Source organism: Streptomyces shenzhenensis, from assembly GCF_003688995.1.
GTDB lineage: Bacteria > Actinomycetota > Actinomycetes > Streptomycetales > Streptomycetaceae > Streptomyces > Streptomyces shenzhenensis_A.
The window spans coordinates 111035-166497 of the sequence record NZ_PENI01000013.1 but is presented as its reverse complement, the minus strand read 5'-3'; the positions used below and the strand labels follow the sequence as shown (position 1 = coordinate 166497).

55 protein-coding genes and 1 pseudogene (2 of these 56 running past the window's edge) are annotated in these 55463 nt (G+C 74.0%); 23 read left to right on the top strand and 33 right to left on the bottom strand.

What is annotated here, in order from left to right; all coding sequences use genetic code 11:
* Together CTZ28_RS21420 and CTZ28_RS21415 are read right to left on the bottom strand one after the other, a co-directional pair.
* A protein-coding gene (locus CTZ28_RS21420; RefSeq protein WP_121891265.1) for a hypothetical protein crosses the window boundary here: on the bottom strand, positions 1-405 show its 5' portion. The gene continues 39 nt to the left of window position 1, outside the view; the window shows 405 of its 444 coding nt (coding positions 1-405); its start codon is at positions 403-405; its stop codon lies off the left edge, out of view.
* A gap of 114 nt (positions 406-519) precedes the next feature.
* A complete protein-coding gene (locus tag CTZ28_RS21415; RefSeq protein WP_121891336.1) occupies positions 520-1032 on the bottom strand; it encodes a DinB family protein in 513 nt (170 codons plus the stop codon).
* A 101-nt stretch (positions 1033-1133) separates the two neighbouring features.
* Between CTZ28_RS21415 and CTZ28_RS21410 the strand changes: the two genes are divergently transcribed.
* Positions 1134-2045, top strand: a complete 912-nt coding sequence (locus CTZ28_RS21410) for a Gfo/Idh/MocA family protein (protein WP_121891335.1) — start codon at positions 1134-1136, stop codon at positions 2043-2045.
* Here CTZ28_RS21410 and lnt read toward each other — a convergent pair.
* The 3 genes from lnt to CTZ28_RS21395 form a co-directional block, all read right to left on the bottom strand.
* The gene (gene lnt, locus CTZ28_RS21405) at positions 1984-3537 is read right to left on the bottom strand and encodes an apolipoprotein N-acyltransferase (protein WP_121891264.1); all 1554 of its coding nucleotides are present in this window, start codon (positions 3535-3537) and stop codon (positions 1984-1986) included. The genes CTZ28_RS21410 and lnt overlap by 62 nt on opposite strands.
* 81 nt (positions 3538-3618) lie before the next feature.
* Positions 3619-4095, bottom strand: coding sequence for a nuclear transport factor 2 family protein (locus CTZ28_RS21400; RefSeq protein WP_121891263.1), 477 nt, complete (start codon positions 4093-4095; stop codon positions 3619-3621).
* 173 nt (positions 4096-4268) lie between these two features.
* A complete protein-coding gene (locus tag CTZ28_RS21395; protein ID WP_259471720.1) occupies positions 4269-5054 on the bottom strand; it encodes a hypothetical protein in 786 nt (261 codons plus the stop codon).
* Between the two features lie 200 nt (positions 5055-5254).
* Between CTZ28_RS21395 and CTZ28_RS21390 the strand changes: the two genes are divergently transcribed.
* On the top strand, positions 5255-5995 hold the full coding sequence (locus CTZ28_RS21390) for an SDR family oxidoreductase (protein ID WP_121891262.1): 741 nt from the start codon (positions 5255-5257) through the stop codon (positions 5993-5995).
* A gap of 91 nt (positions 5996-6086) precedes the next feature.
* Here CTZ28_RS21390 and CTZ28_RS21385 read toward each other — a convergent pair whose 3' ends face one another.
* The 3 genes from CTZ28_RS21385 to CTZ28_RS21375 form a co-directional block, all read right to left on the bottom strand.
* Positions 6087-6266, bottom strand: a complete 180-nt coding sequence (locus tag CTZ28_RS21385; protein ID WP_121891261.1) for a hypothetical protein — start codon at positions 6264-6266, stop codon at positions 6087-6089.
* Positions 6267-6363: 97 nt separating this feature from the next.
* On the bottom strand, positions 6364-7239 hold the full coding sequence (locus CTZ28_RS21380; protein ID WP_121891260.1) for an undecaprenyl-diphosphate phosphatase: 876 nt from the start codon (positions 7237-7239) through the stop codon (positions 6364-6366).
* A 185-nt stretch (positions 7240-7424) separates the two neighbouring features.
* Complete coding sequence (locus CTZ28_RS21375) at positions 7425-7901, bottom strand: winged helix-turn-helix transcriptional regulator (RefSeq protein ID WP_121891259.1); 477 nt, start codon at positions 7899-7901, stop codon at positions 7425-7427.
* 117 nt (positions 7902-8018) lie between these two features.
* Between CTZ28_RS21375 and CTZ28_RS21370 the strand changes: the two genes are divergently transcribed.
* On the top strand, positions 8019-9188 hold the full coding sequence (locus tag CTZ28_RS21370; protein ID WP_121891258.1) for a thiolase family protein: 1170 nt from the start codon (positions 8019-8021) through the stop codon (positions 9186-9188).
* Between the two features lie 4 nt (positions 9189-9192).
* Here CTZ28_RS21370 and CTZ28_RS21365 read toward each other — a convergent pair whose 3' ends face one another.
* Positions 9193-9984, bottom strand: a complete 792-nt coding sequence (locus CTZ28_RS21365) for a TVP38/TMEM64 family protein (protein ID WP_121891257.1) — start codon at positions 9982-9984, stop codon at positions 9193-9195.
* 50 nt (positions 9985-10034) lie between these two features.
* Between CTZ28_RS21365 and CTZ28_RS21360 the strand changes: the two genes are divergently transcribed.
* The 3 genes from CTZ28_RS21360 to CTZ28_RS21350 all read left to right on the top strand — a co-directional run bounded on the left by CTZ28_RS21360 (position 10035) and on the right by CTZ28_RS21350 (position 12457).
* Positions 10035-10220 (top strand): hypothetical protein, encoded by a 186-nt coding sequence (locus CTZ28_RS21360; protein WP_121891256.1) that lies wholly within the window; start codon positions 10035-10037, stop codon positions 10218-10220.
* 92 nt (positions 10221-10312) lie between these two features.
* Complete coding sequence (gene tuf / locus CTZ28_RS21355; protein ID WP_121891255.1) at positions 10313-11491, top strand: elongation factor Tu; 1179 nt, start codon at positions 10313-10315, stop codon at positions 11489-11491.
* A 120-nt stretch (positions 11492-11611) separates the two neighbouring features.
* Positions 11612-12457 (top strand): spermidine synthase, encoded by an 846-nt coding sequence (locus tag CTZ28_RS21350; protein WP_121891254.1) that lies wholly within the window; start codon positions 11612-11614, stop codon positions 12455-12457.
* A gap of 56 nt (positions 12458-12513) precedes the next feature.
* Here CTZ28_RS21350 and CTZ28_RS21345 read toward each other — a convergent pair whose 3' ends face one another.
* Complete coding sequence (locus CTZ28_RS21345) at positions 12514-13524, bottom strand: DUF8017 domain-containing protein (RefSeq protein WP_121891253.1); 1011 nt, start codon at positions 13522-13524, stop codon at positions 12514-12516.
* Positions 13525-13653: 129 nt separating this feature from the next.
* On the opposite strand from CTZ28_RS21345, the gene CTZ28_RS21340 reads away from it, so the two are divergent.
* Complete coding sequence (locus CTZ28_RS21340) at positions 13654-14091, top strand: DUF4442 domain-containing protein (RefSeq protein ID WP_121891252.1); 438 nt, start codon at positions 13654-13656, stop codon at positions 14089-14091.
* 67 nt (positions 14092-14158) lie between these two features.
* Here the strand turns inward: CTZ28_RS21340 and galU are convergent, their stop codons facing one another.
* Together galU and CTZ28_RS21330 are read right to left on the bottom strand one after the other, a co-directional pair.
* Positions 14159-15112: a UTP--glucose-1-phosphate uridylyltransferase GalU gene (gene galU / locus CTZ28_RS21335; protein WP_121891251.1), complete on the bottom strand. Its 954-nt coding sequence runs from the start codon at positions 15110-15112 to the stop codon at positions 14159-14161.
* Between the two features lie 137 nt (positions 15113-15249).
* Positions 15250-16251: a lysylphosphatidylglycerol synthase transmembrane domain-containing protein gene (locus CTZ28_RS21330; RefSeq protein ID WP_398656439.1), complete on the bottom strand. Its 1002-nt coding sequence runs from the start codon at positions 16249-16251 to the stop codon at positions 15250-15252.
* A gap of 353 nt (positions 16252-16604) precedes the next feature.
* On the opposite strand from CTZ28_RS21330, the gene CTZ28_RS21325 reads away from it, so the two are divergent.
* Positions 16605-17249, top strand: a complete 645-nt coding sequence (locus tag CTZ28_RS21325; protein ID WP_121891250.1) for a DedA family protein — start codon at positions 16605-16607, stop codon at positions 17247-17249.
* A 61-nt stretch (positions 17250-17310) separates the two neighbouring features.
* On the opposite strand, the gene CTZ28_RS21320 is transcribed toward CTZ28_RS21325, so the two are convergent.
* Positions 17311-17838: a gamma carbonic anhydrase family protein gene (locus CTZ28_RS21320; protein ID WP_121891249.1), complete on the bottom strand. Its 528-nt coding sequence runs from the start codon at positions 17836-17838 to the stop codon at positions 17311-17313.
* Positions 17839-17978: 140 nt separating this feature from the next.
* Between CTZ28_RS21320 and CTZ28_RS21315 the strand changes: the two genes are divergently transcribed.
* The 3 genes from CTZ28_RS21315 (at position 17979) to CTZ28_RS21305 (ending at position 20057) form a co-directional block, all read left to right on the top strand.
* Entirely contained in the window at positions 17979-18743 is a 765-nt protein-coding gene (locus CTZ28_RS21315; protein WP_121891332.1) for an acyltransferase, read from the top strand.
* Between the two features lie 152 nt (positions 18744-18895).
* Positions 18896-19468, top strand: a complete 573-nt coding sequence (locus CTZ28_RS21310; RefSeq protein ID WP_121891248.1) for a helix-turn-helix domain-containing protein — start codon at positions 18896-18898, stop codon at positions 19466-19468.
* A 31-nt stretch (positions 19469-19499) separates the two neighbouring features.
* Positions 19500-20057, top strand: a complete 558-nt coding sequence (locus CTZ28_RS21305) for a YbaK/EbsC family protein (RefSeq protein WP_121891247.1) — start codon at positions 19500-19502, stop codon at positions 20055-20057.
* Positions 20058-20059: 2 nt separating this feature from the next.
* On the opposite strand, the gene CTZ28_RS21300 is transcribed toward CTZ28_RS21305, so the two are convergent.
* A complete protein-coding gene (locus CTZ28_RS21300) occupies positions 20060-21175 on the bottom strand; it encodes a cation diffusion facilitator family transporter (RefSeq protein ID WP_121891246.1) in 1116 nt (371 codons plus the stop codon).
* Between the two features lie 61 nt (positions 21176-21236).
* Here CTZ28_RS21300 and CTZ28_RS21295 point away from each other — a divergent pair, with 61 nt between their 5' ends.
* Positions 21237-21602 (top strand): ArsR/SmtB family transcription factor, encoded by a 366-nt coding sequence (locus CTZ28_RS21295; RefSeq protein ID WP_259471718.1) that lies wholly within the window; start codon positions 21237-21239, stop codon positions 21600-21602.
* 19 nt (positions 21603-21621) lie between these two features.
* Here the strand turns inward: CTZ28_RS21295 and CTZ28_RS21290 are convergent, their stop codons facing one another.
* Together CTZ28_RS21290 and CTZ28_RS21285 are read right to left on the bottom strand one after the other, a co-directional pair.
* Positions 21622-22836 carry a 4-hydroxybenzoate 3-monooxygenase gene (locus tag CTZ28_RS21290; RefSeq protein WP_121891244.1) on the bottom strand — a complete coding sequence of 405 codons (1215 nt, stop codon included), beginning with the start codon at positions 22834-22836 and terminating at the stop codon, positions 21622-21624.
* Positions 22837-22872: 36 nt separating this feature from the next.
* On the bottom strand, positions 22873-23292 hold the full coding sequence (locus tag CTZ28_RS21285) for a CoA-binding protein (RefSeq protein WP_121891331.1): 420 nt from the start codon (positions 23290-23292) through the stop codon (positions 22873-22875).
* Between the two features lie 190 nt (positions 23293-23482).
* On the opposite strand from CTZ28_RS21285, the gene CTZ28_RS21280 reads away from it, so the two are divergent.
* Both CTZ28_RS21280 and CTZ28_RS21275 read left to right on the top strand, forming a co-directional pair.
* Positions 23483-24220 (top strand): hypothetical protein, encoded by a 738-nt coding sequence (locus CTZ28_RS21280; protein WP_121891243.1) that lies wholly within the window; start codon positions 23483-23485, stop codon positions 24218-24220.
* Positions 24217-24753 (top strand): annotated as a pseudogene (locus tag CTZ28_RS21275) (SixA phosphatase family protein); the annotation flags it as partial. The gene CTZ28_RS21280 and the pseudogene CTZ28_RS21275, both read left to right, overlap by 4 nt.
* A gap of 174 nt (positions 24754-24927) precedes the next feature.
* On the opposite strand, the gene CTZ28_RS21270 reads toward CTZ28_RS21275, so the two are convergent.
* The gene (locus tag CTZ28_RS21270; protein ID WP_121891242.1) at positions 24928-26886 is read right to left on the bottom strand and encodes an APC family permease; all 1959 of its coding nucleotides are present in this window, start codon (positions 26884-26886) and stop codon (positions 24928-24930) included.
* A 198-nt stretch (positions 26887-27084) separates the two neighbouring features.
* On the opposite strand from CTZ28_RS21270, the gene CTZ28_RS21265 reads away from it, so the two are divergent.
* The 4 genes from CTZ28_RS21265 to CTZ28_RS21250 all read left to right on the top strand — a co-directional run bounded on the left by CTZ28_RS21265 (position 27085) and on the right by CTZ28_RS21250 (position 32667).
* Positions 27085-27711, top strand: coding sequence for a YigZ family protein (locus CTZ28_RS21265; RefSeq protein WP_121891241.1), 627 nt, complete (start codon positions 27085-27087; stop codon positions 27709-27711).
* Positions 27712-27818: 107 nt separating this feature from the next.
* Entirely contained in the window at positions 27819-28982 is a 1164-nt protein-coding gene (locus CTZ28_RS21260; protein WP_121891240.1) for an exonuclease SbcCD subunit D, read from the top strand.
* Positions 28979-31966: an AAA family ATPase gene (locus CTZ28_RS21255; protein WP_121891239.1), complete on the top strand. Its 2988-nt coding sequence runs from the start codon at positions 28979-28981 to the stop codon at positions 31964-31966. The genes CTZ28_RS21260 and CTZ28_RS21255 overlap by 4 nt, the downstream gene beginning before the upstream one ends.
* A gap of 185 nt (positions 31967-32151) precedes the next feature.
* A complete protein-coding gene (locus CTZ28_RS21250) occupies positions 32152-32667 on the top strand; it encodes an immunity 21 family protein (protein WP_121891238.1) in 516 nt (171 codons plus the stop codon).
* A gap of 99 nt (positions 32668-32766) precedes the next feature.
* Here the strand turns inward: CTZ28_RS21250 and CTZ28_RS21245 are convergent, their stop codons facing one another.
* The 7 genes from CTZ28_RS21245 to CTZ28_RS21215 all read right to left on the bottom strand — a co-directional run bounded on the left by CTZ28_RS21245 (position 32767) and on the right by CTZ28_RS21215 (position 43414).
* Complete coding sequence (locus CTZ28_RS21245) at positions 32767-34458, bottom strand: DUF885 domain-containing protein (protein WP_121891237.1); 1692 nt, start codon at positions 34456-34458, stop codon at positions 32767-32769.
* A gap of 141 nt (positions 34459-34599) precedes the next feature.
* Positions 34600-36048, bottom strand: a complete 1449-nt coding sequence (locus CTZ28_RS21240) for a GNAT family N-acetyltransferase (RefSeq protein WP_183154498.1) — start codon at positions 36046-36048, stop codon at positions 34600-34602.
* Between the two features lie 131 nt (positions 36049-36179).
* Complete coding sequence (locus CTZ28_RS21235) at positions 36180-38846, bottom strand: DUF7824 domain-containing protein (protein WP_121891235.1); 2667 nt, start codon at positions 38844-38846, stop codon at positions 36180-36182.
* On the bottom strand, positions 38843-40255 hold the full coding sequence (locus CTZ28_RS21230) for an SWIM zinc finger family protein (protein ID WP_121891234.1): 1413 nt from the start codon (positions 40253-40255) through the stop codon (positions 38843-38845). The genes CTZ28_RS21235 and CTZ28_RS21230 overlap by 4 nt, the downstream gene beginning before the upstream one ends.
* A gap of 169 nt (positions 40256-40424) precedes the next feature.
* A complete protein-coding gene (locus CTZ28_RS21225; RefSeq protein WP_121891330.1) occupies positions 40425-42011 on the bottom strand; it encodes an alkaline phosphatase D family protein in 1587 nt (528 codons plus the stop codon).
* 47 nt (positions 42012-42058) lie between these two features.
* Entirely contained in the window at positions 42059-42505 is a 447-nt protein-coding gene (locus CTZ28_RS21220; RefSeq protein ID WP_121891233.1) for a hypothetical protein, read from the bottom strand.
* A gap of 78 nt (positions 42506-42583) precedes the next feature.
* Complete coding sequence (locus CTZ28_RS21215) at positions 42584-43414, bottom strand: alpha/beta fold hydrolase (RefSeq protein WP_121891232.1); 831 nt, start codon at positions 43412-43414, stop codon at positions 42584-42586.
* 179 nt (positions 43415-43593) lie between these two features.
* On the opposite strand from CTZ28_RS21215, the gene CTZ28_RS21210 reads away from it, so the two are divergent.
* Together CTZ28_RS21210 and CTZ28_RS21205 are read left to right on the top strand one after the other, a co-directional pair.
* Positions 43594-44478 (top strand): RNA polymerase sigma-70 factor, encoded by an 885-nt coding sequence (locus CTZ28_RS21210; protein WP_121891329.1) that lies wholly within the window; start codon positions 43594-43596, stop codon positions 44476-44478.
* A gap of 239 nt (positions 44479-44717) precedes the next feature.
* Complete coding sequence (locus tag CTZ28_RS21205) at positions 44718-45479, top strand: GntR family transcriptional regulator (protein ID WP_121891231.1); 762 nt, start codon at positions 44718-44720, stop codon at positions 45477-45479.
* A 45-nt stretch (positions 45480-45524) separates the two neighbouring features.
* On the opposite strand, the gene CTZ28_RS21200 is transcribed toward CTZ28_RS21205, so the two are convergent.
* The 3 genes from CTZ28_RS21200 to CTZ28_RS21190 form a co-directional block, all read right to left on the bottom strand.
* Positions 45525-46682: an ROK family transcriptional regulator gene (locus CTZ28_RS21200; protein WP_121891230.1), complete on the bottom strand. Its 1158-nt coding sequence runs from the start codon at positions 46680-46682 to the stop codon at positions 45525-45527.
* Between the two features lie 100 nt (positions 46683-46782).
* Positions 46783-47448 (bottom strand): response regulator transcription factor, encoded by a 666-nt coding sequence (locus tag CTZ28_RS21195; protein ID WP_121891229.1) that lies wholly within the window; start codon positions 47446-47448, stop codon positions 46783-46785.
* 14 nt (positions 47449-47462) lie between these two features.
* On the bottom strand, positions 47463-48617 hold the full coding sequence (locus CTZ28_RS21190) for a sensor histidine kinase (protein WP_121891228.1): 1155 nt from the start codon (positions 48615-48617) through the stop codon (positions 47463-47465).
* Positions 48618-48724: 107 nt separating this feature from the next.
* Here CTZ28_RS21190 and CTZ28_RS21185 point away from each other — a divergent pair, with 107 nt between their 5' ends.
* The 3 genes from CTZ28_RS21185 to CTZ28_RS21175 are packed head-to-tail and all read left to right on the top strand — an operon-like array spanning position 48725 to position 50870.
* Complete coding sequence (locus CTZ28_RS21185) at positions 48725-49645, top strand: ABC transporter ATP-binding protein (protein WP_121891227.1); 921 nt, start codon at positions 48725-48727, stop codon at positions 49643-49645.
* A gap of 2 nt (positions 49646-49647) precedes the next feature.
* Positions 49648-50376: an ABC transporter permease subunit gene (locus CTZ28_RS21180; protein WP_121891226.1), complete on the top strand. Its 729-nt coding sequence runs from the start codon at positions 49648-49650 to the stop codon at positions 50374-50376.
* A gap of 41 nt (positions 50377-50417) precedes the next feature.
* A complete protein-coding gene (locus CTZ28_RS21175) occupies positions 50418-50870 on the top strand; it encodes a hypothetical protein (protein WP_121891225.1) in 453 nt (150 codons plus the stop codon).
* Here CTZ28_RS21175 and mug read toward each other — a convergent pair.
* The 6 genes from mug to CTZ28_RS21145 form a co-directional block, all read right to left on the bottom strand.
* The gene (gene mug / locus CTZ28_RS21170; RefSeq protein WP_121891224.1) at positions 50848-51429 is read right to left on the bottom strand and encodes a G/U mismatch-specific DNA glycosylase; all 582 of its coding nucleotides are present in this window, start codon (positions 51427-51429) and stop codon (positions 50848-50850) included. The two genes, CTZ28_RS21175 and mug, sit on opposite strands and share 23 nt — an antisense overlap.
* Positions 51426-52868, bottom strand: a complete 1443-nt coding sequence (gene purB / locus CTZ28_RS21165) for an adenylosuccinate lyase (protein WP_121891223.1) — start codon at positions 52866-52868, stop codon at positions 51426-51428. The genes mug and purB overlap by 4 nt, the downstream gene beginning before the upstream one ends.
* 212 nt (positions 52869-53080) lie before the next feature.
* Entirely contained in the window at positions 53081-53428 is a 348-nt protein-coding gene (locus CTZ28_RS21160) for a DUF4326 domain-containing protein (protein WP_121891222.1), read from the bottom strand.
* A gap of 10 nt (positions 53429-53438) precedes the next feature.
* Positions 53439-54230 carry an SGNH/GDSL hydrolase family protein gene (locus CTZ28_RS21155; protein ID WP_121891221.1) on the bottom strand — a complete coding sequence of 264 codons (792 nt, stop codon included), beginning with the start codon at positions 54228-54230 and terminating at the stop codon, positions 53439-53441.
* 61 nt (positions 54231-54291) lie between these two features.
* Positions 54292-55305 carry a hemolysin family protein gene (locus CTZ28_RS21150; RefSeq protein WP_121891220.1) on the bottom strand — a complete coding sequence of 338 codons (1014 nt, stop codon included), beginning with the start codon at positions 55303-55305 and terminating at the stop codon, positions 54292-54294.
* Positions 55302-55463, bottom strand: partial view of a hemolysin family protein gene (locus CTZ28_RS21145; RefSeq protein WP_121891219.1) — the 3' portion only. Its footprint extends 1179 nt past the window's final position; the window shows 162 of its 1341 coding nt (coding positions 1180-1341); its start codon lies beyond the right edge, outside the window — the gene reads right to left on this strand; it ends in the stop codon at positions 55302-55304. The genes CTZ28_RS21150 and CTZ28_RS21145 overlap by 4 nt, the downstream gene beginning before the upstream one ends.

Genomic DNA, 55463 nt, shown 5'->3' with positions numbered 1-55463 from the left:
GCTGTCCGGGTGCCAGCCGCCGTACCGTCTGCCCAGGGCGCACACGTCCGGCGGCACGGGCGCGGTCCGGGGCCCTTCGGGGGCGTCGGCGCTCGGCCGTACCGCCGGCTCGCGGTGCGGGTGTGCGCGAGGGGACGGCGACTGCCGGGCCGCCGGCGGAGCGCCTGACGTGGCCGGCCGCTTCCGCTCGGGCCGCCGGGACGGGCCGACCATCTCCAGCGCCTCCCGGGCCGGCGCCTGCACCACCCGGGGCTCGGCGCTGCCGTCCGGCCGGGGCGCCGACGGCTGTGCCGGTGCCGCACCCGGCGGCCCGGCGGTCGGCGGGTGCTGGACCGTGACACAGCCGGAGAGGGCCGAGACGGCCACGGTGACCAGAAGCGCGGCGGCGGTCGTCGTTCGATGCACCCGCGCAACTCTGCTGCTTCAGCCTCCTGATCGGGACGACGGGCGAGCGCAGGATGCCCCCCACGGGTGATGTCCTGCCCCGTGTGGGGGAAGCGGGGGGCGGGGACAGTGACGTCATTCGCCGGTGGCACCGTCGATCCGCTCGCGGATCAGGTCCGCGTGGCCGTTGTGCCGGGCGTACTCCTCGATCATGTGCGTATAGATCCAGCGGAGGCTGAACGGTTCCTGGGACAGCCGGCTCACGCCCCGGGAGAGGTCGTCGAGTGTGAAGCCGGCCGCGTGGCGCCGGGCGGCCTCGATCTCTTCCTGCCAGGTGGTGTACGCCTCCTGCCAGGTGTCCGCCTCGGTGAGGTGGAACTCGCCGTCCGGGTCCTCCTCCGTGTAGTAGATCGGGCCCGGGTCCTCGCCCACCAGCACCTTGCGGAACCAGCTCCGCTCGACCTCCGCCAGGTGCCGCACCAGCCCCATCAGCGACAGCTCGGACGGTGCGACCGAGGCGGTTCTGAGCTGTGCGTCGGTCAGGCCCGCGCACTTCAGGGCCAGGGTGTCGCGGTGGTAGTCCAGCCAGCCCTCCAGCATGGTCCGCTCGGCGGCGTTCTGGGCAGGTTCCCGGCGATCATTCGTCATGCCCGCCATTCTCGCCCGTACCACCCGCTCCCAGCAGGGGTTTTCGGCGGCCCCCGTATGCTGCCGGGCAGGAACCGGTGGGCAAGCGCCAGGGAGAGCATGTGAAGGTCGGCTGCATCGGACTCGGCGACATCGCGCAGAAGGCGTATCTGCCGGTGCTCGGCGCGCTGCCGGGCCTCGACCTGCATCTGCAGACCCGGACGCCCGCGACCCTCGACCGGGTCGCCGACGCCCTGCGCGTCCCTGCCGGCCAGCGGCACCCCACCCTGGACTCCCTTCTCGCCCAGGACCTCGACGCCGCCTTCGTGCACGCGCCCACCACGGCGCACCCCGAGATCGTCACCCGCCTCCTGGACGCGGGCGTACCCACCTACGTCGACAAGCCGCTGGGCTACGAACTCGCCGACTCACGGCGGCTGGTGGCGCTCGCCGAGCAGCGGAACGTCTCCCTCGCCGTCGGCTTCAACCGGCGGTACGCCCCCGGGTACGCGCAGTGCGCCGACCATCCGCGCGAGCTGATCCTGATGCAGAAGAACCGCATCGGGCTGCCGGAGGAGCCGCGCACCATGATCCTCGACGACTTCATCCACGTCGTCGACACCCTGCGCTTCCTGGTCCCCGGCCCGGTCGACGACGTGACCGTGCGCGCCCGCCTGAGGGACGGACTGCTGCACCACGTCGTGCTGCAGCTCGCCGGGGACGGCTTCACCGCGCTCGGCGTGATGAACCGGCTCAGCGGCTCAGCGGAGGAGATCCTCGAAGTCTCCGGACAGGACACCAAGCGGCAGGTGGTCAACCTCGCCGAGGTGATCGACCACAAGGGCCAGCCGACGGTGCGGCGGCGCGGCGACTGGGTGCCGGTGGCCCGGCAGCGCGGCATCGAACAGGCGGTGCTCGCCTTCCTGGACGCCGTGCGCGCGGGCAGGGTGCTCAGTGCCCGTGACGCGCTGGCTACTCACGAACTGTGCGAGCGTGTGGTGCATGCGGTGCGGCAGCGCTCCGCCGCAGCCTGACCGCTCGCGCGCCCTCCGCCGCGCACAGGCCGGCCAGCACCAGCAGCGCCGCCTGCACCGGCCAGTCGCCGTAGCGGACGTACGGGGTGATCCCGTGCGCGAGCGGCACCTCGTAGACGCGGGCGGTGCTCGCGTCCGTGCCGAGCCACGGGCCGAGCCGCCGCCCGTCGGGGCCGTAGACGGCGGAGATCCCGGTCAGCGTCGCGTGCACCATCGGGCGGCCGGTCTCCGCGGCCCGCAGCGCGGCCAGCGAGGCGTGCTGCGCGGGGGCCCAACTGTGCTGGAACGTCGACGTCGAGGACTGGCCGAGCAGCACGTCCGCGCCGTCCTGGGCGAGGTGCCGGCTCATGTCGGGGAACGCGGTCTCGAAGCAGACCATCGGGCCGATGCGCAGCCCGTGCCCGACGTCCATCACCACCTGCTCGGTGCCCCGCCTGCGGTCCTCGCCCGCCGCCTTGCCGACCGACGTCGCCCAGCCGAGCAGCGAACGGGCCGGTATGTACTCGCCGAAGGGGACCAGCCGCATCTTGTCGTAGCGGGCGCCGGTCGGGCCGTCCGGGCCGATCAGGACCGAACTCTTGTAGATGCCCGGCCGGTCCGAGCGGTGGGCGTCCACGTTGACCAGCACGTCCGCGCCGGTCTCCCGGGACAGCACGGCGATCCGGCGGGCCAGGTCGGGCCGGTCGCCCAGGTCGAAGCCGACACTGCTCTCGCCCCACACGACCAGGTCGACGCGCTGCCCCACGAGCTGCCGGGTGAGCCGCTCCGCACGGTCGAAGCGCCGGTCGCCGCTGTCGCCGCCGCCGACCAGGCCCGGCTGGACGACCGCGATCCGGACCCGGCCGTCGTCGGACGGGCGCGGCGACCACACCCAGGCCGCCGAGGTCGCCGCCGCCGTGGCGACGAGCGAGGCGAGCGCCGGTACCCGGGACTCGCGCACCGACACCAGGACCGCGACCGCGACATTCACGGCCATCACGAGGAAGCTGAGCAGCCACACCCCGCCCACCGAGGCCAGCCGCAGCGCCGGCTCCACCTGCCACTGGCTCGACCCGAGCATGCCCCAGGGCCCGCCGAGCCCCTGCCAGGACCGGACCAGTTCCACGGCCAGCCACGCCGACGGCAGCACCAGCAGCGCGGCGGCGCCCCGGCCCGGCGAGGGCACCCCGCCCAGGAACCGGCGCACCAGCCAGCCCCAGGGCAGCCACAGCGCCCCCAGCAGCGCCGCGATCAGGAACAGGAAGACATGCAGGCTCGGCAGCAGCCAGTGGTGCACCGCCACCATGAAGCCGATGCCGCCGCACCAGCCGTCGAGGGCGGCGCGCCGCCCGGTGGGGGCCGAGCGGGCGAGCAGGATCCACGGGACCAGGGCGATATACGCGAACCACCACAGGGCGGGCGCCGGGAAGGACAGCACCGGCAGGGCGCCCGCGAGCACGGCGGCGACGGAGCGGCGCCACGCGGAGCCGAGCCAGTGGTCGAGCCTCCTCATGCGTCGCCTCCCTGCGCAGCGGCTGTCTCCAGTGTGCGCGCAGGGCGGCATCCGCCGACAGGGGGCCTCGGACTCAGTCGATCAGGGGTGTGGGAGCGGATCGGGCAGGCGGCGCCACTTCTCGTCGACGACCACCGCACGCAGCCGCCAGCCGTCCGGCGTGCGCAGCAGCCCGAAGGCGTACCGGCCGCCGCACACGAAGTCGGGCGCCGTCGAGGTGCCGTCGCCGCCGGCGAGCCGCATCGGATTGACGTAGTCGGCCCGCACCTCGGCGGTGTCTCCGGTGTCCCGTTGCAGGGTCCCGAACCGCAAGCGGCGGTTGACGATCAGATGCTGGCGCATCGCGAACCGGCCGACGCTCCCGGCGAGCCACTCGGCGACCCGGCCGGCCTCTCCCTCGATGCCGCCGGCGGACCGGTAGTCCGCCCGCCCGTCGTCGGTGAACAGGCCCCGGTACGCGGCCCAGTCACCGTCGTCCACGGTCATCGCGTACTCGGTGACGAGCCCGTCCACGGCCAGCCGGTCCATCACGGTAGCGAGGTCCACACGCTGCGTCATCGACTCAGTCTTGGCCATGGGACGCACGGAGCCAAGGGGGTGTGCGGCGAGATTCGGGTGAACATTCGGCCGAAGTCGGCATCGGCCGGGGCCCGGGCACCTTCGACAGCGGTCGTCAGGAGACAGCCGGGCCGTACCGGGGGCGGCACGTTCATGATCCGGCGGAGCGGGCTTCAGCTGTTGAGCCGCTCCCGGTCTCCCATCACCATGACGGGACGGTGGGCGGGATCGAGGGTGCGCAGCAGGGTCTTCATCCCGGACTCCGGGACGGTCACACAGGCCGAGGTGCCGTCACCGTGGTCCAGGTGCAGCCAGATGCCGCCGCCCTTCTCCACCCCTTCGGGCCGGTTCCAGTCGTACGGCGGGGCGCCCTTGAGGCGGTTGTAGTCGATGGCTATGACGTAGTCGAAATCGTGGGCATGGGCGTCGTCATCGCTGATCGTGGGGGTGAAGGCGTTGTCATCGTGCCAGTACTCCAGCCGGCTGCCCGGATCCTCCAGCGCGCCTCCCGCGTCGGTCAGCGAGAACACCCCGACGGGACTGCGCTCGTCGTCCATGCGATGGTCCGTCGTCCAGCCCATCCGGCCGTTGTGCCCGCGCCAGCTGCCCGTCGCTTTCCAGGCCGTGCCCCGCTTCTCGTAGAGCACGACGAGACTGTCGGGCGAATCCCGGCGGTCCCCGTAGACGACCACCAGCTGACGGGTGGCGGCCGGTACCTGCCGCCAGATCCGGAGTCCGAGGCCGGGTGGGCGTGTGCGCACCGCCGGGCGCGCGGAGCCGGACGCCGCCGGGTTGTTGATGCCCGGGGCACCGCCGGGGCTCGTTCGGCCGGTGGTGTCACCGCAGGCCGTGGTTCCCGTCAGCAGAACGCCGCAGGCAAGGACCGCGGGTATGGCGTGGCGCGCACCGCCGCGTCGCATCGGCCGCAGGAGCGGCCGGTCAACAGTTGATGTCCGCATGATCAGGATCTTGTGGCGGAACGGACACCGCACGCATCCGGACACGAGCATCTGGCCTAAGCGCGGGCCCGGGCCGTTCTGCGAGCGCGACGGCTGCGGTGATCCGGCGCCCCGCGTGACCACGGACCGGGCCACGAGGCGTGCGCCGGCCGGTCGTAGAGTGAGCGATCTTCGGCCGCGCATGTCACCAGGAGGTCCTCATGGCACGTCCCGTCACGGTCGTCACCGGCGGCAGCCGGGGGATCGGTGCCGCGACCTGTCTGCGGCTCGCGGCCGACGGGCACGACCTGGTCGTCGGCTACGTCCGGGACGCGGCGGCGGCCGAGTCGGTCGCGGCGGGGGTGCGCGCGGCGGGGGGCCGCTGTGCGACCGTGCGCGTGGACACGGCCGTGGAGGCCGACGTGGAGCGGCTGTTCGACACGGCGGAGGAGCGCCTCGGGCCCGTCACGGGGCTGGTGAACAACGCCGGGGTGAGCGGTCCGCTGGGACGCCTTGCCGATACGGACACCGCCGATCTGCGCCGGGTCGTCGAGGTCAATCTCCTCGGCACGCTGCTGTGCGCGCGCCGTGCCGCCCGGCTCATGGCCGGCCGCGGCCACGGCGTGATCGTGAACGTGTCGTCGGGGGCCGCCACGCTGGGCAGTCCCGGGGAGTACGTCCACTACGCGGCGACCAAGGCCGCCGTCGACGCCCTCACTCTGGGGCTGGCGAAGGAACTCGGCCCGGACGGCGTCCGCGTCAACGCGGTCGCTCCCGGGGCGATCGACACGGAGATGCACGCGGCGATGGGCGATCCGGACCGCGCGCACCGCATGGCCGCCACGATCCCGCTGCGCCGGCCCGGCACGGCGGAGGAGATCGCCGCAGCGATCTCCTGGCTGATGTCTCCGGAATCCTCGTACACCACCGGCGCCGTGCTGCGGGTGGCGGGCGGCCGGTAGGGGCCGCGCCGCGGACTCGTCATCTTCCCCGTGGGGGCGGCGAGGCGGGGCGGGCGGAGCATGCCCGCCGGCCTCTTCCGCGTCCGGCTGCTCAGGCCGCCTCGATGATCTCGCCGCGGATCGCCTCGGCCCACTCGACCACCAGCAGTTCGTACTCCGCGCGCTCCTGGGCCGACAGGGATCCGCCCGCACGCAGCCACAGGGCCCGGATCTGTTCGTTCACCTCGGCGGCAGAGCGCACGGAACCAGGGAACACGGAATCGGGGGACATGCCGACAAGCGTAGGGGCAAGCACTGACACTGCGCTACCGCACAGCTACGGAGACCGTATGGAGTCGGTCACGGGCGCGGCCGGTGGCCGCGGGCGGTCAGCCCGCCGACTCGGCCGCGTGCGGGCTGAGCACACCCGCCGTCACCAGGGCGATGATGACGATGCCGAGCACGACCCGGTAGTAGACGAACGGCATGAAGCTCTTCGACGAGATGAACTTCATGAACCAGGCGATCACCGCGTACCCGGAGACGAAGGCGATCACCGTCGCGAAGAGCGTCGGACCCCAGGCGACGTGGCCGCTGCCCATCGCGTCCTTCAACTCGAACGCCCCGGAGGCGAGGACGGCCGGAATGGCGAGCAGGAACGAGTACCGGGCCGCCGCCTCCCGCCGGTAGCCCATGAACAGGCCGCCGCTGATCGTGGCGCCGGAGCGGGAGACGCCGGGGATGAGGGCGCAGGCCTGGCACAGGCCGTAGATCAGGCCGTCCCGGACGTTCAGGCTCTCCAGGGTCTTGCCCTGCTTGGCGACGCGGTGCCGGCCGCCCTTCTCGTCGCGGGCCGCTCGCCGGTCCGCGAAGCCTATGACGAGGCCGACGACGATCAGCATGGTCGCCGTGATCCGCAGATCGCGGAACGGCCCCTCGATCTGGTCCTTCAGCGTCACGCCCAGCACGCCGATCGGGATCGAGCCGATGATCACCAGCCAGCCCATCTGGGCGTCGTGGTCCTGCCGCATCGCCTTGTCGAACAGTGACCGGAACCAGGCCAGGACGATCCGGCCGATGTCCTTGCGGAAGTAGATCAGCACCGCGGCCTCCGTGCCGATCTGGGTGATGGCCGTGAAGGCCGCGCCTGGATCCTTCCAGCCGGAGAAGGCGGCGGTCAGCCGCAGGTGCGCGCTGGAAGAGACCGGAAGGAACTCGGTCAGCCCCTGGACGAGTCCGAGGACGAAGGATTCAAACCAAGACATGAAGGTGAGAGGTCCAAGTGCTGATCGGGGAAGCCGGGGAATGGGGTGATCATGTGTGTCGAGGGGCAGCGTAGCGCCCCGGGATGACAGCCCGAACACAGGGGTTGGTTGGGGGCAGTGCCCCCGAAGGGGCGCGGGGAACTGCGCGACGAGCCACGGCGCAGCCACAGTCGAACGACGACCCCTCACGCCAACCCGGCGGAGCGCCCCCGGACGGTCCACCCAGGCGTCTGCGGATGGGCCGTGAGGCCTTCGTGCCGGACCGCGTCGCCGCACGCCGCGCAGGTGACGACCGGGACCAGCTCATGGCCGCACGCGTGCTCGATCACCATGGGACGGTCGGCGTCCGCGCGCAGGTGGCGGTCGCCCCACGCCATCAGCGTCAGCAGGACCGGCTCCAGTTCGAGCCCCGCCCCGGTGGGCCGGTACTCGAAGCGCTGCGGGCGCTCGCTGTAGGCGTGCCTGGTCAGGATCCCCGCCTCGACGAGCCGCCGCAGCCGCGTGGCCAGGACATCGCGCGGGGCCCCGATGTTGCGGACCAGCTGGTCGAAGCGCCCGTTGCCGAGGCACACCTCCCGGAGCACCAGCAGGGAGTACTTCTCGCCCACGAGCGCGAGGGTGTCGGCGATGGAGCAGGGGCGCGGGTCCTTCGTGGCGGCCATGGCGCCCAGTCTAGGTGAGGGTTTGTTTTTCAAACTGACCGAGTTATGGTGAGTTCGGATTTCCTACTCACCGGTAGTCGCCAAGGTCACGGCCCGGCGGCCAAGGAGGCCCGCACCATGCGTGACGCAGTCATCGTCGAAGCCGTACGCACCCCGATCGGCAAGGGCAAGCCGAACGGCGCCCTCGCGCACGTCCACCCCGTGGAACTCCTCGCCCACACCCTGCGCACCCTCGTGGACCGCTCCGGCGTCGACCCGGCCCTGATCGACGACGTCATCGGCGGCACCGTCGACCAGGTCGGCGAGCAGGCCATGAACACCACCCGGTACGCCGTGCTGTCGGCGGGCTTCCCCGAGACGGTGCCGGCGACCACGGTGGACCGCCAGTGCGGCTCCTCCCAGCAGGCCGTGCACTTCGCCGCCCAGGGCATCCTCGCCGGCGCCTACGACGTCGTCGTCGCCTGCGGTGTCGAGTCGATGAGCCGGGTGCCGATGTGGTCGAACGTGCCCGCGGGGAAGGACCCGTTCGGGCCCGGCGTCGCCGCACGCTACCCGGAGGGACTCGTCCCGCAGGGCATCAGCGCCGAACTCATCGCCGCCAAGTGGTCCCTGACGCGCACGCGGATGGACGAGTTCGCCGTCTCCTCCCACCGCAGGGCGGCCGCGGCGTGGCAGGCCGGGCTCTTCGACGCCGAGGTCGCCCCGCTGGACGGCGTCGCCCGCGACGAGTGCGTACGGCCGGACAGCACGCCCGAGATCCTCGCCGGCCTCAGGCCCGCCTACCACGACCCCGGCTTCGCCGAGCGCTTCCCGCAGATCGAGTGGAACGTCACCGCGGGCAACGCCAGCCCCGTCAACGACGGCGCCTCCGCCGTCCTGATCACCTCCGGCGACACCGCCGCCCGGCTCGGCCTGCGCCCGCTCGCCCGGCTGCACAGCTTCGCCGTCACCGGCTCCGACCCGCTGCTGATGCTCACGGGCGTCATCCCGGCCACGGAGAAGGTGCTGCGCCGGGCGGGGCTCACCCTCGGCGACATCGATCTGTTCGAGGTCAACGAGGCGTTCGCGAGCGTCGTCCTGGCCTGGCAGCAGGCGACCGGCGCCGACCTCGCCAAGGTCAACGTGCACGGCGGCGCGATCGCGCTCGGCCATCCGCTCGGCGCCAGCGGCGCCCGGCTGACCACGACCCTCGTCCACGCGCTGCGCACCCGCGGCGCCCGCTACGGACTGCAGACCATGTGCGAGGCGGGCGGACTCGCCAACGCCATGGTCCTGGAGGCCGTCTGACGGTTCATCGCGGGCGCAGATGGTGGCGCTTGCGCCAGGCCACCACGGCACCCGCCAGGGCCGGTACGGCGATGCACGCCATTGCGATCAGGAAGGCGGGCGACGTCGGCGCCGAGGCCCGCGCGCCCGCCACGACGTACGCGGCCGTGTTCGGGACCGAGCCGAGCGCCGTCGCGAGCAGGAACGGCAGCCAGCCCATACGGGAGACGGCGGCGCAGTAGTTCGCCGCCCAGAACGGCACACCGGGGAACAGCCGTGCCGCCATCATCGAGCGGAAGCCGTGCCGGCTGAGCTGGCCGTCGGCGGCCCGCAGCCAGCGCCCGCGCAGCAGCGGGCGGAGCGCGTCCTGGCCCAGCATCCGGCCCAGGCCGAACGCGATCGCGGCGCCCAGCACGCTGCCCACCAGCGCCGTGCCGAGCCCCAGTTCGGAGCCGAACAGGGCGCCGGCCGCCAGGTTCAGCAGCGGGCGCGGCACGAACGCCACCGTGCACAGCGCGTACGCGACGGCGAACACGGTCGCCGCGGTGACCCCGCCGAGCTGCGGCGGCCAGCCGTGGGTGAGCAGTCGCTGCGGCTCGAACAGCAGCACGCTCGCGGCGGCCGCGGCGAGCAGCGTCAGGAGCAGCGACAGACGGGACCAGGGCGAGAGCAACGCGCGCGTGCAGCGTGCAGCGAATCGCGCGCGCGTGAGCGGTGGATCGGCCGCCGCCGTGGGGACGGCGGCGGCCAACTCCGTGGCGGCGGCCCGGGGAGAGGCCGTGGCGGTGCCCCCAGAGCGGTTGGTGGCATCGAGCATGCCGGTGACAGTAACCGACGAAGGTGTCCGATCGACGTACGGACCGTCGCATGCCGGTCATCCGACGGCTCTTCCTGCGCCGCCGGGCGGCGGAAAACCAGTCGACGCGGGACACCGTGTCGGCGATGATCGGCGTCATGTTCCGGCACGCCTTCGTCCTCGCAGCATCCGCGGTCGCGGATGCCCCGAAGGCTGCCGTCCCGATCGTCGTAGCCGTCGACGGCGCCCGAAGCTGACCCTCTCCGGATCGTCCGGCGGACCCCGCAGGGGGAGGGTCGGTGCCTCCCCGGGGTCCCCGTCACCACTCACGAGGCTTCGAGGTACAGCCATGCCCAAGACGGCATACGTGCGCACCAAGCCGCATCTGAACATCGGCACGATGGGCCACGTCGACCACGGCAAGACCACCCTGACCGCCGCCATCACCAAGGTCCTGGCCGAGCGCGGCACCGGCGGCGGCACCCGGTACGTGCCCTTCGACCGCATCGACCGGGCACCGGAGGAGGCGGCGCGGGGCATCACCATCAACATCGCGCACGTCGAGTACGAGACCGACACCCGGCACTACGCGCACGTCGACATGCCGGGTCACGCCGACTACATCAAGAACATGGTCACCGGTGCCGCGCAGCTCGACGGGGCGATCCTCGTCGTCTCCGCGGTCGACGGGATCATGCCGCAGACCGCCGAGCACGTGCTGCTCGCCCGGCAGGTGGGCGTCGACCACATCGTCGTCGCCCTCAACAAGGCCGACGCGGGCGACGAGGAGCTGACCGACCTCGTGGAGCTGGAGGTCCGCGAACTGCTCACCGCGCAGGGCTACCCCGGTGACTCCGTACCCGTCGTACGGGTCTCCGGGCTCAAGGCCCTCGACGGGGACCCGCGCTGGACCGCCGCCGTCGAGGCGCTGCTGGACGCGGTGGACACCTATGTGCCGGTCCCGGAGCGCTATCTCGACGCGCCGTTCCTGCTGCCCGTCGAGAACGTGCTGACCATCACCGGCCGGGGCACCGTGGTCACCGGGGCGGTGGAGCGCGGCACGATCCGCGTCGGCGACCGGGTCGAGGTGCCCGGCGCCGGGCTGGAGACGGTCGTCACCGGCCTGGAGACCTTCGGCAAGCCGATGCAGGAGGCGCAGGCCGGGGACAACGTGGCGCTGCTGTTGCGCGGGGTGCCGCGGGACGCGGTGCGGCGCGGACACGTCGTGGCGGCGCCCGGCAGCGTCGCGCCGAGCCGTCGCTTCTCCGCGCGCGTGTACGTGCTGTCCTCGCGCGAGGGCGGCCGGACGACCCCGGTGTCGACCGGCTACCGGCCGCAGTTCTACATCCGCACCGCGGATGTGGTCGGGGACGTCGACCTCGGCGCGACGGCGGTCGCCCGGCCCGGTGACACCGTCACCATGACGGTGGAGCTGGGCCGCGCGGTCCCGCTGGAGCCCGGGCTCGGGTTCGCCGTCCGCGAGGGCGGCCGCACGGTCGGCGCGGGCACGGTGACCTCGGTCGGCTGACGGACCACGGCGGCGCGGTCCCGTGACGGCCGGGTCCGGCGCCCCGCGCGGTGCGCCGGGCCCGGTGCGCCGTACGGGAGGCCGGGCCCGGTGCGCGGCCGGCACCGGCACAATGGGGGAGTGAGTGAACCCATACCCGTCGTCCGTGCCACCGACCACGGCACCGCGAAGCTGATGCCGGACGTCGACCGGGCGCGGGCCTGGCTGCTCACGGTCGACGGGGCGCCGCAGTCGTACGTCGACCTGGACGAGCCGACCCATCTGGAGTTCGAGTACGCCCGGCGGCTCGGGTATGTGCTGGACGCCGTGGCGGAGCCGGGCCGGCCGCTGGACGTGCTGCATCTCGGCGGCGGCGCGCTCACCCTGCCCCGGTACGTGGCGGCGACCCGGCCGGGCTCGCGGCAGGATGTCGTCGAGGCCGACGGGGCGCTGCTGACCCTGGTCACCGAGCGGCTGCCGGTCCCGGACGGCGCCGACATCGCCCTGCACCCCGCGGATGCCCGGGCCTGGCTGGAGGCGGCCCCCGACGACACGGCGGACGTGCTGATCGCCGACGTCTTCGGCGGCTCCCGGGTCCCCGCGCATCTCACCTCGCTCGGCTACGCGCGCGAGGCCGAGCGGGTGCTGCGGGCGGGCGGCGTCTATCTGGCCAATCTCGCCGACGCCGCGCCGTTCGCCTTCCTCCGCTCCCAACTCGCCACGCTCGCGGCCGTGTTCGAGGAGCTGGTGCTGATCGCCGAGCCGGGTGTGCTGCGCGGACGCCGGTTCGGCAACGCGGTGCTCGTCGCCGCGCACCGGCCGCTGGACACATCGGCACTGGCCCGCCGTACCGCCTCGGACGTCTTCCCGGCCCGGGTCGAACACGGCCCCGCGCTCCGGGAGTTCATCGGTGCGGCCCGGCCGGTCCCGGACGCGGAGGCCGTACCGTCGCCTGAGCCTCCCGACGGGGCGTTCGGCATCGGCTGAGGGCGGGCCGGTCCGGGACGCGACCGCCCCGGACCGGCCCGCCCCGGACCACCCGCTCAGGATCCCGTCGGCTCGCCGTGCACCCGCACCGTGCTGAGGATCTTCATGATGGTCTCCGTGTCGAGTTCACCGTCCACGCCCTTGGCGGCGTAGAGGTTGAAGGACACGATGTCGTCCGCCGAGTTCCGGAAGGCGAACGTGATCGCCTTGCCGTCGCTCTCGCACTTGCCCGTGCGGGGGGTGTCGGTCGAACGGGCCCAGGCGTAGGCGCCCTCGACACCCGACTTGGTGGTGTAGTCCGTGGCCTTCTTGTCGTAGGTGATGCTCTTCTTGTCCGGCTGTGTGTAGCCGCCGTAGACCCACCAGGGCACGCCCCGGACCGCCGCGTCGCCGGGGCTCTTGGCGCCGCTCTCGCCCTTGGTGCCCGCCACGGCGAGCGCAGTGTCGTCGCTGTGGCCGTCCCTGTCGCTGTCCGAGGTGCACCACTTCGACTTGTACTCGGCCGGCGCCGACATCACGATCAGCGGCTTGGCGTCGGGCGACTTGCGGTCCTCGAAGCCGATCGAGGTGCCCGGGGAGTCGACCTGCCACTCGGCGGGCACGTCGAAGGCCGTGCCCCACTTGGGGTTGATGACCACCTTCCAGCCCGCGACGAGCGGCTTCTCGGTCTCGGTGCCGCGCCGGCTGTCCTCCGCGCCGGACGACTCGCTCGACTCCGGATCCGCCGACGGCGACCGGCTGGACTTCTTGTCCGTGCCGCCGTCCGCCTTGGTGTCCTTGTCGCCGCCGAGCACCAGGAATCCGGTCACGCCGGCCGCGACGACCACCGCCGTCGCCGCCACGATCGCGACGAGCTTCGTCCGGTTCCCGCCGCCCCCCTGTGGCGGCTGCGGCGGCTGGGGCGCCCCGACGGGTGCGGGTGTGCCCCACTGCGGCTGCTGCGCATACGGGTTGGGCTGCTGATAACCGGGCTGCTGATACGGATTCGGCTGTTGGTAACCCGGCTGCTGATACGGGTTCTGCTGCGGGTTCTGCTCGCCCCCTGGCGGCTGCTGTCCTGGCCACATGGGCAGTAACCCTAGTGCCGTGCCGGACACGATTCGGTCACCGGACCTCGTCAGGGACGTACCGAACCGGAGTACCGGCCCCACCGACGTCTACTCGTGAGTAACATGATGGCCATGAGCGCAGACCAGATGTCGATCGGCGAGCTGCTCGCCGCCACGGTGCCGATGGTGCGGACCCTGAAACTGGAGTACCTGGAGACCACGCCCGAGCGGGCCGTGCTGTCCCTGCCGGACCAGGAGGAGTACCGCAACCATGTCGGCGGGCCGCACGCCGGAGCGATGTTCACGCTCGGCGAGTCCGCGAGCGGGGCCGTCGTCCTCGCGGCCTTCGGCGACCAGCTCGCGCGCGCCGTGCCGCTCCCGGTCACCGCCGAGATCGCGTTCAGGAAGATCGCGCTCGGCCCGGTCAGGGCCACGGCCACGCTCGGCCGGCCGGCCGCCGAGGTCGTCGCCGAACTCGACGCGGGCCGGCGCCCCGAGTTCCCGGTGGCCGTCGCCCTCCAGCGCGAGGACGGCGCCGTGACGGGCGAGATGACGGTCGTGTGGACGCTGCGTCCCAACGGCTGACCGCGGACTCCCGCCCGGGGGCCGCCGGTTGCGGCCGGCCCCTCCGCGCGGGCGGCACGCAGCCGGTTCAGGCGGCCCGGTACCCGTCCTCGCGCCCGGTGCCGTCGTCCGGCAGTGACGTGACGAACTCCTTGAGCCAGGCGACGAATTCGGGGCCCAGGTCCGCTCGGTCGCAGGCCAGCCGCACCACCGTGCGCAGATAGTCCGCCTTGTCGCCGGTGTCGTAGCGCAGACCGTCGAAGACGACGCCGCGCACCGAGCCGGCCGCGGCGAGTTCCTGGAGGGCGTCGGTCAGCTGGATCTCGCCGCCGCGCCCCGGTTCGGTGCGCTCCAGGACGTCGAAGACGGCCGGGTCGAGGACGTAGCGGCCGATGACGGCGTAGGAGCTGGGGGCGGCTCCGGGCGCCGGCTTCTCCACGAGACCCGTCACCCGGACGACGCCGTCCTCGCCGGTCGGCTCCACGGCCGCGCAGCCGTAGCGGTGGAGCTGGGCCGGGTCGACCGCCATGAGGGCGACCACGCTGCCCGCGTACCGGTCGCGCACCTCCAGCATGCGGCTGAGCAGGGTCTCGCGCGGGTCGATCAGATCGTCGCCGAGGAGCACCGCGAAGGGCTGGTCGCCCACGTGCCGGCGGGCGCAGAGCACGGCGTGGCCGAGGCCCAGCGGATCGCCCTGGCGGATGTGGTGGATGTCCGCGAGCCGGGCGGGGTCGCGGACCGCGTCCAGGCGCACGGTGTCGCCCTTGGTCGCGAGCGCCTGCTCCAGCTCGAAGGCGTTGTCGAAGTGGTCCTCGATGGCCCGCTTGTGGCGTCCGGTCACCATCAGGATGTCGTGGAGCCCGGCCGCGGCGGCCTCCTCGACGACGTACTGGATGGCCGGCTTGTCGACGACCGGGAGCATCTCCTTGGGTGTCGCCTTCGTCGCGGGCAGGAACCGGGTGCCGAGCCCGGCGGCCGGCACGACCGCCTTGCGCACCGGACGCGGGGCCATGGAGCTGGGGGAGGAGTGGGGGGCGATCATGCGGCCATGCTGGCCCACGAGGATGAGAGCGGGCCGAGAGCAGCATGGGAGAACGCTGTGGACGCGCTTCTCCTCCCTCAACCGCCCTGCGTTCGCCGACAGTTGGGAAGCCGCCGCGTACCGCTGCCCGCGGCCGCTCACAGCACCTTGGCGCGGATCAGCGCCGACAGGACCAGGGCGCCCGGCAGCAGCGGAAGCCAGTCCATGAGCACCCGGAACCCGATGACGGTCGCCGTGGCCACGGCCAGCGGGGCGCCGAACGCCACCAGCGTGAACACCACCGCGGCGTCCACCACGACGCCGCCCGGCGCGGGCACCGCCCCCACGGCGGTGCCCGCGGCCAGGTACGCCACGACCACATGCGTCCACGGCACCGGCAGCCCGAGCGCGGCCCCCACCGACGCGAGCACGCACGCCTGCAGCAACGGCATCGCCGCAGCCCCGCCCCACAGCGCGAGGACCCGGCAGGGCCGGGTGTGCAGCACCCGTGCGTCGGCGAGCGCGGTGCGCAGCAGACCGGTCACCGGCCGGCGCAGCGGTCGTACGACCGTGACCAGCAGGACCACGACGGCGGCGCAGGTGCCCGCGACGGCGATCACCACGACCAGGGTGCGCCCGTCCGGGACCAGATCGCCGAGCCGCCGCCCGGCGGGCGAGGCCACCAGCAACGTCAGCAGCACCAGCGTCTTGGCGACGGGCTTCACCAGCGAGTACAGGGCGAGCGAGGCCGTGGCCCGGTCCAGCGGTATGCCGCGGCCGCGCAGGAAGCGCAGGGTGACGGCGTGCGCGCCGAGACCCGCGGGCAGCGCGTGGTTCGCGGCACCGGCGGCGAACTGCGAGGCCAGCAGCAGCCCCGGCGGCAACCGGTCGGGCAGGGCGCCCTGCCGGACGCAGGAGGCCGCGACCCAGCCCAGGCAGGTGAAGCCGATCCCGGCCAGCAGCCACACCGGATCGGCCGCGGCCAGCCGGGCGACACCCTCGTACAGGAGCGGCCGGTTGGTCAGTCCCCAGATCCCCACCAGCAGCAGGGGGCTCAGGCACAGCACGAGCCGGGCCGGGCGGGTCGCCATGAACGGCACCGGGCGCACGGGCGCGTCGGACCCGAGCGGGGGCGGCTCGGGCCGCGGTGCCTCGGAGATGAGCGACGGCGCCCCGGACGGGGGCGTGGGCGCTTCGGACGTGAGCGAGGGGGCTTCCGGCCGGAGTGGGGAGGCTTCGGACGGAAGCGTGGGGACTGAGGACACGGGGTACGTCGTCCTTCCGCATCGGGGCCACGCGGCGGGGACCTTGAGGGGTGCGGGGCGGAGAAACCGCGGGGAGCCTTCCCGCTCCGTATGACAGGCGGATGTCCGACAACCGAAGGACCGTCGGCGGGACGGTGCCGTGGGCCGGTACGGTGCGACCGACCTGCCGGTGACCGGGTAGCCTGCACAGGGGCGCGCCGTCGGTGCACGCCCGGTGAAGCAGGAACCTGACAGGGAAGGAACCGGCGTTGCACGTCCAGGAATGGCTCGACACCGTGCCCGCGGTGGCCGTCTACGCCGTGGTGGCCCTGATCATCGGCCTGGAGAGCCTGGGCATTCCGCTGCCGGGTGAGATCGTCCTGGTGTCGGCGGCGCTGCTCTCCTCGCAGCACTCGGGCATCGACCCGGTGATCCTCGGCACCTGTGCCACGCTCGGGGCCGTCGTCGGCGACTCCATCGGCTACGCCATCGGCCGCAAGGGCGGGCGTCCGCTGCTCGCCTGGCTCGGCAAGAAGTTCCCGAAGCACTTCAGCGAGGGGCACATCGCCACCGCCGAGCGGTCCTTCGAGAAGTGGGGCATGTGGGCGGTGTTCTTCGGCCGTTTCGTCGCCCTGCTGCGCATCTTCGCCGGCCCGCTCGCGGGTGTCCTGCACATGCCGTACTGGAAGTTCCTGATCGCCAACGTCCTCGGCGGCATCTGCTGGGCGGGCGGCACCACCGCGGTCATCTACTACGTCGGCGTGGTCGCCGAGGACTGGCTGAAGCGGTTCTCGTGGCTCGGCCTGGTGGCGGCGGTCCTGATCGGCCTGACCTCGATGCTGGTCCTCAGGCGCAAGGCGAAGAAGGCGCAGGAGTCCAAGGCCGAGGCGGAGCCGGTACCCGTCGGCGAGTGACCCGGGCCGCACGGGCGTAGCGGGGCGACCGGCTCCGCCCCGCCGCGCCGTACTAGCCGTACTACTCGTGCACCTCGCGGTGCGTCGTGGCCAGCTCCGCGTACCGGGTGCCGTTCAGCGTCACGCCCCGCCGCTCCTCGTCGGTGAGCGCCCGCTTCACCTTCGCGGGCACACCGGCGACCAGCGACCCCGGTGGCACCGTCATCCCCTGCGGCACCAGCGCCTGCGCCGCGACCAGCGAACCGGCCCCGATCACCGCACCGTTCAGCACCGTCGCGCCCATGCCGATCAGGCAGTCGTCCGCCACGGTCGCCCCGTGCACTACGGCGTTGTGCCCGATGGAGACCCGCTCCCCGATGGTGACCGGGAAGCCCGGGTCCGCGTGGAGCGTGACATTGTCCTGGACGTTCGCGCTCGCCCCGACGGTGATCCGCTCGACGTCGCCGCGCAGCACCGCGCCGTACCAGACGCTCGCGCCCGCGCGCAGCGTCACCTCGCCGATCACGGAGGCGTTGGGGGCCACGAACACCCCCGCGTCGATCCGCGGCTCCCTGCCGCCGATCCCGACGATCAGCGCCTTGTGCGTCATCCGCGTCCACCGTTCTGTCCGCCGGGGGAAATGCGCCGGCCTGCCGAGGGAAACACACCGGCACCGTACGCCATCCGGTGGGGCGAAGATCACAGCGGTACGGACTCATGGCCGCGGCGCCCGCTGAGTACCGTGAGCGGGTGCCGAAGCCCAAGAACGCGTTCTCGTCCTGGCGGCGCCGCCTCACCCAGCGAGTCGTCCACGCGGGCTGGGCCTGGGCGCAACGCGTGGGATCGGTCACCGCAGAGCACCCGGGCCGGCTGCGCTTCGGCGCGATGGGAACAGGTACCAGGCTCGCCTTCCCGCTCGGCACGGTCTTCGGTGAACCCTGGATCCACCTCGGCGACCACTGCATCATCGGCGAGCAGGTCACCCTGACCGCGGGCCTGATGCCCGACCTCGACCTCGGCCCCGAACCGATCCTGCGCATCGGCGACGGGGTCGTCCTCGGCCGCGGCAGCCATGTCATCGCCGACACCACGGTCACCATCGGCAGCGACTGCTACTTCGGGCCCTATGTCTATGTCACATCGACCAACCACTCGTACGACGACCCGCACCAGCCCATCGGCCGGCAGTGGCCGCGGATGGAGCCGGTGGCGATCGGACCCGGCTGCTGGATCGGCACCGGAGCCGTGATCCTGCCGGGCGCGCGGATCGGCCGGAACGTGGTCGTGGCGGCCGGCGCGGTGGTCCGCGGCGCGGTGCCCGACCACGCGGTGGCCGCGGGCGCGCCCGCGCGGGTGGTGCGGCGCTGGACGCCCGACGACGGCTGGCAGCCCCCGCTGCGCACACCCGCCCCGGTGCCGATCCCGGACGGCATCACCCCGGAGCAACTGCTGGCGCTGGCCGACCTGGACGAGGAGGCCGTGGCCCGGCTCGCCGAACTGGAGGCCGACGGCTGACCGAGCCGGCGGCGACGCCCGCGAGGCACGGTCCCGGCGACCGTGCGGTCCGGCTGGCAGTACAGTTCGGTGAACACTCGGGTGCACCGCACCGTAGTTCAGCCAAGTAAACTGTGACATTTGGAATATTGGACCGTAGTAGTGGACGCATCGTGTCGGACCTCGCTCTGCTGACCCAGTCGCTCGCGCGCAACGTCAAGCGCTGGCGCACCGAGCGCGGCTTCACCCTGGACGCGCTGGCCGCCCGGGCGGGAGTCAGCCGCGGCATGCTCATCCAGATCGAGCAGGCCCGCACCAACCCCAGTCTCGGCACGGTCGTCAAGATCGGCGACGCGCTCGGTGTCAGCATCACCACCCTGCTCGACTACGCGCAGGGCCCCACGGTCCGGATCGTCCCCGCGGAGCAGGCCGTACGGCTCTGGCGCACCGACGCCGGCAGCTACAACCGGCTGCTCGCGGGCGCGGAGGCCCCCGGCCCGCTGGAGCTGTGGGACTGGCGGCTGATGCCGGGGGAGAACAGTCCCTCCGACCCGCATCCCGCCGGCACGGTGGAACTCATCCACGTCACCACGGGGGAGCTGACGCTCACCGTCGACGGCGTCGAGCACCGCGTCCCGGCCGGCGCGAGCGCCTCCTTCGACGCCGGCACGGCGCACACCTACGGCAACACCGGTGACGTCCCGATGGAGATGGTGATGACCGTCTGCGTCCCGCCCGTACGCTGAGGCCCCGCCGGCGGCCTGTTAGCGTGCCGACATGCGCGCACCCATCGGAGACTTCGACACCGCCACCCCCGCTCCCGACTGCCTCGACGAGCTGACCGCACCGGTCGCCGACGCGGTGCGCCACTGGCACGGCAGCGTCCCCGCCGACCAGATCGTCTACGTCGACACCGAGCCCGAGTGGGCGGACACCGCCGTCTTCGTCGAGCACTACGGCCGTGAACTGCTGGAGCAGTCCGCGAACTGCGTCGTGGTCGCGGGCAAGCGGGCCGGTGAGACGACCCTCGCGGCGTGCGTCGTGCTCTCCACCACCCGGGTCGACGTCAACGGGGTGGTCCGCCGCCAACTGGGCTCCCGCAAGGCCTCGTTCGCCTCGATGGACACGGCCACCGGGGAGACCGGCATGGAGTACGGCGGCATCACACCGGTCGGACTGCCCGCCGACTGGCCGGTCCTGGTGGACTCCGCCGTCGTCGACCTGCCCTACGTCCTCGTCGGCAGCGGACGCCGGCGCGGCAAACTGCTGGTGCCGGGCAAGGCGTTCGCCGAACTGCCCGGCGCGGTGGTCCTGGACGGGCTGGGCGTCGCCTGAGCTCAGCCGGTCACATGGTGCGCCAGCGCCCGATGCGGGTCCGCCTCGCCGGGCGTGGGCGCCGGATCGGCGTGCACCAGGGCCGCGGTCAGCCTCGGCACGGCGTGCAGCAGGGCGTGCTCGGCGTCGACCGCGATCGCGTGCGCCCGCCGTACCGTCGCGTCGCCGTCCACCACGATCGCCACCTCGGCCCGCAGCCGGTGCCCGATCCAGCGCAGCCGCAGCTCGCCCACCCCGCGCACGCCCGGCACCTCGCGCAACACCCGCTCGGCCCGGTCCACCAGCGCCGGGTCGACGGCGTCCAGCACCCGTCGGAACACCTCGCGCGCGGCGTCCCGCAGGACCAGTGCGATCGCGGCCGTGATCGCCAACCCCACCAGCGGGTCGGCCAGTTGCCAGCCCAGCGCGGACCCGGCGGCGCCCACAAGCACGGCCAGTGAGGTGAAGCCGTCGGTACGGGCGTGCAGCCCGTCGGCGACCAGCGCGGCGGAGCCGATCGACCGCCCCACCCGGATCCGGTAGCGGGCCACCCACTCGTTGCCCGCGAACCCGACCAGCGCGGCCACGGCCACCGCCGGCACGTGCTGCACCGGGCGCGGGTCGAGGAGCCGGTCCACCGCCGTCCACGCCGCGAAGGCCGCGGAGGCGGCGATGGTCAGCACGATGGCGATGCCCGCGAGGTCCTCGGCGCGGCCGTAGCCGTAGGTGAAGCGCCGGTTGGCCGCGCGGCGGCCGAGCAGGAACGCGATGCCGAGCGGCACGGCCGTCAGCGCGTCCGCCGCGTTGTGCGCCGTGTCGCCGAGCAGCGCCACCGAGCCGGACGCGACCACCACCACGGCCTGTGCCAGCGCGGTCACGCCGAGCACCGCCAGGGAGACCCACAGTGCCCGCATGCCACGGGCCGAGGCCTCCAGGGCCGCGTCGAGCTTGTCGCCGCTGTCGTGGGAGTGCGGGGTGAGGAGATGGCCGAGGCGGTGCCGCAGTCCGGAGACTCCCCGGGCTCGCCCGTGCTCGTGGCCGGGGTCGTGCTCGTGCGCATGGCCGTACGCGTGCTCGTGGCCGCGTCCCCGCTCGTGGCCGGGCTCGTGCCCAGGGTCGTGCCGGTGCCGGTCGCTCACGTCGGTCCCCTTCCGGTGCGCGGGAGTGGACGCACGACGCCCACGCCGCCATTATGTGCGTATGAGCGCACGCATGCACCTATCACCTGCGCATCATGCGCACCCGCGCACCCCCGGCCAGGAGCAGTTCGCGGTCGCGGCCGAGCTGCTCGCCCTGCTCGGCGACCGCACCCGCCTCACCCTGCTGCACGCCCTCACGGCCGGGGAGGCCGACGTCGGCACGCTCACCGAGGCGTGCGGCGCGGCCCGGCCCGCCGTCAGCCAGCACCTGGCCAGGCTCCGGCTGGCCGGCCTGGTGAACACGCGCAAGGAGGGCCGCCGGGTGGTCTACTCGCTGCGCCACGACCATCTGCGCCGGCTGGTCGCCGAGGCGCTGGACGTGGCGGACCACCGGCTCACCGAATCCCGCCCCGAAGCCGGGAGTTGAGCGGGTCCGGCCGACGCGGTCAGCAGGCGTCGGCCGCGCCCAGATACTGCTCCGCGAACGCCCTCGCGGCGGCCGGGGAGGTGAACAGCCGGCGCAGCCGGGCCAGCGTGGTGGCCGCGTGGTAGGGGTCGCCGGACGCCGTGCCGTGGTAGATGCCGGACAGCCACTCCGAGAACTCCTGGTAGTCCCAGGCCCGCCGCAGGCCCGCCGCCGAGTAGCCGGCCAGACCGTCCGGGTCGCCCCCGGTGATGAACGCGACGAGCGCGTCGCCCAGCAGGAAGGCGTCGTGCAGGGCGAGGTTCATGCCCTTCGCCGCTATCGGCGCGGTCAGATGGGCCGCGTCGCCCGCGAGGAAGAGCCGCCCGAACACCATGGACGAGACCACGTAGTTGTGCATGTCCAGCACGCGCTTCTCGATCAGCCGGCCCTCCGCGAGCGGCCGCGCCCCCGCCGCGCCGAGCCGCGCCCGCAGCTCCGCCCAGACCCGCTCGTGCGGCCAGTTCTCCGGGTCGTCGCCGGGCGCGCACTGCAGGTAGTAGCGGGTGACCTCGGGGCTGCGGGCCATGTGCCCGGCGAACCCGCGCGGATGGACGCCGAACACCACGCAGTCGGCGGACGGCGGCGCCTCGGCCAGCAGCGCCAGCCAGCCGATGCCGTAGTCGCGCCGCGCCAGCCGGGCCCGCCGCGCGGGCACCGCCTCCCGGGACACCCCGCGCGCGCCGTCGCACCCCGCGACGAAGTCGCAGTGCACGACCCGGCGTTCACCCGTCTCCGGACACAGGTACGACACCGAGGGCCGGTCCGTCTCCAGGTCGTGCAGCCGTACCTCCCGCACGCCGAAGCGGATGTCGCCGCCGCGGACGTCGGCGTACTCGCGCACCAGGTCCGTCACCAGCAACGGCTGCGGATACACATAATGGTGACGGCCCGTCAGTTCGTGGTAGCGGAACCGGTACCGCTCGCCGCCGAAGCGGAACTCGCACTCGTCGTGCACCTGCGCCCGCGCCAGCAGCCCGGCCGCGAGCCCGCGCCGTTCGAGCCCGCGCACCGCCCCCTCCTCGATGACGCCCGCTCGCGGCCGGGTCTCGATGAACTCCCTGCTCTCGGTCTCCAGGACCACGCAGTCGACGGCGGCGGCCCGCAGGATGTTGCCGACGGTGAGCCCGGCGGGCCCGGCGCCCACGACGACGACCGGCCGCCGTTCCACGGACGGGGCGTGGGGGGAGGGGTACATCACCGGGCCATTATGACGGTGTCCGGTCAGGCAGGTTCACCCCGCCCGGCGCTCCAGGGTGGGGATCTCGAGGGCCGGGCAGCGGTCCATGACCATGTCGAGACCGGCGGCCCGGGTCCGCTCGTACGCGGCCTCGTCGATCACCCCGAGCTGGAACCAGACGGCCCGCGCGCCCTTGGCGACCGCGTCGTCGGCGACCTGCCCGGCGAGATCGCTGTTCACGAACACATCCACGACGTCGACCTCGAACGGGATGTCCGCGAGGGAGGCGTACCCCCGCTCGCCGTGGACCGTCTCCGCCTTGGGGTGCACCGGGATCACGCGCTTGCCGAACCGCTGCAGCACCTCGGCCACCGCGTAGGCGGCGCGCCGCCGGTTCGAGGAGAGGCCCACGACGGCCCAGGTGTCACCCAGCTCGGTCAGGATCCTGCGGATCGTCGCTTCGTCGCCGTACACGGTCGCGGCCTCCTCGGGCGTCGCGCTGAACTGTCCTTCGGCCAACAGCGCCCGCCGGGCGGTGATTCCCCCGCGGACCCGCGAGGCCCCCGCGCGGGCGGTTGCGTGCCGCCTACCGTATCTCCCGCCACGGTGTCCGGTTTCGGCGCCAAGTCCTGCGTTCGGGCTTGCGTCCGCCTACGCTCGCCCCGTGCTGCGCATCATCGACGCCCGAACCGGTCAGCCCGTCGTCGCCGCTCCCGCCCGCCGGGGCCTGACCCGGGTCGAGGCGCACGCGCCGGGCTCGGACGTCTCGGCCCTGCGCGTGCTGCTGGTCGCCGACGTACTGGTCCGCGCCCTGGAGCTCGGCGGTACGCCCGTGTGGACCCTGCTCACCGGCGGGCGCCGCCAGGCCGAACTGCGTGCCGCGGCCACGGCCCTGGGCATCCGCCCGTTCGAGGAGGGACGCGACCTGGCCGCGGGTCTCGGTGAGGCGCAGATCGTGCACGTGGCCGGGGACAGCGGCGTGCTGCCCGAGGGCGGGGTCGTCGTCGGCGTGGCCCCCGTGATCCGTGACGCCGGGGCCGGTGCCGCCCCGGACCCGCTCGCCGACCCCGCCGTGCTGCGCCTGGCCCTCCTCGCCGCCCGCCGGGACACGCCCGTGCGCATCGACGCCGACGCGCTCGACCGGGCCGGGCGGACGCTGGCGCGCTGGCGGCGGGCCGTCGCCCACTGGGCGCGGCAGCCGTCCCGGCCGGTCCCCGAGGAGGTGCGCGGGCGGCTGCGCGCCGCATGGGAGGACAATCTGGATGTGACCGAGGTACTGAACGTCCTGGACCGGGTCGCGGACGCCGCCGACCTGCCGGACGGCGCCCGCTTCGAGGCGTACGCGCACGCCGACCGGCTGCTCGGCCTCGATCTCGTCCGCGATCTCGGGAGCGCCGCGTGAGCGCCCGCGCGGGTGTGGGCCCGCTGCGCCGCCTGGTCGTGCTGCGGCACGCCAAGTCCGCCTGGCCCGAAGGCGTCGCCGATCACGAACGCCCGCTCGCCCCGCGCGGCCGGCGCGACGCCCCGGCCGCGGGCCGCGCCCTCGCCGAGGCCGACTGCCTGCCCGACCTGGCCCTGTGCTCCACCGCGCTGCGCGCCCGTAACACCTGGGAGCTGGCCTCGGCCCAGTGGGGCACGCCGCCGCCGGTCCGGTTCGACCCGCGGCTGTACGCGGCCGAGGTGCCGGACCTGATGGGGGTCGTGCACGAGGTGTCGCCCGAGGTCGAGACGCTGCTCCTGGTCGGACACAACCCCGGCCTGGCGGAACTGGTCCTCGACCTGGCCGGGGACAGCCTCGACAACGGCCTGGACGTGGTCCGGACGAAGTTCCCGACGTCGGCCGTCGCGGTCCTGTCCTGGCACGGCACCGGCTGGCAGGCCCTCGCCTCCGGCACCGCGCTCCTCACCTCGGTCACCGTCCCCCGCGGAAAGCGGCCGGGGAAGTCGGGCGGGACCACGGGCGCGACGACGGACGGGACGACGGGCGGGACGTCGGGGGAGAAGGTGCGGGGAGAGGCGCAGGGGACGTCCGGGGACACGGCGCCGGGGCAGGCGGAGGGAGAGCCGCCGGGGCAGGCGGGATAGCGCATCCGGCGTCGGCGCGGGGGCTCATGCCACATGCACCCACGGGCGGCGGCGCCTGTCCGGTTCCGCCCGTCGCAGCACCTCGCGGGTGACCGGCGCGTCCTCGCCCTCGCCGAAGACCAGGAAGCGCACCAGGAGGGGGATCGGGTTGCCCTCCGTCCAGCTGAAGTAGACGTGCGGCACCTCGCCGGTGCGGTCGCGCAGCGCCAGCAGTACGGCCGCGATGGTGTTGGGCACCGTCGACCCCGCCGCCCGCAGCCGCCGCACCCCGTACCGTTCGTCGCCGCGCACCGTGATGTCGGCGGTGAACTCCGAGGAGTCCAGCACGGACACCTCCAGGAACAGCACCGGCGCGCCCTTGGGGATCAGCGTGTGCCGGCGCTGTTCGTGTTCCTTGGCGTGGTAGTCCCGGCTGCCGCGCTCCCGCGGATCGTGCGCGATCAGCCGCAGCGGACCGGCGCCGGCCGCCTCGTCGACGATCCGGCGCGCCGTCCCGTCCAGGACGACCTCGCCCGCGCGCAGTTCGAAGGAGCGGCGCACCCGGGAGCCGAACGAGGTGACCAGGATCGCCACGATGAAGATGCCGGCGATCTTGATGCCGTCGGGCCGCTCCAGGACGTTCGCCACCAGCGTGTACGCGAACACGGCGGTGATCGCCCCGAAGCCGAGCATGGCGCCGTGCCGCCCGCGCGCGTGCATCGCGACGGTGGAGGCGAACGCCGCGGACAGCATCAGGACCAGCACCCCGGTCGCGTACGCCCCGCTCTGCCGGTCGACGTCCGCGCGGAACCACAGGGTGATGAGGACGGCGGCCACCATGAAGACGAGGACCAGCGGACGCACCGCCCGCGTCCACTCCGGTGCCATGCCGTACCGCGGCAGATAGCGCGGGACGAGGTTCAGCAGACCGGCGAGCGCCGACGCCCCCGCGAACCACAGGATCGTGATGGTCGACAGGTCGTACACCGTGCCGAAGCCCTCACCCAGGTACGCGTGCGCCAGATAGGCGAGCGCACGGCCGTTGGCGGGTCCGCCGCTCTTGAAGTCCGCCTGCGGGATGAGGAGCGTCGTGGCCAGGCTGGACAGCAGCAGGAAGCAGCTCATGATCAGCGCGGCGGTGGTGAGCAGCGTGCGGGCGCGGCGGATGCGGCCCGCCGGGTTCTCGTACGTGTCCGTGGGATCGCCCTTGATCTGCGGCATCACGGCGACGCCGGTCTCGAAGCCGGACATGCCGAGCGCCAGCTTCGGGAACACGATGAGCGCCACGCCGATCATCGCCAGGGGCGAGGCGTGCTGGGCCGTCAGCGCGCTGGTCCAGTCGTCGATCCGCGCCGGACGGGCGAGGATCTCCCGGGCGCAGACGGCGAGCACCACGAGGTTGAGCCCCAGATAGACGGCGACCAGCGGCACCGCGATGCCGATGGCCTCACGGAAGCCCTTCAGGAAGACCGCGCCGAGCAGGCCCACCAGGAACAGGGTGATCCAGACGTTCCCGCCGCGCGTCCAGTGCGGCGCGAACGGGTTCTCCAGGACATGTGCGGTGGCGTCCGCGGACGACAGGGTGATCGTGATCATGAAGTCGGTGGCCGCGAAGCCCAGCAGCACCAGGACCAGGAGCTTCCCGGTCCACCACGGCAGCAGCCGCTCCAGCATGGCGATCGAACCCTCGCCGTGCGGGCTCTCGTGCGCGACCCTCCGGTAGACGGGCAGCGCGCCGAGCAGGGTCAGCGCGATCAGCACCAGGGTGGCCAGCGGGGAGAGCAGACCGGCCGCGAGGGCGGCGATGCCCGGCTGGTAGCCCAGCGTCGAGAAGTAGTCCACACCAGTGAGGCACATCACCCGCCACCAGCGGTGGCCCTCCTGGTCCGGGCGCGGCGTGCGGTGCGGCCCGGGGTGGCGGGCCGTCTGCTCGCTCAGCCCCCGCAGCAGCCACTCCCGGCAGCGGGCGGGAACGCCCGTGCCGCGCACCGGGGTGCCGGTCATGCGTTCTCCTGCCTCCTCGGGTTCACGGCAGCTGCACGGGCGGGCCCTTCGGCCGGATACGTACGGATATCCATCACATCGTGACCCGCTCCTCGGCCCGGGGCGACCGCAGGGGCGCCTCACGGTGGTGTGCCGTCACCGCGGGGCCTGCCGCCACCACTCGGCCGGGGCTCGCGGCCGACGGATTAGGCTGGCCCGATGCAGGACGAGTACCGCACGGTCGCCCGTGCCGGCGTGCACGAGACCGAGGTCAATCGCTCCCGGTTCCTGTGCGCGCTCGCCCCGGCCGCCACCGAGCAGGAGGCCCAGGAGTTCATCGCCGCGGTCCGCAAGGAGCACGCCGACGCCACCCACAACTGCTGGGCGTACGTCATCGGCGCCGACGCGGCCGTCCAGAAGGCCAGTGACGACGGTGAACCCGGCGGCACCGCGGGCGTCCCGATGCTCCAGATGCTGCTGCGCCGCGACATGCGGTACGTCGTCGCCGTCGTCACCCGCTACTTCGGCGGCGTCAAGCTCGGCGCGGGCGGGCTCATCCGGGCGTACGGCGGGGCCGTCGGCGAGGCCCTGGACGAGCTCGGCTCCCTCACCCGGCGCCGCTTCCGGCTGGCCACGGTGACCGTCGATCACCAGCGCGCGGGCAAGGTGCAGAACGACCTGCGCGCGACCGGCCGCGCGGTGCGCGACGTCCGGTACGCGGAGGAGGTCACCATCGAGATCGCCCTCCCGGACGCGGACGTGGACGCCTTCCGCGCCTGGCTGGCCGACGCCACCGCCGGGACGGCCCGCTTCGAACCGGGCGGCGAGGCGTACGGGGACGCCTGACCGGCACGGCCGACCGGGCATAACGGGCCTATGGGGCAGGGCTGGTGACGGCCCGAAACGGGAGTGACCGCCCGTGATGTCAGACCCGGCCGTTAGTCTCGGGGATCATGAGACTTCTGCACACTTCCGACTGGCATCTGGGCCGGGCGTTCCACCGGGTGAACCTGCTCGACGCCCAGGCCGAGTTCATCGGACACCTCGTCACGACCGTGCGTGAGCGCGACGTCGACGCGGTGGTCGTGTCGGGAGACGTGTACGACCGGGCGGTGCCCCCGCTCACCGCGGTCGAGCTGTTCGACGACGCGCTGCACCGGCTCGCGGACCTCGGCGTGCCCACGGTGATGATCTCCGGCAACCACGACTCGGCCCGCCGCCTCGGGGTCGGCGCCGGGCTGCTCGACCGCGCGGGCGTCCATCTGCGCACCGACCCCGCCGGCTGCGGCACCCCGGTCGTGCTGGCCGACGCCCACGGGGACGTCGCCTTCTACGGCCTGCCCTACCTCGAACCCGCCCTGGTGAAGGACGCGTTCGGAGTCGACCGGGTGGGCCACGAGCCCGTCCTCGCCGCCGCCATGGACCGGGTCCGCGCCGACCTCGCCGCCCGCGCGCCCGGTACCCGCTCCGTCGTCCTCGCGCACGCCTTCGTCACCGGCGGCGAGGCCAGCGACAGCGAACGGGACATCACCGTCGGCGGAGTGGCCGCCGTCCCGGCCGGAGTCTTCGACGGCGTCGACTACGTGGCGCTCGGGCATCTGCACGGCTGCCAGACCCTCTCCCCGCGCGTGCGCTACTCGGGCTCCCCGCTGGCCTACTCCTTCTCCGAGGCCGACCACCGCAAGAGCATGTGGCTCGTCGACCTCGGCGCCGACGGCTCGGTCGCCGCCGAGCGGGTCGACTGCCCGGTACCGCGCCCGCTGGCCCGGATCCGGGGCACACTGGAGGACCTGCTCGCCGACCCGGCGCTCGTCCGGCACGAGACGGCCTGGGTCGAGGCCACGCTCACCGACCAGGTGCGGCCCGCCGATCCCATGGCCCGGCTCACCGGCCGCTTCCCGCACGCGCTCAGCCTCGTCTTCGCCCCCGAGCGGACCCCGGACGCCCCCGACGTGTCGTACGCAGGACGCCTCGCGGGCCGCGCCGACCAGCAGATCGCCCAGGACTTCGTGGCCCATGTGCGCGGCGCCGGCCCCGACGAGCGGGAACAGGCCGTGCTGCGCGAGGCGTTCGACGCCGTGCGCGCCGACGACGCGCTGCGCGAGGTGGCGCGATGAGGCTGCACCGGCTGGACATCACCGCCTTCGGGCCGTTCGGCGGCTCCCAGCGTGTCGACTTCGACACCCTGTCCGCCGCGGGCCTGTTCCTGCTGCACGGACCGACCGGCGCGGGCAAGACCTCCGTCCTGGACGCCGTGTGCTACGCGCTGTACGGCTCGGTGCCGGGCGCCCGGCAGAGCGGCCAGGGCCTGTCCCTGCGCAGCGACCACGCCGACCCCGGCACCCGCACCGAGGTCCGCCTCGAACTGACCGTCGCCGGACGGCGGTTGGAGGTGACCCGGCAGCCGCCCTGGGAACGGCCCAAGAAGCGCGGTTCGGGCACGACCCTGGACAAGGCCCAGACGTGGCTGCGCGCCTACGACCCGGCGGCCGGCGCCTGGCAGGACCTCAGCCGCTCGCACCAGGAGATCGGCGAGGAGATCACCCAGCTGCTCGGCATGAGCCGGGAACAGTTCTGCCAGGTGGTCCTGCTGCCCCAGGGCGACTTCGCGCGCTTCCTGCGCGCCGACGCCGAGGCCCGGGCCAGACTGCTCGGCCGGCTCTTCGACACCCAGCGCTTCGCCGACGTGGAGAAACGCCTCGCCGAACGGCGCCGCGCCACCGAGGCCCGGGTCCGGGAGGGCGACGCCGCGCTCCTCGCCGACGCGCACCGCATGCAGCAGGAGGCGGGTGACGCCATGGAGCTGCCGGAACTCGCCCCCGGCGAGCCCGGCCTCGCCGAGGCGGTCCTGGGCGCCGCGGCCGTCGCCCGCAGCACCGCCCGGGAACGGCTCGCCGTCGCCGGCTGCCGGCTCACCGCCGCCGAGTCCGCCCAGGCCGCCGCCGACCTGGCACTCGCCGACGTACGCGAACTCGCCCGGCTCCAGCACAGGTTCGCCGAGGCACGGCGGCGCGCCGCGCTCCTGGAGGAACGGGCCGGCGCCCACCGTGCGGCGCAGGCCCGCATGGAGCGGGGCCGCAAGGCGGAGACCGTGGCGCCCGCCCTGGAGCTGCGGGAGGCCGCCGAGGCCGAGCACCGGCTCGCCACCGCCGCCGAAACACACGCGCGCGGGCTGCTGCCGCAGACCTTCGCGGACGCCGGTGCCGACGGGCTCGCCGCCGCCGCCCGCCGGGCCGCCGAGGAACTGGGCGGCCTGGAGTCGGCCCGGCGCGCCGAGCACCGGCTCACGGAACTCGTCGCCGAGCGCGCCGGCCTGGACCGTCAGGAACGCGCCGACGAAGACGTGCTGCGGGAGTCCGGGAGCTGGCTGGCCGGCTGGGACGCCACCCGCTCCGGACTGCAGACCCGGCTGGAATCCGCCCAGGAGGCGGCCACCCGCGCCGAACAACTCGCCGTGCAGCGCGAACCGGCCCGGCGCCGGCTCGACGCGGCCCGGCTGCGGGACCGGCTGGCCGGGGACACGGAAGCGGCACGGAAGCGGGCACTCGCCTCCGGGCAGAACGCCCTCACGGCCCGCGCCCGCTGGCTCGACCTCAAGGAACAGCGGCTGAACGGCATCGCCGCCGAACTCGCCGCGCAGCTCACCGACGGAGCGCCGTGCGCCGTCTGCGGCGCCACCGAACACCCCGCGCCCGCCCGCAGGGTCGCCGGGCACGTCGACCGCGAGGCGGAGGAGCGCGCGCTGGCGGCCCACCAGCGCGCCGACGAACAGCGCGCCGCGGACGAGCGGCGGCTGGGCGCCGTCCGGGAGGCGCTGGCCGCCGCGTCCGCCGAGGCCGGCGACACCTCGACGGAACAACTCGCCGCCCAGACCGATGCGTTGGAGCAGGAGTACGCGCGGGCGCGGCGGGACGCGTCCGGGCTGCACGCCACCCGCGAGGAACTGCGACGGGCCGAGCAGGAGCGCGAACGGCGCCTCGCCGACCGGCAGCAGGCCGAGGTCAGGGCCGCCTCCCGGCTCACCCGGCGGGACACCCTCGACCAGGAACGCGCCGTTCTGGCCGAGGAGTTGGCGCAGGCGCGCGGCGGCGCCGGCAGCGTGGCGGCCCGCGCCGCGCAACTGGAGCGGCAGACGGCCCTGCTCACCGACGCCGCCGACGCCACCCGCGCCGCCGAGGACAGCGCCCGCCGGCTCAAGGAAGCCGACGCCCGGCTGGCCGACGCCGCCTACCGCGCGGGCTTCGCCACCCCGCGCGACGTGGCCGCCGCCCTGCTCGACGACGCGGCCCACCGCGAGCTCCAGCACCTCCTCGACGCCCGGCAGTCCGAGGAGGCCGCCGTACGCGCGCTCCTCGCCGAGGCCGACACGGCCGCCGCCGCCCAGCGGCCGCCCGCCGACCTCGAAGCGGCCGAGCGCGCCGCGGCCTCGGCGGCCGGGCAGCTGCGCGAGGCCGCGTCCGCACGGGACGCCGCGGCCCGCTGCTGCGCCGAACTCGACCGGCTCTCCGCCCGCGCCGCCGACGGTGTGCGCCGGCTGGGACCGCTGCGCGAGGAGTACGACCGCGTGGCCCGGCTCGCCGCGCTCACCGCGGGCACCTCGGCCGACAACGAACGCAGGATGCGCCTGGAGTCGTACGTGCTGGCGGCCCGCCTGGAACAGGTCGCCGCCGCCGCGACGGCACGGCTGCACAGGATGTCCTCCGGCCGCTACACCCTGGTGCACTCCGACGACCGCACCGGACGGGGCCGCAGCGGGCTCGGACTGCACGTGGTCGACGCGTGGACCGGCCGCGAGCGCGACACGGCGACGCTGTCGGGCGGCGAGACGTTCTTCGCCTCCCTCGCGCTGGCCCTCGGCCTCGCGGACGTCGTCACCGACGAGGCGGGCGGGGTCCGGCTGGACACCCTCTTCATCGACGAGGGCTTCGGCAGCCTCGACGACCAGACCCTGGACGAGGTCCTCGACGTGCTCGACTCGCTGCGCGAACGGGACCGCAGCGTCGGCATCGTCAGCCATGTCGCCGATCTGCGGCGCCGCATCCACGCCCAACTGGAGGTGGTGAAGGGCAGATCGGGCTCCGCGCTGCGAGGTCCCGGCTGAGGGCTCCGCGGAAAGGAGCGTGACGCGGCGCCGGCCGGCTGCGGCCGCGTCCTGGCCGGTCGCGCAGTTCCCCGCGCCCCTTCGGGGCGCTACCGGACCGCGGCTGTCGACCGGGCACTTCGGGGCGTAGTGGACGGGTGACCCCTCGTGAAACCGGCCGGTCGCTGTGCGTGTAGGTTCTGCCCATGGCGCGATACGCGGATCCAGGCACGGTGGAGTGGGTGGAGTCGGGCGGGGGCCCGCTGATCGTGGTCCCGGAGGCGGTGTTGCCGTTCTGGGCCGGGGCCGACGGCGAGGACCTCGCCACGGACTACGACCGGGCGTGCGAGGTCGACGGATACGTCGGCCTGCTCCCGGTCGGCGACAGCGCGGCCCTGGTACTCGGCGACGAACCGGCCTCCACCTCGTTCCTGCCGGACCACGGCACCTTCGTACGGTGGAGCGCGGCCGGTTCCGAGGACGAACTGCTCGCGGGCGTCCCCGCGGCCCTCGACGCGGCGGTCTGGCAGAACGAGGTCAGCTGGCAGGTGCCCGGCCCCGTCGTCCTGTTCGACTCGGCCTGGCCCGGCACCGCGACCGAGCGCACCGAGCACCTGCGCGTGCCGCTGGAGCCGGGCCGGTACACGGTGCGCGCGGCCCACGCCCAGCCGGGACCGGAGACCTGGCTCGGCCTCGTCCAGCTGAGCCGGCTGCCGGACTGAACCGGCGGGCCGCCGGCCGGCGGTGCCCACGACGCATGTGTGCGCACCACCGGCCGGACCGCCCGGTATTCGCCTGCGGGCGTCGGCCCGCGCCGGCGGTCAGAGCGCGGACAGCTCGTCCACCAGGTCGTCCAGGCCCAGCGAACCCTGGGACAGGGCCGCCATGTGCCAGGCCTTGAGGTCGAACGCGTCGCCGTGCCGCCTGCGCGCGTTCTCGCGGCCCAGCAGCCAGGCCCGCTCGCCGAGCTTGTAGCCGATCGCCTGACCCGGAATCGTCAGATAACGGGTCAGCTCGCTCTCCACGAAGTCGGCGGGCCGGCTGCTGTGCGCGGCGAAGAACTCCTCGGCCAGCTCCGGCGTCCAGCGCTCACCCGGGTGGAACGGCGAGTCCGCCGGGATCTCCAGCTCCAGGTGCATGCCGATGTCGACGATCACCCGGGCCGCGCGCATCATCTGCGCGTCCAGGTAGCCGAGCCGGTGCTCCGGATCGGTCAGATAGCCCAGCTCGTCCATGAGGCGCTCGGCGTACAGCGCCCAGCCCTCCGCGTTGGCGCTGACCCCGCCGAGGGTCGCCTGGTAGCGGGAGAGGTTCTCGGCGACGTGCGCCCACTGGGCGAGCTGGAGGTGGTGCCCCGGCACCCCCTCGTGGTACCAGGTCGACACCAGGTCGTACTCCGGGAACCGGGTCAGCCCCATCGTCGGCAGCCAGGTGCGGCCGGGGCGCGAGAAGTCCTCCGACGGAGCCGTGTAGTACGGGGCCGCGGCGCCGCCGGGCGGAGCGATGCGCGCCTCCACCGTCCGCACCCGCTCGGCGAGTTCGAAGTGCGTGCCGTCCAGCTCCTCGATCGCCCGGTCCATCAGGTCCTGCAGCCAGACCCGGACCTCCTCCACGCCCTCGATGTGCGCGCCGTGCTCATCGAGGTGGGCGAGCGCCACCCACGGCGTCTCGGCACCGGGCAGGATCTTCTCCGCCTCCTGCCGCATCTCGCCCAGGATGCGGTGGTACTCGGCCCAGCCGTACCCGTACGCCTCGTCCAGGTCCAGGTCGGTGCCGTTGAAGTACCGCGACCAGCGCGCGTACCGCTCGCGGCCCACCGTGTTCGGGGCGCCCTCGACCGCCGGCGCGTAGACGTCCCGCATCCAGTCCCGCAGCTCGACGACCGCCGCGGTCGCCACGCCGGCCGCCGCGTCCAGCTCGGCCCGCAGCGACTCGGGCCCGGCCGCGGCGAAGTCCTCGAACCAGCCGCGGCCCGTGCCGTCCGTGTCCGCCCACTCGGAGAGCTGGTCGACGAAGGTGGCGGTCGGGCGGGGAGCCGCGTACAGCTTCCGCTCCAGGCCGAGCGCCAGCGACGCGCGGTAACCCGCGAGCGCGGCCGGGACCGCGCGCAGCCGCTCGGCGACCGCCGCCCAGTCCTCCTCCGTCCGGGTGGGCGTCACCGTGAACACATCGCGCACGGCATGCCCGGGGGTGTGCAGATTGCCGACCGCGCGCAGGTCCTCGTCGGCCTCGTGCACGGCGAGCTCGGCGGTGAGCCGCTCGCGCAGCAGACGTGCGCAGCGCCGCTCCACGTCACTGTCCGCCCCCGGCCGCCGCTCGGCCTCCGCGAGCCCGGCGAGGGTGTCCCGCGCCAGCTCCGCCAGGGCCTCCCGGCCCGCGGGCGAGAAGTCCGGCAGCCGGCTCGAACTCTCCTTCACTCCGAGATAGGTACCGGTGACCGGGTCCAGGGCGACGAGTGCGTCGACATAGGCGTCGGCCACCTCGCGGGGCAGCGGGCTCTTGGTTTCAGACATGCCGTCCATCCTCATACGCCGATGATGTCCGCGTCACCCCGTGCGAGCTGCTCCACACCGCGATTCGGCCGCGGGCGCGGCCGGGGCGGCGGCCCGGGAACCGCCGCCCAGGACGAGCACCGGCTGGACCCGGCGCGAGGATCAGCCGTGGTCGGCCGGTCCGCCGGACCACCGCTGCACGCAGTCGTACGGCGGTCGCGAGACGACCGGGGTGGCGTCCAGCCGGGCCGTGATGACCAGCGTGCCCTCCTCGATCTGGTAGTCCAGCGGCAGACCGAGCCCGCGCATCGCGGCGACCATGCCGGTATTGGACGCCTGCGTCACGGCGTACACGCTCTCGCAGCCCGCCTCGACGGCCATCGACACCAGGCGACCAAGCAGTTCGCCGCCGATGCCGCGCCGCTGCCACTCGTCCTCGACCAGCAGCGCGACCTCCGTCTCGTCGCCGTCCCACAGCAGATGACCGAGACCGACGATGCGACCCGAAGCGGTCTGCACGGCCAGCGTCCGTCCGAAGCGGGGGCCGAGCAGATGGTCGAGATAGCGGTCCGCGTCCCGGACCGGCCCGTGGTACCGCAGACCGAGGGTCCGCGCCGAGCACCGCGCGTGCATCGCCTTCGCCGCCTCCAGGTCGCCCGGGTCGGCCCGCCGCACGGTGATCGCGTCGCCCTCGGCCAGCGTCAGCACGTCCTGGCTGCGCGGGATCCGCGGACCGAGCCGCGCGTCCAGCTCCACCAGCGCCCGCACCCGGGCGAACTCGGCCGGCGTGAACGGCAGATACGGCCGCTCCACGGTGATCACTCCGCCTTCCGGTGCCCGCAGCCGCATCACGGTCTCCTCCAACGCCCCCTCGGCCGGCACCGCCTCCGGTCCCGGTCCGTCGCCCGCCGATCCGGCGGGCAGCGAGCGGATGGTGCAGCGCCCCAGCAACTGCCGCAGCGCCAGCGGGAGTTCCGCGGCGTCCAGCGCGGTCCGCGCGGCGAGGCCCAGGACCCGGGTGGGCGCGTCCACCAGATCGTGCGCGTCGGCCCGCTCGATCCAGGTGTGCGCGCCCCCGGCCAGCGAGACCACCCGGGTGATCTCGGCCGCCGCGAGGCCCGCCGGGGAACGCAGCAGGAACTCGTCCACCGTGCCCTCGGCCAGCGGATGCGTCTGCAGGCTCAGGATGTCGACCTCGCGGCCCGCGAGGGCCGTGCACAGTGCGGCCAGCGAACCGGGTCGGTCCTGCACCGTCGTCCGCATCCGCCACAGCACGCTCGCCCCGCCCTCGGCACCGGGCGCCGTCTCCGGCTGCTCGGGCGGCCCGGTCCGCCGCGGCTCGGTGGGCGGCCGGGCGCCGGTATGGCCCGCGGGAGGGGCATGACCGTGGCGCCGTGCCCACCAGGTGTGGAACCCCGCCGTGGCGATCAGCGCCGCCGCGGCGATCACCAGCAGCGCCGGGCCGTCGGGCCCGTGCCCGATCAGGTTGGCCACCACGTCCGCCACCGCGACGGCCGTGAAGAGGGCGGCGAGTTCCACGACGTCCCGCCGCCAGTGGTGCACGGGACGCCCGTGCTTCGCTCGTGTCACATCCGGCATGTCTCCAGTCATCCACCCACTGTGAGGGAACGGTGTTGCGTGATCACGAACGATTTGTGACTGATGGGTAAAGCATGCTTCTGTCCTATTTATGTCTCTTTCTCGTGGTCGTTATGGGTGTTTTCGCTGGTAGTACGGCCGGTTCAGACGGCCGTCCGCGCGCTCAGCGCGTCCCTCAGCCGACGGGCCTCGGCCACCAGCCGGGACGAGCCCCGCCGGTCGGCGGTCCGCGACAGATGCGGCAGCTCGCCCCGCGCCCCGGACCGCTCGGCACACTCGGCGGCCACGGCCACCAGGTCGCCCAGCCCCCGGGCCGCGGACACCGGGCCCACGGAACCCACCGGAGCCGCCGTCGCCAGGTCCGCGAACAGCACCGGAAGAGTGTGGCGGAGCATCCCCCATATCGTGGCGTTCGCCCCCGTGGCCGCGGCCTGCCGTGCCGACTCGGCCAGCCGCACCGGCTTCACCGCCCCGCGCCGGACCAGCTGCCCCAGGTCGGCGCCGAGCCGCGCCGGGTCGAGCTGCCCCCGCGCGGCCAGCACCAGTAGCGCGTCGACCGCGGCCAGCCGGTCCTCCGGATGCCGGGCCGCCAGCCCGTAGGCCAGGCACAGATGCACGCACTCGCCCGCCTCGCCGCCGGACTCGGCCAGCAGGGGGAGCGCGACCGCGCCGCCCCGGACGTCGTTCACGGCCGCATCGGACAGGTCCCGCACCATGCGCACCGCCACCAACTCGCGACGCTCCGGAAGCAGAGCGAGCCAGTGCTGCCGAGTTCCGGGGTTCCAGTGGGAGCAGTACCGGCTGGTGCCGTAGGCGGTCACCGACGCGCCCAGCGCCCGGAACTTGACGGGGAACTCCTCCTTCATCTCCGGGACTTCGCCGTAGCCGACCAGGATCCGCGCCCCTCTGGTCTCCCGCCCGGCCACCGGCGCGGCCGGCGGCTCGGCGCGCAGCCACCGGGCGAGCCGCTCACCCTCGTCGGTGCCGAGCGCCGAGGCCCGCTCCGCCGCCGCGGCAGCGGCCGCGCGGTCGCCGCGCCGCACCCGCAGCAGCGCCTGTGCGAAGTCGGCCGCGCCGACACGGGCGCCCAGCCGCCGATAGGTGTCGAGCCGCGCCACCAGGTCGGCCGGCTCCAGCAGCCCCGTGCTCCAGGTGGGGGTCGACAGCAGCAGCGGTTGCGGATCGGCGTGCAGCCGCCAGGCCACCTCGCGGATCCGTGCGTCGAAGGCATCGGCGAGGCCGTGGTGGACGCAGGTGGGGCCGATCGAACCGCGCCGGGCCCCCGGGCGGAGCCTGGACGCCGCCACCCTGCCGCGCAGCGACGCCAGCAGCAGGTCGAGGGCGTTCTCGGCGCCCTGGAGGTCGAGGTGCGAGCCGCCGAAGTACCGCTCCGCGCGCCCCTGTGGATCGACCCCGGTATCGTCCCACCAGCGGCGCTCGATCACCGGGCCCAGCGCCGTCAGCAGGGCCTCCCGGTCCCGGTGCGCATGCCGCACCAGACCGTCCAGCGCCCGCTCGAACGCGGCGACACCGCCGTCGCTCGCCAGCAGCGCCCCCACCTCTTCGGCGAGCTCGACCGCCGTCTCCGGAGCCGCCGCCAGCCGCACCGGCTCCGGCGCGGGCGGCAGCACCTCCTCGTACGCCATCGGGGCCGCCACCGCCAGACCCAGCGCGCCGGCCGCCCGTGCCCGCAGTCCGGGCGTCAACTGCTCCGTCGCAGGGGCGAGTTCGGACTTCAGGGCGGCATCGAGCCGCTCGGCGTGGCGTTCGACCAGCTTCAGCGCCCGCTCCTGCACCTGCGCGTCCTCGTGCCCGAACGCGAGGGCCACGGCGGGCAGCAGCTCCGCTGTCGCGTCCGGCCGGCGGGAGAGCACCTTGCCGAGCAGCACGAGCTGCGCCCGGACCAGTTTCTTCTCGCCCCGGAACAGGACGCCCTCGGATGCCTCGGCGAGCCGGCGGTGCGTCAGTTCGCCGTCCAGGGCCAGCGCGGAGAGCACCGCCTGCGCGTGCCCGGCGACGGGGGAGGCGCCGTCCCGGGCCAGGGCGGTCCAGTCCGCGATCCGCGCACGCTCCTCGGCGCGCGTGAGGTCCAGACGGACGAGCAGCGGAAGGAAGACCCGGTGGTCGGTCAGGCCGCCGCCGCGCAGCAGCCGGGCGACGCACGCGTCCACCACGGTCGCACGGTCCAGGAAGCCCTGCCGGGTCAGTTCCGCGAGGGCGTACTGCCAGGATCCCGTGTCCTCGCCCAGCATCCAGCGGACCTCACTGAGGTCCATGAGGTCGAAGAACCCGGCGACGAGACGGACCAGGTCCGGCTCCGCGCGCAGCCGGTCCACGAGCGAACCCCGCCTCCCGTGGCCGCCGACGTGCTGGATCCAGGCGATCACGTACGCGTCCGTCACCGGGACGGCGCAGCCCGAGCGCCGGACCAGCCCCGACATCAGCGCGTACGGCACCCTCGCGGACGCCGGCCGCTGGGCCAGGCGGTGCGCCACATCGCCGAGCCACGCGGACTCACGCCCCTCCAGCGCCCGCAGCAGCAGCTCCGGCGCCGCCTGCCGCCAGCGCAGGTCGGACGACGAGAGCCAGCTCGCGGCTGCCGCCGCCCCGGTGTGGCAGGCGGCCCCGGCCGCGTGCAGCGCGGGCAGCATCTCGCGGGACCCGCTGCCCCAGGGAGCGGAGCGCAGCTCCTTGCGGATCTCCTTCAACTCGGGCAGGAGCGCCCGCCGTTCGGCGTCCGCCAGCCCCGTCAGCAGGCCCAGCGCCTCCTCTGTCCGGCCCGCGCGCACGGCCGCCGTCACCACACTCATCGCGCACCCCCGGCCGCTGCCGCCGGCACCCGCTGGGCCGCCGTGCCGCGCCGCACCATCCGCACCGCGAGCGCGTGCTTGCACGGCCCGCGCCCGCCTCGGTACCTCGCCCACCACGGACAGCTGCAGCTGAGCACCCCCGCCGCGTCGCGCACCCGGTGCAGATGCCCGTCCTCGGCGGTCACCGTCCCGACCGGGCCGTCCAGGGCGACCGCGCCCGCGGCCACCAGCGCCCGGGCCGCCCGCAGCCGCGGATTGTGCCGCTCGACCCGCTCCGCGTCGTACGGCAGTTCCCGGTGGAAGTAGGCCGCTTCCGCCGTGTCGTATCCGACGCGGCCGGAGGTGCCGAGACGGACCAGCGCGGCGCGGACCCGCTCCGGGGCGAGACCGGAGGCGGCGGCGAGGTCGGCCACGTCGACGCGCGGCTCCCATGCCAGCAGGACCGCGATCAGCTCCGCGTCCTCGGCGGCCTCGTCGGTGGCGAGCGCGTCCAGGACACCGCCCTCGCCGGAGAATCCGCGCGAGGCGTCGGGCGACAGGGTGAGCGTGAGCCGCATCCCCGGCAGGACCACCTCCCAGGCGGCGGCCGTGGCGCCGGCCGCGCCGCCGGTGACCGCCGGGCCGTGGACCCGCAGGGCCGTCGCGTGCCGCAGCACCCGCTGGAGCGCGGCGAGCCGCTCGGGGCCGGGCAGGCACACCGCGCCCGGCACCGGCCGGGTGGTGGGCCGCAGCCCCCGGCCGACGGGCACCACCCAGCGCGGCCCGCCGACGGCGCGCCGGCCGCCGCCCGCCCGGGGCAGCCCGCGCAGGAAGCGCACCGCCTCGTCCGCGGACAGCTCCGCCCGCAGATCGAAACCGGCCGCTATGACCTGGGCCTCCGCGAAGCCGCGCAGCCACCGGTCCGGGAGCGGCACCTTCTTCTCGACCACCGGCCCGTCCAGCGTGGTGACCGTCAACTCCTCCGGCCCGACCCGGAGATGGAGCGGGTCGTCCGAGCCGATCCGGGACAGGGCCTCACGCAGCGGGTTGTTGACGTCGACGTTGGTCGTGCCGTGCCCCACCGGGCCGCCGTCCAGACCGGGCGCGAGCACATCCAGGCGCGCGTACACCCCGCCGCAGCCGGAGAAGGACTCGAAGCGCAGCCGGTCGCCGTTGCCCGTCACCACCGGGTCGAGCGAGGCGCGCAGCTGCGGCTGGTAGTACCGGGCGGCGGCCACGTCGGCCACCGCCAGCAGTCCCGCCGCGGCGACCTGAGGAGACGTCAGGAAGCCCGCGAAGAAGCGCGGGTGGTCCGCGACGCCGGCCGGTGTGGCACCGCGGGAGGTTTCGAGTCCGAGCCGGCTTCCGCCCGCGGCGGACTCCAGCACGGAGGCGTGGCGATAGGCCACGGCCTGGAGGGATCGCGTCATGGGAAAACCGTAGAAGCGACCACTGACAATCGCCCTGACCTGCGAAAACACTGTGCCGGGCGGGAGTTGGACGGCGCCGGCGACCGCGCCGCGCACCGGGGGATGACGCCGGTGCGCGGCACGCCTTCGAGGGTACGGGAGCCGGCCGCCGGGCGGGCTTCCGCCGCGCCTACTGGCCGACCCGGCCCGGCTGCAGCCGCTGGGTGAACAGCACCGTGCCGTCCTGCTCGCGCAGCCGCACCGTCAGCTCCCCGCTGCCGCCGTCGATGTCGACCTCGCCGAAGAACTGGTAGCCGCCGGCGGGGGAGACGTTCGACGCGGTCGGCGCCTTCACGAACACCCGTTCCGGTCCGAAGGTGGCGTCGAGCTCGCTGGCCGGGAAGGCGCCCGCGTTGAGCGGACCGGAGACGAACTCCCAGAACGGCTCGAAGTCGGTGAACGCGGCCCGCGACGGCTGGTAGTGCTGGGCCGAGGTGTGGTGCACGTCGGCGGTCAGCCACACCGTGCCGGTGATCCGCCGGTGCTTGATGTACCGGAGCAGTTCGGCGATCTGCAGCTCGCGGCCGAGCGGAGCGCCGGGGTCGCCCTGGGCCACCGCCTCGATGTTCGGCCGGCCCTCGGTCGCGTCCGGCACGACCAGACCGAGCGGCATGTCGGCGGCGATCACCTTCCACACCGCGCGCGACCGGGACAGCTCCCGCTTGAGCCACTCCAGCTGCTCGCGGCCGAGGATGCCCTGCGGGTCCACGGTCTGGTCGCCGGCCGAGTTGGCGTTGCGGTAGGTCCGCATGTCCAGGACGAACACGTCGAGCAGCGGGCCGTACCGCACCACGCGCTGCACCCGGCCCTGCTTGGCGCCCGGCCGCAGCGTCGGGATCGGGAAGTACTCGCTGAAGGCCCGGCGGGCGCGCGCCGCCAGCACGTCGACGCTCTTCTCGGTGTACCGGGCGTCGGTGTCGGCGATCACCTCACCCGGGTACCAGTTGTTGCGCACCTCGTGGTCGTCCCACTGAATGATGGACGGGACCTGAGCGTTGAACCGTTTGAGGTTCTCGTCCAGCAGGTTGTAGCGGAAGTTGCCGCGGAACTCCGCCAGCGTCTCGGCCACCTTGGACTTCTCCTCGGTGGTGATGTTCCGCCAGGTCCGCCCGTCGGGCAGGGCCTGGGTGGCGCTGATCGGGCCGTCGGCGTAGATGTTGTCGCCGCTGCACAGGAAGAAGTCCGGGTCCAGCTTCGCCATGGCGTCGTAGATCCGGTAGCCGCCGACGTCGGGGTTGATGCCCCAGCCCTGGCCGGCCAGGTCGCCGGACCACAGGAACCGCAGGCCGTCCCGGCGGCGCGCCGACACCGTACGGAACGTGCCGGTCACCGGCTCGCCGGTGCGACGCGGGTCGTCCGGGTCGGCGAGCAGCACGCGGTAGTGGATCTGTTCGCCGGCCGGCAGGCCGCGCAGCTGGGTGGTGCCGGTGAAGTCGGTGCCCTGGCCCAGCAGCGGGCCGTGCCAGCGGCGCGGGTTGCGGAACGACTCGGTGGCCGAGGTCTCCACGACCATCCGGGCCGGCCGGTCCGAGCGCACCCACACGAGACCGGAGTCGGAGGTCACGTCGCCGACCTGCACGCCCCAGCCCGCCTTCGGGCGCCCCGACAGGGCGAACGCGGGTACGGCGCCGGCAGCGGCGGGCAGGGCCAGGGCCGCGGACGCGGCGAGGGAGCCGCGCAGGACGCTGCGGCGGCCGGGGAAGGGACGGTGTGACATGGAATGGGCCTCCGGGGTCGGGAACCGGACCTTGTGCAGTGCCACAACTACTGGTGTGCCGCAGCGACCACGGAAACCACAAGTGAACAACTGGCCCGGCGGCCACGGAAAACGGAGGGTGTCTCCGCGGTCCCGCCGGCCCCTCGCAGCCTGGGCCCCGACCGCGGGTACCGCCACCGCCGTTGCGACCGGCCCGCGCCTCGGATCCGCGCGGGTGTCAGATGGGCGTACCCGAGGACCGGACGCACGGCGGAGCCGCCGGTACGCGCGTGTGCGCGGGCGCTGAGCGGGTGCGGTGCGACACCGGCCGCGGCGGCCTGTTCCGGGAACCGGCCCTCGGGGCCGTACCGCCGCGGCAGTTCGGCCACGGCGTGCGGACCCGCGGTGAAGCGGCGCGGCTGCCGGTCGTGGTCGCCGCGCTGCGGGAACCGGGCGAACAGGGCCTGGTCCCAGGAGAGTTGGCCGAGGTCCATGGCCCGCTTGCGCTCGACCACGTCGTCGGTGAGCGAGCGCGGTACCAGGAGCCGGCCCGGCCGCAGCCCCGGCGCCGGGGGACTTGCCGAGGGCGGCGGTCAGCGGCTGCCGTCGAGGATGACGCGCGCGACGAGCGCCGGGTCGTCGTTCATTGGGCAGTGGCCGCAGCCGGGCAGCCGCACCAGCCGGGCCCGGGGGATGATCCGCTTGGCGCGGATCCCCTGACGGCGCACGAGCACCAGGTCGCGGGTGCCCCAGGCGACCGTCACCGGGACACCCGGGATGTCATCGGTGAACCGGACGGTGGTGCCGGCCCGCAGGGCCGCGTCGAAGCCGGTGGCCCGGCCCAGCGCGAGCGTCTCGGCGACCACCGCCTGGGGTGAACGGCGGGCCGGCCGGGCGTAGATCGTGCTCGTCAGGGCAGTGCGGCCGGCCGCCGTCCGGGCCAGCCGCTCGACCAGGGGCAGCGGCAGCCGCCGGGAGGCCCGCCGCATCGCGATCAGCACGCCGAAGGCGTAACGCCGTTCGGCCGGCGACCAGAATCCGGCGGGGGACAGGGCGGTGACGGACCGTACGAGCCGCTCGCGGCCCAGTTCCAGGGCGAGCAGGCCGCCGAGCGAGTTCCCGGCCACGTGCGGGTGGTCCAGCTCCAGGGCCGCGAACAGCGCGCCGAGGACGGCATTGGTCGTCGGCAGGTCGTAGGCGAGGCCGTCCGGCAGGCCCGGGGACGCCCCGAACCCCGGCAGGTCCACGGCGATCACGTCGCGTTCCACGGCGAGGATCTCCACCAGCGGGTCCCATGCCTGCCGGTGATGGCCGATGCCGTGCAGCAGGACCAGCGGCTCGCCGCGCCCCACGCGCGCGTAGGAGACGGTGACATCCCGTGGTCCGTGCGGAGTGGGGACCTCGAAGGAGACGGTCGCGGACATGGGGATGCTCCTCGTCTGGGACGGGCCTGCGGATTTCGTAGACAGCTTGTCAGCAATTGCTACCGGCGGGTAGCCCTCGTGTCCTCGTGTCGTGTCGCCACCCGGCCACCGCCCGCCGCCCCCGTCTCGTGGCCCGCGGTCTCCTGGACACCGCCGGGTACGTCGGCTGGGATGGGGCCGTGACCGCCGACACGCCGACCGACGTCTTCGAAGCGCACCGACCCGTCCTCATGGGAGTCGCCTACCGCATGCTCGGGCGCGTGGCCGACGCGGAGGACGTGGTCCAGGACGCCTGGCTGCGCTGGTCCGGCGCGGACCACGGCCAGGTGCGCGAGCCGCGCGCATACCTGGTGCGCATCACCACCCGGCTGGCCATCGACCGGCTGCGCGAGATCCGCGCGCGCGGCGAGACGTACGCCGGCCCGTGGCTCCCGGAGCCCTGCGTCACCGACTTCGCGGACACCGTTGCGGACGGCGCCGAACGGGCGGTGCTCGCCGACTCGGTCTCCTTCGCCGTGCTCGTGGTCCTGGAGTCCCTGTCGCCCCTGGAGCGCGCCGTGTTCGTCCTGCGGGAGGCCTTCGGTCTTCCGCACGCCGAGATCGCGGCCGCGCTCGACCGCGGCGAGGCGGCGGTGCGCCAGCTCGCCGCGCGGGCCCGCCGGCACGTCGACGAGCGACGGCCGCGCTACCCGGTCGACCCCGCCGAGCGGCGGGATCTGACGGAGCGGTTCCTCGCCGCCGCGGCCGACGGCGACCTCGCGGCGCTGACGGCCCTGCTCGCCCCCGACGTGCGCCTGGTGGGAGACAGCGGCGGCAAGGCGAAGGCGCCGGTGCGGATCCTGGAGACGGCGGACAAGGTGGGCCGCTTCCTCGTCGCGGTCACGGGCGAGGAGGCGCCCGGACTGTCCGTCCGCTTCCTGGAGATCAACGGCGGTTTCGCGATCCTCGCCCTCCGCGACGGCACACCCGACACCGTGCTGCAACTGGACGTGGCCGACGGCGTCGTCCACACGGTGTACCTCGTGCGCAACCCCGACAAGCTGCAGTCGCTGGCCGCGCGCTGATCCGTCCCGCCCCGCAGCCCCCCTCGTACGACGGGAGCTTTGCCGTTACGTCACGAAAACGGCCCAGTGAGAACGGTTCATGAACGCTCCGCCGCGGACGGCCCGTGCGCCGCCCGAGGGTTCGAGGATTGGTCTTGACCAAGGGTGAGCTCCGCCTTATCGTCGCTGATAAGTGCAACAACCTTTAATAAACAAGGGCGCTAAAACGCCGCCGGACCACGGCGATCGCGGAGGACAGGGTGGGGACCACGCAGCTGGAATCGGTGCCGGAACCGAAGTACTGGCATCTCAGGACCGTGCTCAGTGAGGCTTTGGACTCCGAGTTCTCGGTCGGTGAGATCCTGCCCAACGAGCGGGACCTCGCCGCCCGCTTCGGCGTGGCCCGCGCCACGCTCCGCCAGGCCCTCGAACAGCTCGAACTCGAAGGCCGGCTGCAGCGCCGCCGCGGTGTCGGCACGACCGTCGCGCCGCCGCGCGTCGGCGTCGCCGTGGGCACCGAACAGCACGCCTGGCCGGGTGCCGCCGATGACGCCTGGCAACTCGCCGACTGCACCCAGGCGGTGCCGCCCGCGGCCGTCGTCACGGCCCTGGAGACCGGCGCCGACGAGCCCGTGCACATCGTGCGCCGCACCCGGGTGTCCCACGGCCGGCCGGTGGCCGCCGAACTGCTCTACGTCCCCGCGTCCTCGGTGCCCGACCTGTCGGCGATCGACGCCCCCTCCGGGCCCGCACGCGCGCGTGCCGTGCTGCGCGAGCTGCAGCGCCTGGAGCTGGAGGGCGAGGACCGCGCCGTGGAACTCGGCTCGGCCAGCGCGGAGGACGCCAAGGAACTGGACCGGCTCCCCGGGGCGCCCGTCCTGGTCGTCACCACGCGCTTCTTCGCCGAGGGACGCACGGCGGCGCTCTCCGTCGCCCTGTACCGCGCGGACACCTGCCGCCTCACCTTCGGCGACTCCGGCAAGGTGGAGATCCACCACGGACCCGAACGGCAGGCCTCGTGACCGGCGGTTCCCGGTAGCCGACGCTTCCTGCGCCCGGGGGAAGGATCACCGCCGGGCGGTCGTCGTGCCCTCCACCGCAAACAGCTGCTCCTCCACATGGTCGAGAGCGAGCCGCAGGGCGCCCATGGGCACGGCCGCCTCGCCGAGCAGGGAGAGGGCGACCTTCGGCGGGCGCAGACAGTAGCGGGCGAGTTCACGCCGCAGCGGTTCCAGGACGCCGTCCAGACCGGCCGCCCAGCCGCCGATCACGACCAGCTCCGGGTCGAGCGCCAGGGCGAGCGCCGCCACGTCGTGCACCAGCCGCTGGATGAACCGGTCGACGGCGGCCCGCGCCCGCCGGTCGCCCTTGCGGGCGAGCGCGAACACCTCGGCGACCGCCTGCTCGTCCAGCGGATGCAGCGGCTGGTCCGTCGTGGACAGCAGCGTCTCCGGGGTCACCTCCCGGCCCAGCAGGTGCAGCGCGCCGATCTCCCCGGCCGCCCCGCCGTACCCCCGGTGCAGCCGCCCGCCGATCAGCGCGCCGGCGCCCGGGCTCAGCCCGGCCAGCACGAACACCACGTCGTCCGAGTCGGTCGCCGCGCCCTTCCAGTGCTCGGCGACGGCGGCCGCGTTGGCGTCGTTCTCCACCAGCACCGGGCACTTGAAGGAGCGGCTCAGCCGCTCGCCGAGCCGCAGACCCGTCCACTGGGGCAGCGCGGTGCCCAGCCGCACCGTGCCGTCGGCCTCGACGATCCCCGGCGTGCCGACCCCCACCGCCCGCAGCGAGCTGCGCGCGACCCCGGCCCGCCGCAACAGCTCGGCCACGGCGGTCCGCAGCCGCTCCAGCCGCTCGTCCGCCTCGGCGGTCTCGTCGACGTCCCTGGCCTGCGCGCCCAGCACCCGGCCGTCCAGGTCGGACAGCAGTGCCGCGACCCGGTGCGCGCCGATCTCCAGGCCCAGCAGATGCCCGGCCTCGGCCCGGAACCGGAACCGCCGCGCGGGGCGCCCCTGACGCCGTGCGGCGCCCTCCTCGGCCGCCGTCTCCACCACGAGACCGGCTTCGATGAGCCCTTCGACGACCCCTTCGACGGTCGGCCGGGACAGCCCGGTCACCCGGGTGATCTCCGTGAGCGTCGCGCAGTCCGTGGCACGCATCGCGTGCAGCACCACCGCGGAATTGATCCTTCGCAGCAGCGAGGGATCGCCGCCGGTCAGCCGCCCCACCGTCCGTCCTCCCAGCTCGTGCGCGTGTTGGGCGGATCGTACTCGGCACCGCGGAGCCCGGCGAGTTCCGGGCGCCAACTGCCCTGTGCCGCGCGGGCGGTCAGCCCGGAGCGACGAAGCCCGACTCGAACGCCGCGATCACCGCCTGGGTGCGGTCCCGCGCCCCGAGCTTCGCCAGGACGGCGCTCACATGCGACTTGACCGTCTCCGTTCCGACGACCAGCCGGGAGGCGATCTCCGCGTTGGACAGCCCCCGCGCCATCAACCGCAGCACCTCGGCCTCCCGTTCGGTCAGCCGGGCCCGCTCCAGCGCGGCCCGCGCGGCCCGGTTGCCCTGCCCGTCGTCGCCGTAGCGGGCGGCGAGCTGCCGCACCGATGCGGGGAACAGCAGCGACTCGCCCTCGGCGACCAGCCGCACGGCGTGCACGATCTCGGCGGGCCGGGCCCGCTTCAGCAGAAAACCGTCGGCACCGGCACGCAGCGCCTCGTAGACGTACTCGTCGTTCTCGAACGTGGTCACCACCAGGATCTTCGGGGGCTCGGCCACGGTGCGCAGCACCGCGCGCGTGGCCTCGATCCCGTCCAGGAGCGGCATCCGGACGTCCATGGCGACCACGTCCGGCCGCAGCCGCCGCACCAACGGGATCACCGCCGCACCGTCGGCCGCCTCGCCGACCACCTCGATATCGGGCTGGGCATCGAGGACCGCGCGGAGCCCGGCGCGGACCAGGGGTTCGTCGTCGACGATCAGAACGGTGACCGGCATCCGGCCAGCGTAGATCAGCGCACCGGCAGCTCCACACGCACCTGCCAGTCGTCCGCGTCCGGACCCGTGTGCGCGCTGCCCCCGAGCAGGGCCGCGCGCTCGCGTATGCCGCGCAGCCCGCTGCCCCGGCCGGGGCCGGTCACCGCGGCCGTCAGCGGATTGCGCACCTCCAGGGCGAGCGTGCCGTCCGCCACCGTGACGCGGACCAGGACCGGCACGGAACCCGCGTGCCGCAGCACATTGGTCAGCGCCTCCTGGAGGATGCGGTAGCCCTCCCGGGACACCGGCCCCGGAACCGTCTCCAGAGGCCCGGCCACCTCCGCGTCCACCTTGGCCCCGGAGGCGCGCGCCGACTCCAGGAGCCGGTCGGCGTCGGCCAGTGTGGGACGGCTGCTCGCCGGCCGCTGCGCCTCGCGGAGCACGCCCAGCACCCGCTCCAGGTCCTCCAGGGCGGCCCGGCCCGTCTCCTCGATGGCTCCCAGGGCCCGGTCGGTGAACTCCGGATCGCCCGCCGTCCGCGCCGCCCCCGCCTGCACCACCGCCACCGTCAGGGCGTGCCCGATGGAGTCGTGCAGCTCGCGCGCGATGCGGGTGCGCTCCAGGAGTTGTTCGGTCCGTTCCTCCAGCGCGGCCAGCCGCTCCGCGGCGGACGGGCCGAGCAGCCGGCGCGCGAGGGCGGTGACCAGCGCGCCGAGGCCCACCACCACGCCGTACAGGGCGATCAGGGGGAGCGGGGCGAGCAGCCCGTAGGCCCAGTGCGGCTGCGCCCGGTCCAGCACCGGCACGTCGGGCGAGGTGTGTCCGGAGGCGAGCCGGATCAGCTCGTACGTGAAGATCGGCAGCCACACCGAGCCGACGGTCGCCGGCACCGCGAGGGCCATCCGGACCTCCAGCCACAGCACGGTGCGCAGCCTGTCCCGCCAGGTCGCCGACGGCGCCACCGAGATGCCCGGCTCCTCCTCGCCGGGCGTCAGCAGCAGCCGCGCCTGCACCCCCTCCCCGGTCCGCACCGCCCCGATGAGCCCCACCGGGATCAGGACGGCCGCGGGCACCCACGGCTTCCCCGGGTCGATGAACAGCCACACGCTGACGATCAGCATGGGCACCCACAGGTGCAGGAAGCGCGTGTACGTCGTCCCCCGCAGCAGCGGGCGCAGGAAGCGGGCCATCCGGACATCGTGGCAGGCGTCACCGACAACGAGCCTCCCCCGGGCGGGGGAGACGATCCACACCGGCGGGGGAGGACCGGGCGCCCACCAACGGCCAGGCTGGCGCCATGACCTGCATCGACGTACGAGACCTCAGCAAGGAGTACGGCGCCCGGCGGGCCGTGGACCATGTCACCTTCAGCGTTCGCCCCGGCCTGGTGACCGGTTTCCTCGGCCCCAACGGCGCCGGGAAGTCCACCACCATGCGGCTGATCCTGGGCCTGGACCGGCCGACCTCGGGGACCGCGACGGTCGGCGGCCGTGCCTACGCCGAACTCCATGAGCCCCTGCGTCAGGTGGGCGCGCTGCTCGACGCGCAGGCCGCGCACGGCTCCCGCACCGGGCGCGACCATCTGCGCGCCCTGGCGGCGAGCAACCGCATCCCCGTGCGCCGGGTCGACGCCGTACTGGAGGAGACGGGACTCACCGCCGTGGCACGGCGCCGGGTCAAGTCGTACTCCCTGGGCATGCGGCAGCGGCTCGGGATCGCCGCCGCGCTGCTCGGCGATCCCGGGGTCGTGATCCTCGACGAGCCGTCGAACGGGCTCGACCCCGAAGGCATCGTCTGGATCCGCGCGCTGCTGCGCCGGCTGGCCGCCAAGGGCCGCACCGTCCTCGTCTCCAGCCACCTCATGAACGAGACCGCGGCCTTCGCCGACCACCTCGTCGTCCTCGGCCGCGGCCGGCTGCTGGCGGACACCCCGCTGCAGGACTTCATCCACGCGCGCGTGCGGCCCGGCGTACGGGTCCGCACGACCGACGGGACGCCCCTCGCCGGCCTGCTCGCCCGCCACGGCTACGACGCCGCCTCGGACGACACCGGACAGTGGACCGTGCGGAACGCGCGCGTGGAGGACATCGGGCGCCTCATGGCCGACGCGGGCGTCCCCGTGCTCGAACTCGCCGCGGAGGAGGCCACCTTGGAGCAGGCCTACCTCGATCTGACGTCGGCCGAGGCCGAGTTCACCGCCCAGCCCCAGGAGGCCTGACCATGTCGAACCGGTCGACGTTCCAGCCCGCACTCCACGCCGAGTGGATCAAGATCCGTACACTGCGCTCGCTCGTCGGCAGCCTGGGCGCGGTGCTCATCGCGACCGTCGCCTTCGGCGCGCTCACCGCGGCCGACGGCGCGGACATCGATCCGCTGTTCGCCATGTTCTTCGGTGTCTCCTTCGGGCAGATCGCGGCGATCACGTTCGGCGTGACGGCCGTCTCGTCCGAGTTCCAGGGCGGCGCGCTGCGCCAGACGCTCGCCGCGGTTCCCGACCGGCGGCGGTGGTTCGCGGCGAAGGCCACCGCGATCGCGGTGCCCGTCCTCGCCGTGGGCCTGGTCACCGGAACGGTGACGCTGCTCGTCGGCCGCGCCGCCCTCGGGGCCGGGCAGGACCGGCCGACCTGGGCGGAGGGACTGCGCGCCGCGGTGGGCTGCGGCATCTACCTGACGCTGATGGCGCTGTTCGCGGCCGGGCTCGCGGCCGTGCTGCGCAGCGGAGTGGCCACGCTGAGCCTGCTGATCCCGCTGCTCCTGATCGTCTCCTTCGTGGTCGGCGACCTGTCCGGCAACGTCGCCGACTTCCTGCCCGACCGGGCCGGCCAAGTGGTCCTGCACGGTGACTGGGGCGGCAGCCTCGGCCCGTGGAGCGGACTGGCGGTGACCGCGCTGTGGACGGCGGGAGCGCTGTGCGCGGGAGCGTGGAGCGTACACCGGCGGGACGCCTGACACGTCGCCAATTGTCAGTGGTGCCCGCTTTACTGGAGCACATGGACATCGCGCGGCACCTGGCCCTCATCGACCTGCTGTGCACCCGGGGGTTCCCCGCGGAGCACGGCAGGACGGAGCACGGCGCGAGCGGGCCCGGCTACCACATAGCGGAATTACAGACCAGCGGCGACTTCTGGGAGGACGGCGGCGCCCAGCGGGAGGAGACCGAGACGCAGTACGAGGCCGACCGCGACGGTCTCGGCGCGCGGCTTACCGAGCGGTGGGGGCCGCCGCAGCGCATCAGCCTGTACAGCGTGCTGGAACGGACCACGCTGGGCGAGGACCCCGAGGATCTCGAGGAGCCCTGGGCCGGGCTCAGCGGGCATGTGCCCGACCTCCACCTGTGGCGGGCGCCCGGCGCGGACCGCTGGGTTGCCCTCGGCGTCTCCCGTTGGAACCGGGAACTTCCCTTCCAGCTCCTGGCCGTGGTCACCGACCTGGATCCGCCGTGACGGGGCGCCCCGGCCGGTCCGACGCGGCCTCCCGCAGCCGCCCGAACTCCTCCGCCATCGTCGCCGCCGTCCAATGCGCGTTCAGACCGCTGGGGTTGGGCAGCACCCACACCCGCGTGTCCCCGATCCTCCGTTCCTGCGGCCCCACCTGCGCCCGCCGCTCACCGAACGCCGCACGGTACGCGGTCACCCCGACCACGGCCAGCCACCTCGGCCGCAGCCGCGTCACCTTGGCGGTCAGCAGCCGCCCGCCCTCGACGTACTCCGCGGCGGACAGCTCGTCGGCCCGCGCCGTCGCCCGGGCCACCACGTTGGTGATCCCGAGCCCGTACGCCAGCAGCTCCTGCTGCTCCGACGGCTTCAGCAGCCGCGGCGTGAACCCGGACAGCTGCAGCACCGGCCAGAACCGGTTGCCGGGACGTGCGAAGTGGTGGCCCGTCGCGGCCGTCAGCAGACCGGGGTTGATGCCGGAGAACAGCACGCGAAGGCCGTCCGCGGCCACGTCCGGTACCAGACGGTCGCGGGCGGCCTCCAGCTCGGCCCGGGTGAAGCGGGTCAGAGGATCGCTCCCGGGGCGTAGCCCGCGGCCTGCGGGTGCTGCTTGACGATCTCGTCGATCCGGCCGACGACCACGCCGACCTGGTCGGCCGCCGCACCGGTGAAGGACAGCTTGTCGGCCATGAGCGCCCGCAACTGCTCCCGGTCCAGCGGCAGCCGCTCGTCGGCGGCCAGCTTGTCCAGCAGGTCGTTGCGCTCGGCGCCCTGCTCGCGCATGGCGAGCGCCGTGGCGACGGCGTTCTCCTTGATGGCCTCGTGGGCGACCTCGCGGCCGACACCGGCCCGCACGGCGCCCATCAGCACCTTGGTCGTGGCGAGGAACGGCAGATAGCGGTCCAGCTCACGGGCGATGACGGCGGGGAAGGCGCCGAACTCGTCGAGCACCGTCAGGAAGGTCTCCAGCAGGCCGTCCAGCGCGAAGAAGGCGTCCGGGAGCGCGACCCGGCGCACCACGGAGCAGGACACGTCGCCCTCGTTCCACTGGTCGCCCGCGAGCTCGCCGGTCATCGAGGCGTAGCCGCGCAGGATCACCATCAGGCCGTTGACGCGCTCGCAGGAGCGGGTGTTCATCTTGTGCGGCATCGCCGAGGAGCCGACCTGGCCCGGCTTGAAGCCCTCGGTGACCAGCTCGTGCCCGGCCATCAGCCGGATCGTCCTGGCCAGCGACGACGGCGCCGCCGCCAGCTGCACCAGCGCGGTCACGACCTCGTAGTCCAGCGAGCGCGGATAGACCTGGCCGACGGAGGTGAAGGCCTGCGAGAAGCCGAGGTGCCGGGTGATCCGGTGCTCCAGCTCGGCGAGCTTCGACGCGTCGCCGCCCAGCAGGTCCAGCATGTCCTGCGCCGTGCCGACCGGGCCCTTGATGCCGCGCAGCGGGTAGCGGCCGAGCAGCTCCTCGACCCGGCCGTAGCCGACGAGCAGCTCGTCGGCGGCGGTCGCGAAGCGCTTGCCGAGCGTGGTGGCCTGCGCGGCTACGTTGTGGGAGCGGCCCGCCATGACCAGCTCGGCGTACTCGCCCGCCAGCTTGCCGAGGCGCGCCAGGACTGCCACCGTACGGTCGCGCATCAGCTCCAGGGAGAGCCGGATCTGCAGCTGCTCGACGTTCTCGGTCAGATCGCGGGAGGTCATGCCCTTGTGCACGTGCTCGTGCCCGGCGAGGGCGTTGAACTCCTCGATCCGCGCCTTCACGTCGTGCCGCGTGACCTTCTCGCGCTCCGCGATCGAGGCCAGGTCGACGGTGTCGAGGACCCGCTCGTAGTCGGCGATCGCCGCGTCCGGCACCTCGATCCCGAGGTCCTTCTGGGCCCGCAGCACGGCGAGCCAGAGCTGTCGCTCCAGCCTCACCTTCTGCTCGGGCGACCAGAGCGTGGCCAGTTCGGCGGAGGCGTAGCGTCCGGCGAGGACGTTCGGGATGCGGGGCTTGGCGGGAGCGGAAGTCACGTGTACGGAGCATACCGGCTGTTCATATCCGCTCCGGACTGCGCGGACGGCCGCGGACCAGGTGGGGCGGGGCCGGGCCGGGGGAGGGGGCAGTGCCGGCCGGTCTGCGGGCTGTGCCGGACCGGTTCGGTTCGGTTCGGGGAGATCCGCGCACCGAATACGGGATGCGTGTCGCCGTCATACGGGATGCGTGCCGCCGTCCGCGGCGCGGGCTATGCCGCCTCGCCCGCGTCGGCCAGCTCCGCCAGCACCTGCGCATGGCACGGCTCGGGCACGCACCAGCAGGCGAGGGTCCTGCCGCGCAGCCGCGGCACCAGCTCCAGCAGCTCGGGCCGCTCCAGCAGGTACGCCCGGTACATCGCCATGACCTCGGCCCGGGTGCCGTCCCGCCGTTTCGCCGCGGTGTGGTAGGCGAACGGGTTGTACAGCGGATGCCGGGGCAGGTCCCAGCCGCCCAGCGTCCAGCGGCGGCCCACGTACACGACGTCCGCGGGGGCGTCCGCCAGCCGGGGGCCGAAGTCGTGGATCCGGCCCCTGATGTTGATGACCCGGGTGCCCATGCCGGCGAGGCTACGCCGCCGGGCCCTCGTACGGGAGCAGCTCGGGGCGCTTGGGCGGGCGGCCGTCACCGGAGGAACGGCCGGTCAGCCTGCGGCCTATCCACGGCAGCAGGTGCTGCCGGGCGAACCGTACGTCCGTGGTCCGCCGGGTGAGCCAGCCCGGCGGCTGCTCGGCGGGCAACGGGACCCGCCACTCGGTGTCCTCGGCGGCGTGGCCGAGCGTCTGCCAGACGGCCTCGGCGACCCGGCGGTGCCCCTCCGCCGTCAGGTGCAGCCGGTCCACGTCCCACATCTGCGGGTCGGCCAGCGACGGCGCCCCGTACAGGTCCACGACCAGGGCGCCGTGCCGCTCGGCGAGCTCGTCGACGCAGGCGAACAGCTCCTCCATGCGCGGCCGGAACCGCTCCAGGACCGGGCCGCGGCGGCCCGGGCTGCGCATCAGCACGAGCTGCTTGCAGGAGGGGGCCAGCCGCTCCACCGCCTCCGTCAGCAGCCCCCGCACCCGCCCCATGTCGCACGCGGGCCGTAGCGTGTCGTTCAGCCCGCCGACCAGCGTGACCACATCGGCCCGCATGCCGGCCGCCACCTCGACCTGCTCGTCGACGATCTGCCCGATCAGCTTGCCGCGCACCGCGAGGTTGGCGTACCGGAACCCGGGGGTCCGGGCGGTCATCCGCGCCGCGAGCAGGTCGGCCCAGCCCCGGTAGGAGCCGTCCGGCAGCAGGTCCGACATGCCTTCGGTGAAGGAGTCGCCGACCGCGACCAGGCTGGAGTACGAGGGGTGCGGGGGGATCGTCTGCATGGCGACAGCGATGCTATCCCGCGCACGTACCCGCCGGTCGGTCGGGCCGCGGCCCCGGGCCTCAGGCGTGCTGGCCGAACAGCTCCCGCAGCACGTCCTCCATCGTCACCAGACCGGCCAGCCGTCCGTCGGACCCGAGGACGGCCGCCAGATGCGTACGGCTGCCCCGCATCGCGGTGAGCACGTCGTCCAGCGGTGTGCTCTCCCGTACCCGCGCGACGGGCCGCATGTCCCGCAGCCGCAGCGGCATGTCCCGCGGCGAGGCGTCCAGCGCGTCCTTGACGTGCAGATAGCCGACGATGCGGCGCCCCTCGTCGACCACTGGGAAACGGGAGAAGCCCGACTCCGTGGACAGCTGCTCCAGCTGCTCGGGGGTGACGCCCACGCGCGCGTACACCACGTCCGCCAGCGGGACCACCACGTCGCGCACCGGACGCCGGCCCAGCTCCAGGGCATCGTGCAGCCGCTCCTGCGCCCGGTCGTCGATCAGGCCCGCCGCGCCGGCGTCCTTCACGATCTGGGCCAGTTCCGCGTCCGAGAACGTCGCCGTGACCTCGTCCTTCGCCTCGACCCTGAGCAGCTTGAGCAGGGCGTTCGCGAAGGCGTTGACCGCGAAGATCACCGGACGCAGTGCCCGGGACAGCGCGACCAGGGGCGGGCCGAGCAGCAAGGCACTGCGCACGGGTTCGGCGAGCGCGATGTTCTTGGGCACCATCTCGCCCAGCAGCATGTGCAGATACGTGGCCAGCGCCAGCGCGATCACGAAGGACACGGCGTGGCCCGCGCTCTCGGGCATGCCCACCGCGTGGAAGACCGGCTCCAGCAGATGGGCGATGGCCGGCTCCGCGACCACGCCCAGGACCAGCGTGCACAGCGTGATCCCCAGCTGGGCGGCGGCCATCAGCACGGACACGTGCTCCAGGCCCCACAGCACGGTCTTCGCGCGCCGGTCGCCCGCCTCGGCGTGCGGTTCGATCTGCGAGCGCCGCACCGAGATCAGGGCGAACTCGGCGCCCACGAAGAAGGCGTTGACGACGAGGGTCGCCAGACCGATCAGCAGTTGTACGACGGTCACTTCGCGTCCTCCGTGCTCGCGTCGGTCCCGGTGACGAGCGGTGCGTGCAGCAGCACCCGGGCCGCCCGGTGCCCGGCGGCGTCGACCACGTCGAGCCGCCACCCGGCGACCTCGATGCGGTCACCGGCCGCCGGGATGCGGCCCAGCTCGGTGGCGAC

Coding starts and splice junctions, on each gene's coding strand:
- CTZ28_RS21215 (WP_121891232.1), bottom strand. CDS start 43,414: ATGTCCGCGACCGTCTCCTTCGAGGTCCCCACTCCGCACGGACCACGG.
- CTZ28_RS21230 (WP_121891234.1), bottom strand. CDS start 40,255: ATGACGCGATCCCTCCAGGCCGTGGCCTATCGCCACGCCTCCGTGCTG.
- CTZ28_RS21175 (WP_121891225.1), top strand. CDS start 50,418: ATGGACATCGCGCGGCACCTGGCCCTCATCGACCTGCTGTGCACCCGG.
- CTZ28_RS21270 (WP_121891242.1), bottom strand. CDS start 26,886: ATGACCGGCACCCCGGTGCGCGGCACGGGCGTTCCCGCCCGCTGCCGG.
- CTZ28_RS21375 (WP_121891259.1), bottom strand. CDS start 7,901: ATGGCCGCCACGAAGGACCCGCGCCCCTGCTCCATCGCCGACACCCTC.
- CTZ28_RS21320 (WP_121891249.1), bottom strand. CDS start 17,838: ATGACGCACAAGGCGCTGATCGTCGGGATCGGCGGCAGGGAGCCGCGG.
- CTZ28_RS21180 (WP_121891226.1), top strand. CDS start 49,648: ATGTCGAACCGGTCGACGTTCCAGCCCGCACTCCACGCCGAGTGGATC.
- CTZ28_RS21415 (WP_121891336.1), bottom strand. CDS start 1,032: ATGACGAATGATCGCCGGGAACCTGCCCAGAACGCCGCCGAGCGGACC.
- CTZ28_RS21160 (WP_121891222.1), bottom strand. CDS start 53,428: ATGGGCACCCGGGTCATCAACATCAGGGGCCGGATCCACGACTTCGGC.
- CTZ28_RS21155 (WP_121891221.1), bottom strand. CDS start 54,230: ATGCAGACGATCCCCCCGCACCCCTCGTACTCCAGCCTGGTCGCGGTC.
- CTZ28_RS21240 (WP_183154498.1), bottom strand. CDS start 36,048: ATGACTGGAGACATGCCGGATGTGACACGAGCGAAGCACGGGCGTCCC.
- CTZ28_RS21195 (WP_121891229.1), bottom strand. CDS start 47,448: ATGCCGGTCACCGTTCTGATCGTCGACGACGAACCCCTGGTCCGCGCC.
- CTZ28_RS21385 (WP_121891261.1), bottom strand. CDS start 6,266: ATGTCCCCCGATTCCGTGTTCCCTGGTTCCGTGCGCTCTGCCGCCGAG.
- CTZ28_RS21235 (WP_121891235.1), bottom strand. CDS start 38,846: ATGAGTGTGGTGACGGCGGCCGTGCGCGCGGGCCGGACAGAGGAGGCG.
- CTZ28_RS21265 (WP_121891241.1), top strand. CDS start 27,085: ATGCAGGACGAGTACCGCACGGTCGCCCGTGCCGGCGTGCACGAGACC.
- CTZ28_RS21260 (WP_121891240.1), top strand. CDS start 27,819: ATGAGACTTCTGCACACTTCCGACTGGCATCTGGGCCGGGCGTTCCAC.
- CTZ28_RS21370 (WP_121891258.1), top strand. CDS start 8,019: ATGCGTGACGCAGTCATCGTCGAAGCCGTACGCACCCCGATCGGCAAG.
- CTZ28_RS21245 (WP_121891237.1), bottom strand. CDS start 34,458: ATGTCTGAAACCAAGAGCCCGCTGCCCCGCGAGGTGGCCGACGCCTAT.
- CTZ28_RS21380 (WP_121891260.1), bottom strand. CDS start 7,239: ATGTCTTGGTTTGAATCCTTCGTCCTCGGACTCGTCCAGGGGCTGACC.
- CTZ28_RS21255 (WP_121891239.1), top strand. CDS start 28,979: ATGAGGCTGCACCGGCTGGACATCACCGCCTTCGGGCCGTTCGGCGGC.
- CTZ28_RS21390 (WP_121891262.1), top strand. CDS start 5,255: ATGGCACGTCCCGTCACGGTCGTCACCGGCGGCAGCCGGGGGATCGGT.
- CTZ28_RS21340 (WP_121891252.1), top strand. CDS start 13,654: ATGTCGATCGGCGAGCTGCTCGCCGCCACGGTGCCGATGGTGCGGACC.
- CTZ28_RS21345 (WP_121891253.1), bottom strand. CDS start 13,524: ATGTGGCCAGGACAGCAGCCGCCAGGGGGCGAGCAGAACCCGCAGCAG.
- CTZ28_RS21185 (WP_121891227.1), top strand. CDS start 48,725: ATGACCTGCATCGACGTACGAGACCTCAGCAAGGAGTACGGCGCCCGG.
- CTZ28_RS21250 (WP_121891238.1), top strand. CDS start 32,152: ATGGCGCGATACGCGGATCCAGGCACGGTGGAGTGGGTGGAGTCGGGC.
- galU (WP_121891251.1), bottom strand. CDS start 15,112: ATGATCGCCCCCCACTCCTCCCCCAGCTCCATGGCCCCGCGTCCGGTG.
- CTZ28_RS21305 (WP_121891247.1), top strand. CDS start 19,500: ATGCGCGCACCCATCGGAGACTTCGACACCGCCACCCCCGCTCCCGAC.
- CTZ28_RS21295 (WP_259471718.1), top strand. CDS start 21,237: ATGAGCGCACGCATGCACCTATCACCTGCGCATCATGCGCACCCGCGC.
- CTZ28_RS21400 (WP_121891263.1), bottom strand. CDS start 4,095: ATGACGCAGCGTGTGGACCTCGCTACCGTGATGGACCGGCTGGCCGTG.
- CTZ28_RS21360 (WP_121891256.1), top strand. CDS start 10,035: ATGCCGGTCATCCGACGGCTCTTCCTGCGCCGCCGGGCGGCGGAAAAC.
- CTZ28_RS21365 (WP_121891257.1), bottom strand. CDS start 9,984: ATGCTCGATGCCACCAACCGCTCTGGGGGCACCGCCACGGCCTCTCCC.
- lnt (WP_121891264.1), bottom strand. CDS start 3,537: ATGAGGAGGCTCGACCACTGGCTCGGCTCCGCGTGGCGCCGCTCCGTC.
- tuf (WP_121891255.1), top strand. CDS start 10,313: ATGCCCAAGACGGCATACGTGCGCACCAAGCCGCATCTGAACATCGGC.
- CTZ28_RS21395 (WP_259471720.1), bottom strand. CDS start 5,054: ATGCGGACATCAACTGTTGACCGGCCGCTCCTGCGGCCGATGCGACGC.
- CTZ28_RS21190 (WP_121891228.1), bottom strand. CDS start 48,617: ATGGCCCGCTTCCTGCGCCCGCTGCTGCGGGGGACGACGTACACGCGC.
- CTZ28_RS21290 (WP_121891244.1), bottom strand. CDS start 22,836: ATGTACCCCTCCCCCCACGCCCCGTCCGTGGAACGGCGGCCGGTCGTC.
- CTZ28_RS21225 (WP_121891330.1), bottom strand. CDS start 42,011: ATGTCACACCGTCCCTTCCCCGGCCGCCGCAGCGTCCTGCGCGGCTCC.